Below are 57256 nucleotides of genomic sequence, written 5' to 3'. Positions count from 1 at the left end.
AGTCGAAGTCGACCTCGCCCGAGCCGCGCAGGATCGCGCCGTCGACGCCGGTGAACAGGCAGTCCCGGAAGTGCACGGTGTTGCTCACCGGCGTCTGGACCAGCACCTGCTTCGCGGGCAGGTCGAACGTGCAGCCCTCGACGATGTTCGGCCGGGTCGAGCGGTTCGAGCGCTGGCCGATCGCGAACGTGCGGGCCACGCAGCCGCGCATCTGCACGCCGTCGGCGTTGACCTGGAGCGTGCCGCCCGGGTCGAAGGTCGGACGTGGGATCACCCGGACGTTCTCCAGGGTCAGGTCGGTGATCTTCGTACCCGCGACGAACCACGAGCAGGTGTGGTCGCGCACCGTGATGCGCTTGGCCGAAGTACCCCACAACACGCCCGAGTTGGCGATGTCCATCAGGCCGGAGTTGCCCTCGAAGAGCAGGTCGTGCTCGTACTGGCCGTGCGTGGTGAACGGGTTGCCGCCCTGGTCGTCGCCGTCGCCGTGACAGTTGACGACATGACAGTAGGCGGACGCGGTCAGGTCGTTCAGGTGTCGGGCGTTGCTGGAGACGCAGTCCTCGACCCGGCCGTAGAGGCAGTAGATCTGCTGGGTCAGATAGCCCGCGCCGCCGTACATCACCGTCGGCGGGTTCTTCAACGACGAGCGGGCGGTGACGAAGTGGGTGCACCAACGGCGCATGACCACCGGCCAGAACGAGCCGGTCGCCTCGATCCCGGTGACGTCGCAGCGCACCGCGTACTCGTACGCGATCGGGTGCGAGCCGGTGTACTCGTCGTCGCCGGCACCGGCCCCGAAGAACACCATGTTCCGGACGTCGGCGCGCCGCACGGGTTCCACCCGGGTCCAGGTGATGCCGCGCCCGGCGGCCAGTTCCCACCCGTTGAGGTAGTCGACCCGGATGTGTTTGCCGTCGACGATCTGGGTGATCTCGACCAGCTTCTGCAATTCGCGCTCGTAGGTGCCGCCGCCGGCGATCGGGTCGATCTCGACCGTCCACCACTCGCCGACCTTGAACGCGCCGGCGTCGGGAACCGGGAAGGCGTCGGTGAGTTCGATGACGGTCTCGGGCAGCTTGTATTTCACGACCGTGTCGGTGACCTTGCCCTTGAAGTACAGGACGGCGCCGAACGGGTTGTCGTGGGTGTTCTTCTCGATGCCGGTGGTGCGCACGGTGTGGCCGCCGAAGTCGAGCACGATGCGCGAGCGGGCGAAGGTGTGGCGTTTGACGAAGAGCAGGTCGCTGTGCGCCTCGACGCGGTGGATGTACGGATCGTTGACCATCGCGTCCAGCGCGGCATCCGCCGCGACCTTGTCGTCCAGGATGCCGAACCGGCGGAAGTCCATCACCCCGTCGTGCACCTGGATCCACCGGCCGTCCCGGCCCGCGGCGGGATCGGCGAGCACGGTGCCGCCGTTGACCGCCAGCCTCGACCGCGGATCCCAGCGCACCACCATCCCACCACCGTCACCCGCCGCGTGATAGCCGGCCACCAGCACCATCGCGTCGGCCTCGAGCGGCCTGACGTTCATCCGCAACAACGCGGCCACATTCGGCACACTCATCGACACATCACGCGAACCGACACCATGCCGGTCGTCGTCCGACGACGCCGACGCCGAACCCACCGCAGCGGTACCGGCAAGCAACAACCCGCCCAATCCGCCCGCGGCGAGCAGCCGGCGGCGGGACGACGAAGGGGAAGAACCGAGTGAGGACATGGGGTCCCGCTCACTTTCTCGATCCGTGCACGAAGTGGGGTCGGGTGCGGGCCCGTCGGCCCTCTTCGGGCCGACGGGCACACACCTGTGATCAGAGCGAGCTGCGGTACGGCGGCATGTGGCGCATGCGCGGCATCTGGTCCGCGAGCACGCCGCCGTCGACGACGATGCGGGTGCCGGTCACGTAGGACGCGGCGGGCGAGGCCAGGAAGACCACCGCGCCGGCGCACTCGTCGGGGGTGGCGTAGCGGCCGAGCGGGATTCGTTCCCGATAGGCGGCCTCGAACGGCTCCCGGTCCAGCGGGAATTCGCCGTCGATGGGTGTCTCGACCATGCCGGGCGCCACGGCGTTGACCGTGATCGCGTGCGGGGCGAGTTCGACCGCCAGGCTCTGTACGAGCAGGTCCACGCCCGCCTTGGACGCGTTGTAGTGGGCCAACCCGGCCTCGGCGACGTGGGCGTTCTTCGAGGTCACCGCGATGATCCGGCCGGCGACCCGGTCCGCGATCTGGTGCTCGGCGACCCGCTGGGACAGGAAGAACACCGCGTCCAGGTTCACCGCGAGCACCCGCCGCCAACTCGCCACGGAGATCTCGTTGAACCGTTCCAGGGCGGCCGTGCCCGCGTTGTTGACCAGGATGTGCAGCGGCCCGGCCGCGGCCCGCACCTCGTCCACGAAGCCGGCCAGCCCGGCGGTGTCGGCCAGGTCGAACGGCATCACCCGGGCGGTGCGGCCGGTCGCCTCGACGGCCGCGCGGGTCGGCTCCAGGTCGACGCCCGGCAGGTCGGTGAGCACGACGTCGGCGCCCGCCCCGGCCAGCGCGACCGCGAACGCCCGACCCAGGCCGCCGGCCGCGCCGGTGACCAGCGCGGTGCGGTCGGTCAGCGCGAAGTCCACCGCGCGTTCCGCCTCGCCGCCGGTCACGACAACCCCAGCAGGGGCAGCGCGTCACGGAAGATGATCGCCTCCACCGCGTCCCGGTCCAGCGGCGGCAGACCCGGGATCCCGGGCACGGCGGCCACCTCGCGCAGCCCGGTCACCGACGCGTCCACCGTGGTGAACGGGTAGTCGCTGCCGAACAGCAGCTTGTGCAGCACCCCGTAGTCCTGGGCGAGCCGCAGGCTGTGCCACAGCTGGAACGGCCGGTAGTGCAGCGCGCTGAGATCGGCGTACAGGTGCGGGTGCTTGCGGATCACCGCGATGCACTCGCCCTCGAACGGATGGCCCAGATGCGCGAGCACCATGCGCAGCTCCGGATGCCGGATCGCCACCGGGTCCAGCAACCTCGGCTGCGCGTAGGCGATCGGCGCCGCCGAGACGAACGTGGTCCCGGTGTGCACCAGGATCGGCAGGCCGTTGTCCTCGGCGTAGGCGAACAGCGGGTCGTATTGCGGATCACCCGGGTCGAAGCCCGCGTACATCGGCATCAGCTTGATTCCGCGCAGTCCCAACTCCTGGTGTCCGAACCGCAGTTCGTCCTGCCAGCCGGGTTGGGTCGGGTCGATCGACAGGTAGCCGATCAGCCGCTCCGGCTGCGCGCCGACATACTCGGCCACGGCCTTGTCCTCGACCCACAACCCGCTGCGTCGTGCCTTGCCGCCGACCACGATGGTGCGGGTGTCCGCCGGGCTGCTCGCCGCGTAGTCGGCCCAGCGCACGGTCAGGTCCACCTCGCCCGCGTGCGCGCGGGCCGACTCGGCCTTGAACGCGTCGTCGAAGTCGCAACACTGCCGGAACAGATGGGAGTGCACGTCGACGATGCCGGGGCCCGCCGGCGCGGAGGTCATGTGCGGTTCCTCTTCTCCCAGCCGGCCGAGAACATGTTCCAGAACCGGTGCGTCGGCGGGTGTTCGGCGAACACGTCGTCGTCGAGTTCGACGCCGAAGCCGGGCGCGGTGGGGATCTCCACGTGGCCGTCGGCGGTCACCGGCAGTGCGCCGCGCACCGCGTCGAACACGTACGACTCCAGCAGGCCGTCGAAGGTCTCCAGGATCTTGAAGTTGGTGATCCCGAGCGCGGCGTGCACCGAAACGGTGGTGCACAGCGGGGAGTTGGAGTTGTGCGGGGCGACCATCACGCCGTGCGTGTCGGCGATCGCGGCCAGCTTGCGCACCTCGGTCAGGCCCCCGGCCATGGACAGGTCCGGCTGGATGATGTCCACCGCGTTGGTCGCGAACAACTGCTTGTACTCGTAGCGGTTGTGGAAGTGTTCGCCGCCGGAGATCGGGAACGGCGCGCGGGCGCGCAGTTCCGCGTAGCGCTCGATGTGCGTCCAGGGCATCGGCTCCTCCAACCAGCCGATGTCGAACGGCTCCAGCGCCCGCAGCAGTGCGGAGGCGGTGGTCATCGCGAACCGCGCGTGCCCCTCGACGAACAGGTCCACGTCCGGCCCGATCGCCTCGCGGACCGCGCCGACCAACTCGACCGACTGGCGCAGTTCGGTCCGGGACAACTCGTGCAGTCCGGCGCCGAACGGGTCGAACTTGAGCGCCGAATACCCCTTGGCCACGGTCTCCTTGGCCTTGGCCGCGAACACCGCCGGGTCGCGCTCGCCGTTGTACCAGCCGTTCGCGTACACCCGGACCCTGTCCCGGCAGGCGCCGCCGGTGAGCCGGTACACCGGCACACCCAGCGCCTTGCCCATCAGGTCGTGCATGGCCTGGTCGAAGCCGGAGAGCACGATGCCGCCGATGTCGCCGCCGCGCAGGAAGTCGCCCTGGTACAGGCGCAGCCAGATCTCCTCGGTGTCGAACGGGTCGGCGCCGATCAGGTGCCGCCGCGCCATCGCCTCGGCCAGCGCGGCGGTCTCGGCGACCCGGTAGGGGTGGGTGATCTCACCGACGCCGGACAGGCCCTGGTCGGTGTGTACACGGACGTAGCCGAAGTCGCGCCACGCGGTGCCCAGGAGCAGGGTCTCGACGTGGGTGATCCGGCCGGCGGGTCCGGTGGGTCGGGTGCGGTCGACGACGAGCATCAGCGGGCCGTCCCCTCGGTCGCGCCGCCCATCGTGGAGGTGCCGGCGAGTTCGTCGATGCCGCCGTCCTTGATCGCGTCCCGCACGGCCAGTTCGGTGGCGGCGATCAGGTGGTCCACGTCGGCGTCGGTGTGCGCGTACGAGATGTGGCTGCGCTTGAGGTTCAACGGCAGTTCGAACACGCCGTGTTCGAGTAGTCGGCGGCGGTAGCCGATGAACAGGTTCGCGTCGTTGGCGAGCAGGTCGTCGTAGCTGCGCGGTACGCCGCCGGCCATGAAGTAGGTGACGAACACCGAGCCGTAGCCGGTGACCACGGCGGGGACGCCGAGCCGGGTGTACATCGCGGCCAGGCCGGTGCGCACCCGCTCGCCGAGGCGGAACACATGCTCGTGGACCGGCTCCTCGCGCAGCTTGCGCAGCGTCTCCAGGGCGGCGGCGACCACCCACGGGTGGCCGTTGTAGGTGCCGGCGAAGAACGCGGGCGCGCCGGGGCGGGTGCTGAACTGCTCCATCAGGTCGGCCCGGCCGCCGAGCGCGCCGACCGGGGCGCCGTTGGCGATGGCCTTGCCGAAGGTGGTCAGGTCGGGGGTGATCCCGGCGATCTTCTGGTAGCCGCCGAGGTCGTGCCGAAAGCCGGTGATCACCTCGTCGAAGACCAGCACCGAGCCGTGTGCGGTGCACTGTTCGCGCAGCGTGGTGAGGAACTCGGCGTCGGGCAGCAGGCAGCCGACGTTGTGCGGGATCGGCTCCAGGATCACCGCGGCGATGTCCGCGCCGTGCTCGGCGAACGTGGCGCGCACCGCGGCCGGGTCGTTGAACGGCAGGACCAGGGTGGCGGCCAGCACCTCGGGCAGGATCCCGGTGGAGATCGGGTCGGGCGCGCCGACCGCCTCGGGCGAGGAGATCACGTTCAGGCTGACCGCGTCGTGCCAACCGTGGTAGCAGCCCTGGAACTTGACGATCAGTCGCCGTCCGGTCACCGCGCGGGCGACCCGCAGCGCGTGGAACGTGGCCTCGCTGCCGGTGCTGGTGAGCAGCACCTTCTCGACGGAGGGGACCAGTTCGACCAGGGTCTCGGCGAGGGTGACCTCGTCCTCGGTGACGGCGACGCCGGTCAGGTCCAGGCGGGTCGCGGCCTCGGCCACCGCGCGCTGTACGTCGGGGTCGTTGTGGCCGAGCAGCGGCGGGCCGAACGCGGAGTGGTAGTCGGTGTAGACGCGACCCTCCGCGTCGGTGAAGTTCGCCCCGCTCGTGCCGGTGACGATCAGGTCGGTCAGGCCCGGGATCCGGCGCTGACCGCTGTTCACCCCGCCCGGAATGACCCGAAGGGCTCGGGCGGGAAGGGAGTCGGTGGCGGCTGTGCCGACACTCATCGGTGGGCTCCTTGCGTCGTTCGTGACCGTACGGGTCCGCGGCCCTGCCAGGCCGTGGACCTCCGGCGCCATCCGCCTTCGGCACGCGTCGCAGGTGATGCGTTTTTGTTTTCTGAACACTGTTCGACAGAGCCGAACAGTGCAGGACTCTACATTTGGATGTACAAAGCAGTCAAGAGGTCTGGACCGGTAAAGTGTTCTGCTATGTCGAACAGCGTTAACGAGAATGTCGAGGAGTCGAAGTACTGGGTGAAGTCCGTCGCCCGGGCCGCGGACATCCTCGAAGTGCTCTCCGCACGTGGTCCGGGGGACGGCATGAGCGTCACGGAGGTCGGTCAGGCCTGCGGGATCTCGAAGAGCGCGACCTTCGGACTGCTCCAGACCCTGCGCGGCTACGGCCTCGTATCCGACGACGGCGAGGGGATGAATCGGCGCTACCGGCTCGGGATGGGCCTGGCCCGACTCGGCGACCGGGCCCAGGCCCAGGTGTCGCTGCGCGACGTGGCCCGCCCGGTGCTGGCCGAGCTGACCCGGCAGACCGGCATGGCCGCCCGCTTCGCGGTGCCCGAGGGCGGGCTCGCGGTGGTGGTCGACCAGGTCGGCATAGAGCAGCGGGTCCGCCTGGACCTGCGCATGGGGGTGCGGGAGCTGCCGCACTGCACCGGCCTGGGCAAGGCGATCCTGTCCGCGTTGCCCGAGGCCGAGGCGCGCGAGGTGATCCACCGCTCCGGGCTGCCCCGGCGCACCTCGCACACGATCACCGACACCGAGACCCTGATCGCTCACCTGCGCGACGTCCGGGCGACCGGCTACGCGCTCGACGACGAGGAGGACGCGGACGGGATCTTCTGCATCGGCAGCCCGGTCCGCGACCACCGCGACAAGTGTGTGGGCGCGATCAGCATCACCGGCCTCAAGCTCGACCTGCCCGGCTGGCGATTCCAGGAACTGGGCCGCCAGGTGCGGGCCGGCGCGCTGCGGGTCAGCCGCGAGTTGGGCAGCACGGAGAGTGGCGAAGGCGACATCGGCGCCGGCTGAAACCGGTGGGTGAACAACCGGGCGAAGGGGTCGTGGCGGAACAATCCGTCGCGACCCCTTCGTGTTCCCGCGATTACGGACGATGAAAGTCGGCCAGGAGGGCTTGACCAGGATCGATGTCCGGGCCTACGTTCCTGGACTCATCAGGGCCCGCACGTTCGCTGCCACGAATCGTGCCCGATCGCCGGCCCCGGGTTGACGGTCCGTCACCACGGCCCCGCAGCCCACCCCCTGCCATCCGCCGCGCGTTTCCCTCCCCGGTCGGGAAACGACGTCATCGGCACGCGCCACGGGAAGCATCCTCCGTCGAAGGCCGAGGTTCCCCGATGAGCACGTCCCCCACTCCCTCCACCTCCACCTCCACCGCCACGCCGTCGGCTCCCGCTCCCGGGTCGTCGCGCCGGCGGCTGCTCGCCGCCGGCGGTCTCGGCGGGTTGTTGCTTGCCGGTACCGCTGCGGTGGGTTCGGCGTCGGCGTCGTCGGACGACGACCGGCATGGTGTCGGTTCGCGTGATGTGTCGATGAGTGTGCCGAACGTGGCCGCGTTGTTGCGGATGAACGTCAGGCCGCTCGAGGCCGACGCGATGGTGCTGGTGGCCGGCTATCACGCGGCGGGTGACGGTGGTGGGATGGTGGTGCGCTGGGATCCGCGGTCGAGGCTGGCGGTCAACGGCGGCACCGTGCTCGCCGATCCCGCCGCGGGCCGGGACGGCCGGTGGATCCAGGTGCACGACGGGGTGATGGACTTCCGCCGGTTCGGCATCCTGGACGACAAGGTCGCGGCGGATGCCGCGCTGGACGCGATGGTCAACGATCCGTACATCCACCGCGTCGAGGCGCACAGCGACCTGCTCTTCGTCAAACGCCACACCTTCGCCCGCTCGCGCATCGTGCTCGACTTCGGCGGCCACACCGTGCGCACCACCGGCATCGAGAAGAACACCCACGACAACCCGTTCGGCGCCGTCCTGTACTTCAAGGGCAAGGTCACCGACACCGTGGTCAAGGCCAAACTGTCCCAGCCGATGCCGGACCTCGCGGACGTCTTCGAGGTGCCGGACAGCGCGGCGTTCAAGGTCGGCGACTGGTGGGCGGTCACCATCGATCCCGAGCCCGGCAAGGGCAAGTACGAGCAGGAGGTGCAGCGCCTGGTCGAGATCACCCAACTCGTCGACGCCACGCACATCCGGGTCGGCTACAAGATCGGCTGGGACCTCGCCGCCGGCCGCACCTTCACCTGGACCCGGATCGAACCGGTGGACCGGGCGCACGTGCGCAACATGGTCTTCGAGGGCATCGCCGACGGCGACCAGTACACCGGATCGCACCCGATCGCCTACGAGTACACGACCAACTGCGACGTCGAACACGTCGACGCGGTCGGCACGTTCTGGCCGGTGATCATGCGCCGCTGGTGCACCCACTACCGCACCCGCGCCTGCTCGCTGCGCAACCCGGCGAGCGTGACCTGGGGCGGCGCCGGCTATCTCACCCAGCAGATCTACTGCCTGTACGGGCACGTCGAGGACTGCCACGTGGCGAACAGCCGGCACCTCAACGACCTGACCGCCTCCGCCTACTGCTACGTGACGAACTGTCACGGCGACGGCGACGACCAGGGCCCGTTCGTGACACACGGTCAGTTCGAGCACGACCTCGTCTACACCGGCAACTCCGGCCTGATGACCTTCGCCAACTCCGGTGCCGCGTGGGGGTCGGTGGCCAAACGCATCACCGTCCGCAAGCACGTGTGCTCGTGGTTCGTGGCCCGGGTGAAGATCACCGATCTGACCCTGGAGGACATGCAGGTGATCGGCAAACCCGCGCTGTCCGGCTCCGGGATGCTCTGGGTCAACGCGGACGGCGTACAGATCCGCGGCTGCACCGCGTCGGGGCCGCTGATCGTCTCGCAGGCCTCCAACCGGTCGCAACGCGCCAACGTGATCGCCGACTCCACGTTCACCCTGGCCAAGGACGCCGAGATCACCCAGGCGAACGTGACCGGCGACCTGCACCTGGAACGGGTCACGCTCAAGGGACTGGACAACGCGGCGCTGCGCAACGCCGGTCGACTCGTCCTCACCGAGTGCACCCTGATCGGCGCGCCGAACGCCGCGCCGGTCACCGTCACCGGTGCCGCGCTGGCCGTGTCCGGCGGTGAACTGCGGGACACCGGGCTGCGGTTGGCGGGCACCGGCGAACAAAGCGTGGCGTTGTCGCGCACCCGGCTCGGCGGCACCAACGCGGCCCGTGCACTGCTCTCGCGCACCGGCGGTGCCCGCACGGTCCGCTGGCAGTTGGACGGCTGCGTGTCGAGCGCCGCCGACGCGGCCACCGCACACGTGCTGATCGGCGAGGGCACCAACCGCTACCGCGCGGCGGGCAACACCTTCGCCGGCGGCCGACTCGAACTGGCCGGCGCGGCCTTCGGCGGGGCCGGCGCGCTGCTGCACAGCGGCTGCGTGGAGGACGGCGTCACCCGTACCGCGATGCCCGACGAGGGCCCGCGCGTCGCGCACACCGTAGGCAACCAGCTGATCTGACCCGCCCGTACGGGCCCGCAGCACCCTCGTATCCGCACCGCCCTCGCACCACGGGAAGCACCATGACCGCCACCGGTTCGACCACGAACACCGCCACGCCGGCCCGCACCGACCGACCGGCCATCACCGACCGACCCGTACGGTTCGCGCTGGTCGGCGCGGGCAACCGGGGTCTGACCTACACCGATTGGATCCGCCGGCACCCCGACCGCGCCGAACTGGTCGCGGTGGCCGACCCGCGCGCCTCGGCCCGGACCGCGTCCGGGGCGAGCACGCAGTTCGAGGACTGGCGACCGCTGCTCGACGAGCGCATCGCGGACGCGGTGATCGTGGCCACCCAGGACCGCGAACACGTCGAGCCGATCCTGGCGTTGGCCGAGGCCGGCTACGCGATCCTCACCGAGAAGCCGATGGCCGCCACCGAGGCGGACTGCCGGCGCATCCTCGACGGCGTGACCGCGGCCGGCGTGCCGTTCGCGGTGTGCCACGTGCTCCGGTACACCCCCTACACCGACCTGGTGAAGGGGGTCCTGGACTCCGGCGTGCTCGGCTCGATCGTCAGCCTGGACCTGCTGGAGCCGGTCGGCTGGTGGCACTACGCGCACAGCTACGTGCGCGGCCCGTGGAGCCGCGAGGCCGATTCGTCGCCGATGATCCTGGCCAAGTCCTCGCACGACCTGGACTGGATCGGATACGTCACCGGCGCCCGGATCGAGACGGTGGCGAGCTTCGGCGGCCTCGCCCACTTCAAGCCGGAGAACGCGCCGGCGGGCTCGGCCCGCAACTGCCTGGACTGCGCGGTGGAGCCGGACTGCCCCTACTCCGGACCGAAGTTGTACTTCCCGGCGCTGCGCGAGAGCGGCGACGCCTGGCCGATCAACCACGTCACCGACGCCGCGCACGGGCCCGAGGATCAGGCGGAGTTGGTCCGGGCACTGCGCGAAGGGCCGTACGGGCGCTGTGTCTACCACTGCGACAACGACGTGGTGGACCACCAGGTGGTGGCCATGCGGCTGTCCGGCGGCATCACCGCGACCTTCACGATGACCGCGTTCACCGAGCAGACGCACCGGCAGGTACGGATCTTCGGCAGCCACGGCTGGCTGCGCGGCGACGGAGAGAAGGTCACCGTGCACACCTTCGCCGACGACCGGGTGGTCACCCACGACGCGGGCGCGTCCGGGTCGAACGCGGCGGACGGACACGGCGGCGGGGACACCGCGCTGATCGACGCGTTCGTCACGGCGCTCGCCACCGGCGATCCCGCGCACATCCGCTCCAACGGCGCCGACTCGCTCGGCAGCCACCTCGCCGCCTTCGCCGTCGAACGCTCCCGACTCGGCGGCAACACCGAGACCGTGCCGCGGAGTTGAGCGCCCGCGCGGGACGAGAGACCCCGCCGCCTCGACCTCGCCGGCCCGGCCCCCAGAACTGACACCCCGTCACATCTCGCTGTCAGGAGACGCGATCCCCATGAGAAGAACCATCCGCCCGCGCACCGCCCGCATGATCGCCCTCCCGGTGCTCGCCACCGCCCTCACCGTGAGCCTGGCCGCCTGCGGCGGCTCGTCCGGCCCCGGTTCGGGCGGCAAGACCGTCACCACCTGGATGTACCCGGTGATCGCCGACGAGGCGAAGAACAAGGAGTACTGGGCCGGTCTGAGCGACGCGTTCAGCAAGGCCAACCCGGGCTACAAGGTCAAGGTCGAGACCTACCCCTGGGCCAACCGGGACACCGCGCTCGCCACGGCCATCGCGGCCAACAAGGGCCCGGACGTGGTCTACCTGGTGCCGGACCAGCTGCCCAAGTACGCGCGCAGCCTGGTGCCCGCCGACGACTACATGCCGCCCGCCGACAAGGCCGACTTCCGCAAGGCCGCGCTGGACTCGGTGAGCGTGGACGGCAAGCCGATGGCCACCCCGCTGCTGATGAGCGCCAACCCGCTGATCTGTGACAAGCGGGTGTTCGCCGCGATCGGCGAGACGAACTACCCGAGCACGTGGGACGACCTGCTCAACCTGGCGCCGAAGCTGAAGGAGAAGGGCTACCAGGCGACCAGCTACAGCGGCGACACCCAGCAGACGCTGAACCTGACCTGGTACCCGATGCTCTGGCAGGCGGGCGGCGACGTGTTCGCCGCCGACGGCAAGTCGGTCGCGTTCAACTCCGAGGCCGGCGTCAAGGCGCTGACCTACCTCAAGACCCTGGTGGAGAAGGGCTACACGGACAAGGACCAGGTCACCACCACGCCCAAGCTGGAGCAGACCCCGGTGGCCAAGGGCAAGGTCGCCTGCACCTGGCAGAACACCCCGGCCGACGTGGAGAAGTTCTGGGGCAAGGACAACATCGTGGTCAAGCCCCCGCTCAAGGACGCCAAGTCGGCGGGCTACGGCACGGTCGGCTCGTTCGCGATGCTCAAGGGCGCCAACAAGGACGCCGCGGGCAAGTGGATCTCGTTCGTGTCCAAGCCGGAGAACAGTCTGGCCCTGGTCAAGTCCAACGGCTACTTCCCGGCCCGCACCTCGGCCGCCGATCCGTACCCGGGCGACGCGCTCCAGGCGGACGTGGCCAAGACGCTCGACGTGATGAGCTCCGGCCCGCTCAAGGAGAAGTCGCGGGACGTGATGGGCGTGCTCGCGCCGGAGATCCAGGCCGCGCTGATCGGCAACAAGAGCCCCAAGGACGCGCTGAACGACGCGGCCAAGGCGGCGAACGCGCTGCTCGCGCGCTGACCCGAACGGGCGGCCCGCCCCCCGCGCGGGCCGCCCACCCTCCCGTTGTTCCATCCGCCTTCCCAGCCCCAGGAGGTCCCCGTGGCCGCAGTCGCGGAACAACCCCGCAGGCTCCGCCGACGCGGGCCGCACGCACGCCGCGAGGCCCGGATCGGGCTGCTGTTCGTCCTGCCCGCCTTCGTGCTGTTCGTGCTGTTCCGCTTCGGCCCCAGCATCGCCGGCGTGCTGCTCGGCTTCACCGACTACTCGCTGATGGACTCGCCGACGTTCACCGGCCTCGACAACTTCACCCGGCTGTGGGACGACCCGGTCTTCTGGTCCTCGCTCAAGGTCACCGTGCTCTACACGGTGATCACCGTGCCCGGCACGATCGTCGCCGCGATGGGTCTGGCCCTGCTGACCCGGCGCGCGTTCCGCGGATCCAAGCTGTTCCGCTCGATCTTCTTCCTGCCGGTGGTCACCAGCCTGGTGCTCGCCTCCACGGTGTTCATCTGGATCTTCTCCACCGACGGCCCGTGGTCGACGGTGATGGGTTGGGTCGGCGGACACACCGGATCCTGGCTGGCCGACGACGTGTTCGTGGTGCCGGCATTGGCCATCGTGGGCATCTGGTCGCGGTTCGGCTACGGCATGCTGATCCTGCTGGCGAGCCTGCAGAACGTGCCGCGCGAGCTGGAGGAGGCCGCGCTCACCGACGGCGCCGGCCCCTGGCAGCGCTTTCGGTACATCATCCTGCCGAGCCTGAAGCCCGCGCTGTTCTTCCTGGCCGTGATCGAGACCACGGCCAGCTTCCAGGTGTTCGACGCGGTGTACGTGATGACCGGCGGTGGTCCGGCGAACGCCAGCTACACGCTGGTCTTCCAGCTCTACGACGCCGGCTTCAAGTACTTCGATCTCGGCTACGCCAGTGCGATCGGCCTGGCCCTGTTCGTACTGACGCTCATCGTCGCGGTCATCCAGCGCCTGGTGATCGGGAAGGAGAAGTGACCATGTCCCTGGATACACGTGGCACCCACGAGGCCCACACGGTGACCGAGTCGCCGTCGGTGCCGGCGGTGCGGGGCGAACCCCCGCGCTCGCGGCTCGGGTTGCGCCGGCGCGAGCGCTTCGGCGCGGGACGCGAACAGGACACCGTGCCCTACGCGCTGCGCGGCACCCGGCGCGGCAAGGTACTGCGAGGCGTGCTGCTCGGCGTGGTGGCGCTGGCCACGATCTTCCCGTTCTACGCGATGGTCGTGTTGTCCCTGAAGCCGTCCGGCGCGGTCGAGTTCCCGGGCAGCCTGCTGCCGTGGAACCTGACCACGAGCGCGTACAGCGACGTGCTCGGCTCGCAGGACGTGCCCCAGTGGCTGATCAACACGCTCATCTACTCGATCGTCGGCGTGCTCGGCACGCTGCTGCTCTCCGCGCTGGCCGGCTACGCGTTCGCCAAGAAGCGTTTCCCCGGCCGCGAGGCGATGTTCTGGTCGTTCCTGTCGATGGTCATGGTCCCGTACCACGTGACGATGATCCCGACGTTCGTCCTGATCGCGAAGATGAACGGCGTCGACACCTACTGGGGTCTGATCCTGCCGTCGCTGGCCAACGCGCAGGCGGTGTTCCTGATGCGGCAGTTCATCCAGGGCCTGCCGGACGAGCTGTTCGAGGCGGCGAAGATCGACGGCGCCTCCGAGTTCCAGATCTTCGTCCGGATCGTGCTGCCGCTGATCAAGCCGATCATGGCCACGCTCGGCACGTTCGTCTTCCTGTGGCACTGGAACGACTTCCTGTGGCCGCTGATCGTCGGGCAGAGCACGGACATGCGCACGCTCACCGTCGGCATCGCCTCGCTGCAACAACAGAACGTGCCGCTCAACGTGGTCCTCGCGGGCTCGGTGGTCGCGTTTGTTCCCATCTTCATGGCCTACCTGGTGGGCCAGCGCTACGTCACCGAGGGCGTGGCCGCAACCGGAATCAAGGGCTGAGAGCTGATCACGCGTCATGAATGGTGTAGGGATGGCGGAATCGGCGCAGGCGGGGCCGACCGGATCGGTGTTCCCGGACGGTGAGGCCGCGCTGGAGGAACTGCTCGCGACGCCGTCGGCCGGGCTGATCGCGGACCTGGCCGGGATCGAGGGCGACCTGGTCGTGCTCGGCGCCGGCGGCAAGATGGGCCCGAGCCTGTGCCGACTGGCCCGGCGGGCGCTGGACGCGGGCGGTCGCGGCGACGTGAGCGTGTACGCGGTCTCGCGCTGGTCGGACCCGGCGGCGGCCCGGTCGTTGGAGGAGGACGGCGTACGTACGGTCGCATTCGACCTGATGGACGGCGATCCGGCCGAACTGCCGGACGCGGGCAACGTGGTGTTCATGGTCGGCGCCAAGTTCGGCTCGGCCGGCGCGCCGGAGCACGCGTGGGCGGTGAACGCGGCGCTGCCGGACCGGATCGCGCGCCGCTACCCGGCCGCGCGGATCGCCGCGTTCTCGACGGGCAATGTGTATCCGCTGGTCGCGGTCGGCTCCGGGGGCAGCGTGGAGACCGACCCGGTGGGGCCGGTCGGCGAGTACGCGATGTCGTGCCTGGGCCGGGAACGGGTGTTCGCGCACGCGGCGAGCACTCGGGGCACCCGGGTGGCGCTGATCCGGCTGAACTACGCGGTGGATCTGCGCTACGGGGTGCTCGCCGACATCGCGGCGGCGGTGTACGCGGGCGAGCCGGTGGATGTGACGACGGGTCAGGCCAACGTGGTGTGGCAGGGATACGCGAACGAGGTCGCGCTGCGCTGTCTCGGGCACGCGGCGGCGGTACCGTTCACGATCAACCTCACCGGTCCGGAGACCGCGTCGGTGCGACGCCTCGCGGCCCTGTTCGGTGCGGAGTTCGGGCGGGAAGCGGTGGTGGCGGGCGTCGAGTCGGGCAGTGCGCTGCTGTCGGACGCGAGCCGCTGCCACGAGCTGTTCGGCTATCCCGACGTCCCCCTGCGCACGCTCGTGGCCTGGCAGGCGGATTGGATCCGGCGCGGTCATCCGCTGTCCGGGAAGGCCACCAAGTTCCAGGTCCGCGACGGAAAGTTCTGAGGCACAACGTGATCAACTCCGATACGGCCGCGTCGAGTGCTCCCGACTCGCCGATCGACTCGCCGATCGAGCTGCTGCTTTCGGGCACGGTGATTCCCGCGCATCCGCTCGCGTTGGACGCCGAGGGGCGGTTCGACGAGCGGCGGCAGCGGGCGCTGACCCGGTACTACCTCGCGTCCGGCGCGGGCGGCATCGCGGTCGGCGTGCACACCACGCAGTTCGAGATCCGCAAACCCGAGATCGGGCTGCTGCGGCCGGTGCTCGAACTGGCCGCCGAGACCGTGGCGCGCGAGGCGGGGCGGCCGGTGGTGCGCGTGGCCGGCGCGTGCGGCTATACCGCGCAGGCGGTGGCCGAGGCCGAACTCGCCGCCTCGCTCGGCTACGACGCGGTGCTGCTGAGCCCGGCGGTGCCGGGCGCCGACGAGCAGGGGCTGCTGGACCGGGCCCGCGCGGTCGGCGAGGTGTTGCCGGTGATCGGCTTCTACCTCCAGGACGCGGTGGGCGGGCGATTCCTGACCCCGGGGTTCTGGCGCGCGTTCGCCGACATTCCGTCGGTGGCGGCGATCAAGATAGCGCCGTTCGACCGCTACCGGACCGCCGACGTGCTCGGCGCGATCGCCTCGGCGGACCGGGCGGGCGAGGTCGCGCTGTACACCGGCAACGACGACGCGATCATCACCGACCTGCTGACCCCGTATCGGGCCGGCGACCGGCCCCGCTGGTTCGCCGGCGGGCTGCTCGGCCAGTGGGCGGTGTGGACGTCGACGGCGGTCACCCTGCTCGAACGGGTCCGCCGGGCGCGCGCGGGCGATCACCTCACGATGGTCGAACTGCTGCGGCAGGCACCGGAGTTGACCGACGCGAACTCGGCGGTCTTCGACGTGCGCGGCGGATTCCGGGGCTGCATCGCCGGGGTGCACGAAGTGCTGCGGCGGCAGGGGTTGTTGGCGGGGACCTGGTGTCTGGACCCGGCCGAGACGTTGTCGCCGGGGCAGGCCGCGGAGATCGATCGGGTGGCCTCGGCGTATCCGTGGCTGACCGACGACACCTTCGTCCGGGAGCACCTCGATGCCTGGCTCGGGTGAGGCGCGTTTCGACCGCACCGGGGCGGACGGGGGGCCGGCCGTGGTGGCGGTCGCCGTACCGCCGGGACTGCGGGCGGAGTTCTTCGGCGACGCGGCGGGCGGCGGCTCGGGTGAACCCCACGTCGGCGCGCTGACCGAGCGGCTGCGGGATGTCGGGCGGATCGTGGTCGTGGACGATCACCGGGATCTCCCGGCCCTGCGGGCGGCGTTCGCGCGGGCGGACGTGGTGGTGTCCTCCTGGGGCATGCCGCGGTTGACCGGGGAACTGCTCGCGGCGGCGCCCCGGGTGGGGCTGCTCGCGCACACCGGCGCCGCGATCGCCCCGTACGTCGGCGCCGACGCGTTCGCGCGCGGCGTGCGGGTCACCCAGGCCGGGCAGGGCATGGCGCGGTCGGTGGCCGAGGTCGCGCTGGCCTTCACGCTCGCGCTGCTGCACCGGACCCATCGCTACGACCACGCGCTGCGCGGCGGACGGGAATGGGCCGAGGCATCGGTGGCACCGCCGCGGCACGAGGTGTTCGGCGCCCGGATCGGTGTGGTCGGCGCGTCCCGCACCGGCCGGGCGTACATCGAGGTGGTGCGCGCCCTCGGTGCTCGGGTGCAGGTCGCCGACCCCACCCTGAGTGCGCCGGATGCGGCCCGGATCGGGGCCGAACTCGTCCCGTTGGACCGGTTGTTGGCCACGAGCCGGATCGTCGCGCTGCACGCGCCTTCGTTGCCGCAGACGCGACACCTCATCGGAGCCCGCGAGTTGGCCCTGCTGGCGGACGGCGCCGGCCTGGTGAATACCGCGCGTTCGTGGCTGGTCGACGAGGACGCGCTGCTGGCCGCGTTGCGCACCGGGCGGATCGACGCCGCGCTGGATGTGTACGACGCCGAGCCGTTGCCCGTCGGGCATGGATTTCGGGCATTGCCCAACGTGCTGCTGACTCCGCATCAGGCCGCCGGTACGGTCGAGTGTCGCCGCCGACAGGGCGACATCGTCGTCGACGAGGTGGAGCGCTATCTGACGGGTCGTCCACTCAACCACGAGGTCGGCCCGGAGGCGCTGATCCGCGTCGGCTGAAGCAGGCCGTTCGTTGCCGTGTGCCGAATGCCGTGTGGTGTACGGCATCTGCCGTGTGCGGTGTGTGGTCTGCTTCCGGTCGTCATCCCCCTACCCCTGTACCCATACGTATCTGGAGAGTTCACCGTGCGCCTGATGCGCGTAGGCGAGCCCGGCAACGAACGCCCCGTGCTGTTCGCCGCCGACGGCCGCCACTTCGACCTGGGCCGGCTCACCGCCGACATCGACGGCGCGTTCTTCGCCTCCGACGGCGTCGAGCGGGTCCGCGAGGCCGCGACGGCGGGCACGCTGCCGGAGCTGGACGTCGCGGGCCTGCGCGTCGGCGCTCCGGTGGCCCGGCCCGGCGCGGTCCTGTGCATCGGCCAGAACTACGCGGCGCACGCGGCCGAATCCGGCGCCGAACCGCCGACCACGCCGATCCTGTTCTACAAGACGCCGCACACCGTGGTCGGCCCCTACGACGACGTGTTGATCCCGCGCGGCGCGGTCAAGACCGACTGGGAGGTCGAACTCGCCGTCGTGATCGGCCGCCGGGCCCGCTACCTCGCCTCGCCGAAGGAGGCCCTGGCACACGTCGCGGGGTACACGATCAGCAACGACGTCTCCGAACGCGCCTTCCAGCTGGAGCAGTCGGGCGGGCAGTGGTCCAAGGGCAAGAACTGCGAGACGTTCAACCCGCTCGGCCCGTGGCTGGTGACCACCGACGAGGTGCCCGATCCGCAGACGCTCGGGCTGCGTTCGTGGGTGGGCGGGGACGCCCGGCAGGACTCCACCACGGCCGACATGATCTTCGGCGTGGCGTACCTGATCCACCACCTGTCGCAGTATCTGGTGCTGGAGCCCGGTGACATCGTCAACACCGGGACGCCGCAGGGCGTCGCGCTGTCCGGCCGGTTCCCGTACCTGGCCGAGGGCGACGTGATGGAACTGGAGATCGACCGACTGGGTCGGCAGCGGTCGCATCTGGTCCAGGCCTGACGCACGTCGCACGCCGCGGGGGCGCCGGTCGGGGGAGCACCCGACCGGCGTCTCCCGCGTGCACGGGGTGGTCGTAGGATCGGCCGGCGTATCGGGCCGGTGTGTAGGGGGATTCGGGTGACCGAGGCGGTGGGGGAGCGGCGGGCCACCTGGTTCGAGTTGTTCTGTGACCTGGTGTTCGTGGCGGCCGTCGGGCAGGTCGTGCACCGGGTGGGCGAGCAGCCCACGGGCGGTTCGGTCGTGGGAGCCGCCGCGCTGTTCGTGCCGGTGTGGTGGACCTGGGTGTTGTACACGGTGCGGGCCAATCGTTTCGATCCGGACGACTCCGCGCATCGGTTGATCACCATGGTCGGGATGGCCGCCGTGGCCGCGATGGCGGTGTTCGTCGGCGGGGTCGGACACGGGACCGGGGCGAATGTCGGGTTCGTCGCCGGATACCTCGGCGCGCGCGGGGTGATCGTGTTCTCGTACGCCTGGGGTGCTCGGTCCGACCCGAGCTTCAGGCCGATCCTGCGCTCGTTCGGCACGATGTCGACGCTGACCGGCTCGGTGTGGGTCCTCGGTCTGCTGGTGCCCCGGGACTCGGTGCGCTACGGGCTCTGGGCGGTCGCGATGGTCGGCGAGTTGTCGCTGCCGTTCCTGGCCCGCCGCCGGATCGCCGCCGCCTCGCACGACGCGGAGCACCTGCGCGAGCGTTTCGGGCTGTTCACGATCATCGTGATCGGCGAGGCGGTGCTCGGCTGCACCGGCGGCCTCGCCGACGGCGGGCGCGGGGCGGTGTCCACGGGGCTGATCGGGCTGAGCGCGTTCGCGCTGTGCGCGTGCGTCTGGTGGATGTACTTCAACGCGAGCGCGACCCGGGTGGGCGGTCACGAGGAGATCGCCACCAGTGCGATCCTGCGCGACGTGTACGTCTTCGGGCATCTGCCCATGCAATCGGGCATCGCGGTGACCGGCGCGGCGATCGGTACGGTCGTCGGCGGCGACGACCGGCACGTGTCCACGGCGACCGCCGCGTGCCTGCTCGGCGGGATCGTGCTGTTCCTGGTCGCCGGGGCGGCGGTACGCGCGGCCTTCGCCGGCTCGCGGGACGCGACGGTGTGGATCAGGATCACCGCCGCGGTGGTGGTGGCGGCGCTGCTGCCTGCCGCCGGGGTGCTGCCGGTGGCGGGCCTGATCGGCGCGACCGCCGCGATCCTCGTCGTGACGGCGGCGGCCGAGGGGTCGGCGACCCACCGACGACCGGCGGAGTCGGCCGTACGGGCGTGAGGCGGGGTCGGGGCCGTCTTCAGGGGCGGGCGGATCCCGCTCCGGCCTGGGCGGCGAGGGCCGCGCCGAGGGCGGCGGCGGCCTCGTCCGACAGGGGACGGTGGGCCAGCAGGAAGCGGTACCAGAACAGTCCGTACATCTGATCCACGATCAGGTCGAGGTCGGCGTCGGGCGCGAGCTCGTCGGGGTGCCCGGCCAGCAGCGCGCGCAGCGCGTCCCGGCGGGTCTCGGTGAAGGTGCGGACCAGGTCGGCGGCATGCGGATCGCGCGCCGCCTCGCGGACCAACGAGCGCAGTACGGCGGCCGTCGACTCGGCCCGGGCACCGCGGAACGTGGCGGTGACGAAGGACGTCAGATCGGCGCGCAGCGTCTCGCCCCGGGGCGGTGACACGACATCGCCCGCCAGGCCGATCAGGGCTTCGAGCAGGACCGCGCCCTTCGAGGGCCACCAGCGGTAGATCGTCTGCTTCCCGACGCCGGCCGCGCGCGCGATGGTGTCGATCGTCACGGGCGCGCCGCCCGACTCGGCGAGCAGGACGAGCACGGCGTCCAGGATGGCGCGGCGGGCGTCCTCGTTGCGGCGCCTACCGGTGTGCGCGCGGCGCGGGATGTCGTCGTCGGGGTTCGTCATGGGATCAGCATAGCCGCTTGACGAGACCGACGGTCTCGGTAATGCTTTGTCGAGACGGAAGGTCTCGGTAAGCGGGAGTCCTCCCGTCGTCCGCATCGGGTCGTACGAAGAGAAGGCAAGGCACCGTCATGGCTCTGTCCCGTTCCCTGCATGGTCAGCGCGCCGTCGTCATGGGCGGCACCTCCGGAATCGGCGAGGCGACCGCGGCCCTGCTGGCCGCCGACGGCGCGGAGGTCGTGGTCACCGGACGCGACCGGGCGCGGCTCGACGCCGCCGTCGAGCGCATCGGCGGCAAGACCACCGGATACCGGCTCGACGGCGCGGATCAGGCCGAGGTGGCCGAGTTCTTCGCGGCGTCGGGCCGGCCGATCGACCACCTGGTCCTGGCGCTGAGCGGCGCCGCCGGCAGCGGCCCGATCGCCGGTCTGGACCCGGAGCAGTTGGCGGCCGGCTTCGCGGGCAAGTTCTGGCCGTTCGTGCGGATCGTCCAGGCGGCGCTGCCCAGGCTGGCCGCGCACGCCTCGGTGACGTTCGTGACCGCGGCCTCGGCGCGGGCGGCCTTCCCCGGTACCGCCGGACTGGCCGCGATCAACGGCGCGTTGGCGGCGATGGTGCCGCCGCTGGCGGTCGAACTCGCGCCGATCCGGGTCAACGCGGTCTCGCCGGGCGTGATCGACACCCCGTGGTGGGACACGATCCCCAGCGAAGCCCGCACCGAACTCTTCACCGGGATCGCCGCCGCGACCCCGGTCGGCCGGGTCGGCCACGCCGACGAAGTGGCCGATGTGATCCGGATGCTCGTGGGCAACGGCTTCATGACGGGCACGGTGATCGACTGCACCGGGGGCGCGAACCTGGCCACCGGCCGGTGAGCACCGACGCGCCGGCCACCGGTGGCCGGCCCGTCACGGCGGCCGGCCGCCCGAGTCCGGCGCCGAGCGCACGGCGTGTCTACGATCACGACCGTGACTACCGCCCTGATTCTCATCGATCTCATGCCGCGCATCGTCGCGTTGCCGGTGGCACCGCACTCCGGCGAGGACGTACTCGCCCGCTGCCGCCGGTTGGCCGACGTCTTCCGGGCCGACAAGAACCCGGTGGTCCTGGTGCGGGTGGACCGACCCGGCGTCGTCGAGCAGCCACCCGGAAGCGACTTCGCGGAGGGGCTGGTCCGCCCCGGCGACGTGACGATCGTCAAGCACACCGTCGGCGCGTTCCACGGGACCGATCTGGACGCGCGGTTGCGGGCGCGCGGTGTGGAACGGCTGGTGTTGGCGGGCCTGGTCACCACCATGGGTGTGGAGTCCACGGCCCGGGCCGCCGACGACCACGGCTACGAGGTCGAGTTCGTGGCCGACGCGATGTCCGGATTCGCGGCGGACGAGCACGACTTCACCGTCGAGCGCATCTTTCCGCGCTTCGGGACGGTGCGAACCGCGGCCTCGTATGGCTGATTTCGAATGTCCTCGCGCGGTGTGATTCAGGAAATGAATCGTGCTGTCGACAAATAGGGATCGCATTCGAAGCGGCGCGGAAAAGGAGTTCGCGCGACGACGAAGGCCCCGCCGGTGTACCGGCGGGGCCTTCGTCGTCGGAACGGGTCACCTTGCGACGGGACCCGGTTCAATCGCCTTGCGTGGTGGTGCGATCGCCTCGGTGGAGCGTCACACCTCGTGACGGCCGCGGCGGCGGTTCAGGTAGAGCGCGCCTCCACCGGCCAGCAGCAGGCCGGCGGCCACGCCCGTGATGAGGACGACATCGGAGTCGTCGCCACCGGTGTTGGCCAGGTCCTTGCGGCTGCCCGCCGGGGCGACCGGGAGCCAGGGCACCTCGATCGGCGGGTTGTCCGTGCCGGGCTCCACGATCGGCTTGGTGGGTGCCTGGCTGCCGCTCGGGCTCGCGCTGCCCACCGGGGCGGACGAGGAGGTCGCCGGTGTGCCCGTGGTGGCGGGCGCGCCCGTGGTGGCCGGCGCCGACGTGCTCGGCGGGATGGTCGGCGTGACCGGGGGAGCCGAAGTGGTCGCCGGGGCGGAAGTGGTCGCCGGGGCCGAGGTGTTCGACGTCGGCGGGGCCGTCGTGGTGGGCGGCTTCGTGGTGGCGGGCGGCGTGGTCGCCACCGGCGGCGTCGTGCTCGCGGGAGCCGTCGGCGGCGTCGTGGTCGGCGGGACCGTCGGGGTCTCGACGCAGTCGAGCCGGCCCGTGTAGGTCTGCGCGTAGCCGCCCGGACCGGTCACGGTGATGGTGTAGTTCGTGTCCTCGGCGACCTTGACGAACTGCGTCCTGGTCGAGTTCGGCGGAACGGTCACCTTCTCGCCGTTGAGCTTGAAGTCGGCGGGGCCGTCACCGGTGTTGTTCAGCGTGACGGTGACCCCGCCCTGGACGCAGTCCTCCTTGTACGCCGACGAGGGGACCGGAACCGGCTGGTGGCTCCACTTGACCTGGGCCGCGGCACTGACCGAGAACGGCTGCGAACCGGCCGCGATCAGGGTCTGCGAGTGCTTGCGGTCCTTGGCCAGGAACACCCGGCCGATGTTGACGCCGGCCTTGGTCGAGGCCGAGATCCGGGCCTCGCCCGGGTTCTGGCTCTTCGGCACCTTGACGTACATCTCGGTGCCGTTGCCGGCGGTGCCGAGCGGGTTGCCGTCCTTGCCGACCAGCGAGACGCCGGCGGGGACGGTGCCGTCGAGCTTGACCGCGACCGGCTCGGTCGAGGTGGTCTTGACGGTGACCGGACCCACGCCGGGCGTGTCGCCGTCCTTGCCGCTGGTCGTGGTCGGCGCCAGTTCGAGGGAGGCCCCGGGCTCGGCCGCCTCGCCCTTGTTGGCGTCGCCCGTCAGGTACTTGTACAGCGTCACGACGTCCTGGCCGTTGCCCGAATCGGACAGGTTCACGCCGTTGCTGTAGTGCCAGATCGCGGCCTGGGTGGCCTCGACGGCCTCCTGCGCGTCGAGCTTGCGGCCCTTCTTGTCCGGCAGGCCGGCGGCCTTGGCGAGCGCGTCGAGGTCGTTGATCTTCGGGTACGAGTGGTTCAGCACCCAGTTGATCTTCGCGACCTTGGCGGTGTCCTTGAGCCAGGAGTCGGCCCACGCCCCTTCGCGGTAGTCGACACCCTGGCGGACGGTCGTCTCCAGGTCGATGCAGTACACGAGGACCTGCGGAGCGTTGCGCCCCTCGGCGCTCAGCACCATCAACTCGGTCTGCTGCTTCCACCAGTAGCCGGCCAGGGCGACCTCGCCCTCGGTGCGGTCGACGTGCCCACGGAATTGCAGCGCGGCCGTGTCCGCCCGCGCGACGGGCGCGAACCCGACGAGCGCGACGGCCGCCAGACCGGCGACGGCACACGCCGACGCCGCGCGGGATATACCCCGCTGTGCCACGAACATGAAAAGACGACTCCCTCACGAAAAAGCGGCCCCCGCAGCCCGGGCCTGTTCACCGGGCTCCCCACCCCTGGGCCACCGCACGCAAGAATCGTGGCGACGGCATGTTTAGTCAATTCGAGACGGGGGAATTCCGGCGTCGAATTGTGGCCGGTTCGACGGCCGAACAGGAGCGCACCGGAACAGTGTTGGGCTTTCTCCGGATTTATGCCCGAGTCGGTGTGCGGAGGGTGATCGGCACGTCGCTCGGACGCTTCGCGGAAGTCGCCAAGAGCGTGCATACCGACCGTGGGCGATCCGTATACCATCCGTGAACCATCCGGACCCGATCGATCGTCGATCGATCCGGACCGGATGGCCGGTCGGTCCGGCTCGCCGTCGGCGCCGCTCCGCCCCAACAGCCGGACGTCGGCTCGGAGTCGCGGCCCGGACTTTCTATGCTTGCCGCGTGACCGACCCCAATGACCTCGATGTCCCACCGGCGTTCTCGCCGTCCGCAGCCGCCTCCGCACGGGGGGTGATGGCGCTAACCTGCGAGCGTGTGGCCGCGACATTGGCTTCGTACGAGCTGCGGGTGATGCCATCGACCGTGGCCCAGTGGGAAGCCGGTACGGAACGCCCGAACGAAGCCGAACTGCTCGCCCTCGCCAAGTCCTTGGTCGTGCCCGTGAGCCGACTGATGGGCGGCCGGCCGACCAACCTCCAGGACCACCGGATCGCGGCCGGCCTCACCCGTGCCGAACTCGCCAACCGGGTGCGGATGCGGGAGGTGGGCTATACCCGGCTCGAACGGGCGAACAAGTGGCGGGCCGACGAGGAGCGCACCGGATTCCTGGTCCGCGCGCTCGGCCTGTCCATGCAGGACCTGGCCGAAGTATCGGGCGTGGGACCGGAGTTGGAGAACCTGCTGGCCGAGGCCGTGGTCGGCCGGTGGAAGACGCAACTGCCCGACATCACCCGGCTGATCGGGATGCGCCGCAAGCGCATCGGCGAGGTGCTCGAGGTGCTGAGTTCGGTCTTCCCCGAGGGCATGGACGTGGCCGACGTGCCGCGGGCCGCCGTGGTGGAGCGATTCTGGGGCCTGCTCGGCGACCCGGTCGCCGACCCGGGCGCGCCCGGGGTCTGGTTGCTCCAGGGCCGCTTCGCCTAGAACCCGCCCGGTGTGCCGGTGCCTCGGGACGGGTGTCCCGGGGCACCGGCACCGGTATCGCCGCCGCTACACCGGCACGCTGACCAGCGTGCCCCCGTCGGACGTGCGTACGTCGAAGCGGGCCAGATCGTCCTTCGTGGTCCAGGTCCCGGTCTGCAGCACCAGCGGGGCCTCCGAGCCCGGGACGCCGTAGCCCTTCGGCGGCACCATCCAGGAGGAGATCTGCTGCTCCTTCCCCGCCTTGTCCACCGCGACCAGCGAACACTTCAACGGGCCGCGGACGTTGCGCAGTTCGAGCGCCAGGTTGGTGCCCCACGCCTTGCTCTCCAGGGCGATCCGCGCGGCGGCGCCGCCGTTCGGCCCGGTCGCGCTCACCACCTGCCCGTTCGCGGCGATCACCGCCATCGGGTCGCCCGGCACCGCCCGCGTCGCGGTGGAGGAGTCGTCCTTGAACCAGGTCCGCCCGGTCAGTACGCCGGCGCCCAGGCCGATCACCAGCAGCGCCGCGCACGCGGCCACCAACGGCGCGCGCCGCGGCGCCCGGCGGGCCGCCCGGCGCGCGGCGAGTTCGTCCACGGGAGCCGAGTGCGCCGAGGGGGCCGAGTCGGCCGAGGAGTCCGAGCGCGTCGAGCCGGCCGGGGGAGCCGGAGCGGCCACCCGCAGCGTCGGCGGTTGCGGAGCCGCCGCCGGCGGGGGTACGGCCGACCCGATCGGCTCGGGTTCACCCCTCGCCTCCGGCAGCTCGTACACCCCTTCGTCGCGCAGCTCGGTCAGCAGCGTGGCCATGCCGGAGAAATCCGCCAGCTCGTCCAGGCAGCGGTCGCACGTGGTCAGGTGCTCCTCGAACGCCTCCCGGTCGGCCGGTTCCAGCAGTCCGAGGGCATACGCGCCGACATCCGCGTGTTCGGGTTGGACGCTCATGACGACACCCCCCTCTCCTCCAGGACGACCCGCAGGGCGCGCAGCGCGTAGTACACGCGCGACTTCGCCGTACCGGCCGGGATGCCGAGTACGTCGGCCGCCTGATTGACAGTACGGTCGCGGAAGAAGGTTTCGATCAAAATTTCCCGGTGCGATGTGGAAAGCGCGTCCAGCGCGTCGCCGACCACGACCGAACGCAGCAGGCGGTCGACCTCGTCGCCGGTGGGCAGCGTGGCCAGCGGCTCGTCGCCGACCTCCGGCGGGCGGGCCGATCGGGCCCGCTGTTCGTCGATGACCAGGCGGCGGGCCACGGTGACCAGCCACGGCAGCAGCGGAGCGGCGGGATCCAGCTTCTCCCGATTGCGCCAGGCGCGGACGAGCACCTCCTGCACGCTGTCCTCCGCCCGCTGGCGGTCGCCGCCGTTCAACCGCGAGACGACCGCGAGCAGCGGTCGGGAATACTCGCGGTAGAGCATCGCGACGAACCTGGTCTCCTCGTCGCCACCCGGCGGGTCGTCGGCACCCGGCGGGCCCGACCCCGGTGTGTCCACATCGGACATCCGCGACGGCCTCCTCACCCCGTAGTCGGGATCCGAGTCCCCGGAACCGCACTCACCGTCCCCGGAACTGGCAATACCCTAGGGGAACCGGGAGCCCGCCTCGGCCCGGCGCCGGGATGGCAACGCGGTATCGGGGTCCGCCGCGACGGTGCCGGCGCGTGGCCCGAGGGCCCGCCTCGTCGACGAGATCGGGGCATTTCGGGTGGCCCGGCCGGCACCGTTTCGACAACCGGTCGATCAGCGACGCAGTTCCAGCGTGCAGCACTTGGTGTTGCCGCCGGCCTTCAGCAGTTCGGTCAGGTCGATCCCCTGGGGGATGTAGCCGCGCTCGCGCAACTGCGGGCCGAGGAGCGGGACGGCGCGCTCGGGCAGCAGTACGTGCCGGCCGTCGGAGAGCGCGTTGAGCCCGAAGGTGGCGGCGGCGGCCTCGTCGGCCAGGATCGCGTCCGGGAAGCGCTCGGCCAGGGCGCGGCGGCCGGCCTCGTCGAACGCCTCCGGGTAGTACATGATCTCGTCGGGGCCGAGCACGGACAGCGCGGTGTCCAGGTGGTAGAACCTCGGGTCGACCAGGGTCAGGCCGAGCACGGGCACGCCGAAGAACTCGCGGGCCTCGTCGTGCGCCCGCGGATCGCTGCGGAAGCCGCTGCCGGCCAGCAGTTGCCCGCCGACCAGGAGGAAGTCGCCCTCGCCCTCGTTGATGTACTCGGCCTGGTGGACCTCGGCCCAGCCGTCGGCGCGGAACCAGTCGAGGTAGGCGGCGGACTCCTCGACGCGCTGCGGGTGGCGGAACCGGGCCACCAGCACCCGGCCGTCCACGACGGTGGCGCCGTTCGCCGAGAACACCATGTCGGGCAGTCCGGGCACCGGTTCGATCAGCGCCACCTCGTGCCCGAGCGCGACATAGGCGTCGTGCAGGCGTTTCCACTGGGCCAGACCGGTGTCCGCCGACGTGGGCACACTCGGGTCCATCCACGGATTGATCGAATAGGTGACGTCGAAGTAGGTCGGCCGGCACATGAGATAGCGGCGCGGTCCAACTGTTCGGTTGTCATATGTGGGTCGTTCGATCTCTGACTGGGGCACGTTGATTCCCTTGTTCTCCGTGATTGTGTCCGGGGGATGAAATCAATGCCGAATTCGGCGGTGTGCGACACCGGAGGAAAACACGGTGTGCGCCCGATGATGCGGGCATACCGGAAAAGAGCGGGATTGCCGCCGATCGAAACTAGCACGAGGTCCGACCGATATCCGTCCCGTTGACAGGACAGCCGCCGTTTCGGTCGGCGCGACGCCGTGAAGGCGCTCCACGACGGGTCGCGCCGGAGATCGACAATCGCGCATTCCGGCGGACTCGCGGCCGTATTTCGCACCGAAGCGAGCGTCGCCGCCCCGAAGCGGTGGGGGTGGGGGTGCCGGGCCGGCGGGTCATGCGAAGACGCCCCCTGAGCCAACCGGCACGGGCGGGGTCGGGTGGTCGAACCCCACCCGGCGCCACCGCCGGCCCCAGGGCCGATCGGCACGCCGGCCCCCCTTGCCCTCCCGTGCTCGCTCCCGCACGCGACGCGCCCCACGCCCCGGGAGCTCCTTCGAGGCCGTCGCGGCACTTCTTCTCGTCCGGTCACACCCCGCCGCGACCCCGATGCCCCGCGTGTTCGCCGGCCGGATCGCGCCGCCGGCGCGGCGCCGCTCGGGGCTTCGACCTGGTGTTCGAAAAAACCATCCGGATGGGTGATCGGATGTCTCGCGTGCGTCCCATCGTTAATATCCGAGGGTAGTGCGTTAGGAAGGCGTCAATACGCATGAGTAGCCGAGTGGGGAGCGGTTCATTTCGTCTATAGTGACCGCCCCGCGAAGGCGGTCGAAGTGAACGATCGAGTACGCCGGAGCCGCACCTGCGGCCAACCGATTGCCTTTCCTGCGGGTTGGGTTGCGGGACGATCCGGTTGGTCGATTCATTCCCGCCGTCGGCGAAATGCCGATGAACACCAACCAAACAGTTGCGTAGTCAATCCGTCGCGAACTGTTGGTGGTTGGTTCCTTGATTTCCGGGACTTGCTGAGATCTACTCGGGTAGGCCCGAAGAGCACCACTCTGAATGTGGATCTTCGGGAGTCGGCGGGGGTGTGCCGCCGACAGCCGCAACGCCAACGGGGATCTGTAAAGAGGCGAACGGGGCAAACCGTTGATGCACGCATTCGTACACATGTCGACCAGGTCCGGCCCTGACACCGCGCACTCTGCGTGGTGTAGCCGCATGCTTCCGGAAGTCGTGTCGCCGATCACCCGGGTGGGGGTGATCCGTAGGCGACCGGCGACACCGGGGCCCGCGGCGGGCCGATGGTCCACTGAATGCAGATCGGATATCGGGCACACCCCGTAGCAGAACTCCCTGGGGCAACGCACTGCGCAAACAGCGGTTATGGCCTGCGCACTATTTGCTTGTTCGAGCATGCACGCACATGGAGGCATGGTGGCGAACCAGACGAGAGTTCACGAACGTGAGAGCGAGGCACAGCTGCACTCGGGGCCGGGAGTGGTCGCCCGCCCGCGAAGAGCTGTCAGGGAACACCCGCCGCATTGCGGACGATTGCTCACCACAAAGGTGGGTCTGCAAATCCCGGCCGACATGACCTTCGAGGACTGGGAGCAAGCCGGGCGTAAGCTCTCGGGAATCCTTGATTCCTCGTCGTGGTGGCTCGGCGACTGGTTGGTATACGGAAAAGATCACTATACCGACCTGTATCAGCGAGGGATACGCGCAGCGGGGTTAAGCTACCAGACGCTCCGGAATTATGCGTGGGTCTCCAGGAGGTTCGACTTCGATCGTCGGCGATCCGCGCTCAGTTTCCAGCACCATGCCGAGCTGGCCTCGTTGCCGATCGGTGAACAGGAACTGTGGCTGGATCGCGCGGAACAGATGAAGTGGACCACCAAGCAGCTGCGCAACGCTATCCGCGACGCGCGAGCGGACGAGGGGCGCGACGGCCGGCAGATCGAGGCGACCCGTCGTCTCGCGGTGCCCGGTGATCGTATCCAGTGGTGGCACAAGGCCGCCGAGCATTCGGGGATCGACTTCGAGCAGTGGGTGCTCGCGACCCTCGACAACGCCGCCGAGCGGGCGCTCGAGGACGCCATCGAGGTCGCGTTGGAGGACGTACAGGGGGGTGTGCCGCAGGAGGCCGGCGTCGGCGTCTGATCGATCCGGACGCAGGTCGGCGGGCGGGGACGGACGGGGCGGGCGGGGGCGGCCCGAAGGCCGGTACGCCCCGCCCGACTTCTTGCTCCGGTGGGCCGAAGGGCCCGTGCTCCGGGTCGAGCACGGGCCCCGTCGGTGTGTCGGGTCACGGTCGGGGCAGGCGGCTCATCAACTCGGCCGTGGCGCGATGCCGCGTGCACCCGCGCTCGTCGAACGAGCGCCGCACCCGGTCCCGCACCTCGCCGGGTTGTTCCTGGCTGAGCTTGAACATGCCGTCGGCCCGGGTCACCCGGATCCGGAAGGCGCCCACGCCGGCCACGATGCTGCGGAAGTACTCGACCGATTCGGTCATGTCCCATCCGGTGCCGTGCTCGCTCTCGAAGGCTCGGACGGTGGACCGCACCACGCCCAGCGTCTCGTCCAGTGAATCGATTTTCTCCACCGTGCCGCGCAGATGAACCGAGGTGAAGTTCCAGGTCGGCGCGGCCGGGGTGATCTCGTACACGGTCGGCGAGACGTACGCGTGCGGTCCGGTGAAGGTGATCAGCACGGTGCAGCCGTCGGTCAGCGCCCGCCAATGCGGATTCGCCCGGTTCATGTGTCCGAGCAACGTGACACCGACCAGGTCGTCGCTCCATTCGGTGTGTCGCTCGGGGTCGAGGATCACCGGCAGGTGGGTGGCGAAAGGCCCGTCCTCGGGGCTGCCGTTCAGTGCCACGAGCGCCAACGGATTACTGCGGATCAGCTCGACCATCCACGAACCGTCCGGTTCGCGATACTGCCGGGGAACGAACATCCGGAACTCACCCTTTCGGTGACCTGGTGCAGGGCGCGGCTCCATCAAGACGGAGCCGGAGTCCTTGGTATGGATACGAGCGGGGTGCCGCCGGGGCGGGGGTGTTGTCCCGTCGGCAGGACGGCGTACTCCGCTGCATTGCGACCGAGCCCTTGAAAGGTGTGCCCGGCCCCTCTAAGTTGAAGCTGCGGTGCTTCCCGGCGCAATACCGAATGCGTTTCTCCCGGATCTCCGGTCGAGAGATGCGAGAACAGCCGACAACGTTTGACGAAGTTTTCCGCTGAATTCCAGGACGCCCGACCAGGGTCCCTTCCCGGTTTCCGTGACCGACCCGTCGAAGTTACCGAAGTCCCTGTCGCCGCCACGCTAGCGAGAGAGTATTCTATGGGTACTTTTGCACATGAAATCTACGACGTGGCGGGCATTGGATTCGGGCCCTCCAATTTGTCCCTCGCCATCGCCCTGGAGGAGTACGGGGGCGCCGGTGGAGACGGGCTCCCGGACGGACCCGGGGCGATATTCTTCGAGCGGCAGCGTGCGTTCGGCTGGCATCGCAATATGTTGCTGCCGACCGCGACCATGCAGATCTCGTTCATGAAGGACCTGGCCACGTTCCGGAATCCGGTGTCGCGGTTCAGCTTCGTGTCGTATCTGCACGAAGTGGGCCGGCTCACGCAGTTCGTCAACAATCAGGACTTCTTCCCGACCCGCCAGGAGTTCCACCAGTACCTGGAGTGGGCGCAGGCGAGCTTCACCGACCGGGTGCACTACGGCTCGGAGGTGACCGCGATCCGGCTGCCGGCGGGTGTCGACCCGGCCGAGGCCGAGCATCTGCGCCTGGAGATCCGCGACGGCTCCGGGAGCCACACGGTCGACGCGCGCAACGTGGCCATCTCCACCGGCCTGGTGCCGCGCCTGCCCGACGGCATCCAGGCCGACGAACGGGTCTGGCACAGCTCGGAGTTCCTGGACAAGTACAGCCGGACCGACCCGACCGGGCTGCGCACCGTGGCGGTGGTCGGCGCGGGCCAGAGCGCGGCCGAGATCACCCGGTTCCTCTACGACGAACTCCCGCACGCCCGGGTCTACTCGATCATCCCGTCGTACGGCTATTGCGTGGCCGACGACACCCCGTTCGCGAACCAGGTGTTCGACCCGAGCGCGGTCGACGCGTACTACTTCGGGACCGACCACACCCGCGAGGCGTTCTGGCGGTACCACCGAAACACCAACTATTCGGTGGTCGACGCCGAGGTGATCCGCGACCTGTACCGCCGCTCGTACGACGAGGAGGTGCGTGGGGCCGAGCGGTTGCACTTCCTCAACCTGACCCGGGTCGACGAGGTCAAGCGGGCGGGCGACGAGACGCGCGTGTCACTGGTGTCGCTGCTCGACGACGAATCGCGCGAACTGGACGTGGACGCGATCGTGTTCGCCACCGGCTACGAGGCGATGGAACCGAGCCGTCTGCTGGGCGAGTTGGACCGGTACTGCCTGCGCGACGAGGCGGGGCGGCATCGGGTGGGCCGCGACTACCGACTGGTCACCTCGCCCGAACTGCGCTGCGGCATCTATCTCCAAGGCGGTACGGAGCACACCCACGGGCTGACCTCCTCGCTCCTGTCCAATCTCGCCATCCGCAGCGGCGAGATCGCCGAGTCGATCCTCGGCCGCCGCCCGGCGGAGGCCCTGCACGGCTGACGTCACCGACACGAGCCGCTACTTCCCCGCGGGCAGGCGATCCACGACCTCGCCCGCGGGGGGTGCGACGGGCACGCACGAGCGTTCGCTGCGGGTGATCCTCGCGTTTTGCGGACGGGTGCCCTCGGAGCGGACGACGACGGGATACGGCTTGCCGTACGCCCGCACATACACCGTGCGCGACCGCCGCCGACCCTGCGCGTCCCCCTCCCCGTCGACCCGGGTGAGGGGGATCAGCGTACGTCCGTCGATGGTGACCGGTTCGCCCTTGGTGTAGCCGTCGGCGCCGGGTGCGAAGACCACGCCGACCGTGTCCAGCGGATTGGTCGGGTCGTAGGCGAGCATCGCGTAACGATCGGTGTACGTCCGCCTGTTCGCGGCGGTGTCCGGCAGGCTCGTGCCGGCCCACTCCCAGAACTCGGCGCCGGCCTTGAGGTAGGACTTCCCGCCGACCACGATCGCCTCGCCCGGGCGCCCGTTCATCTCGAACGTGCCCCGGTAGTCCCGGCCTTCGCGCACACACAGGTCGAAGTCGACGCGCCTGGTGGAGGTGAGCACCTGGTCGCCGACGATGCGGATGTCGTCGGCGCCGCGGAGCAGGCTCGCCGACTCGCGGACCAGCTCCCGCGCGTCCCGGTCGACGTTGGACTCCAGCGCGTCACCGACACCGGCGCAACCGGCGAGCGCGGCGCAGCAGAGGACGATCGCCGTGGCGGTCACGGCCATTCGGGATGTGTACACGACGTTCCTTGCCTGCGGACCCGGGAATGCGACGGGTAAGTATCGCGGGTCGGATTCGGTCGGGCGCGAGCGGCCCGTCCGCATCGTCGTTCGCCGCGCGCACGCGGGTCCGTGCGGTGTCGCGAGGGTCAGGGCTTGATGCCGACGGCGCCGTAGCCCCAGACGTTCTCGACCTCGTCCAGCGGGTGTTCGGGCTCCCCGTCCGGGTTCCAGTGGGTACGCAATCCGGGTTCGACCAGGTCGAATCCGGCGAACATGGCGCGGATCTCGTCGTAGGGGCGCATGGTCATCTCGGCCGAGGCGTTCTTCCAGCCCTCGGCGCCCTTGCGGCCCTGGTTCGGGTTGGCGTCGAAGGAGGCGTGCGAGAGCAGCAGCATGCTTCCGGAGGGCAGCGCGTCGCGGAGTCGGGCGACGATGTCGTGCGGTTTCTCGTCGTCCCGGATGAAGTGCAGGATCGCCACCAGCATCAGCGCCACCGGCCGGTCGAAGTCGATGACCTCCAGCACCTCCGGCGCGGACAGGATGTCCTCGGGCGCGCGCAGGTCGGCCTGGGTGAACGTGGTCCGGCCCGGATCCGCGTCGGTCATCAGCGCCCGGCCGTGCACGAGCACGATCGGGTCGTTGTCCACGTAGGCCACCCGGGCGTCCGGGGCGATCTCGTGGGCCACTTCGTGGGTGTTGCCCGAGGTGGGGATCCCGGTGCCGATGTCCAGGAACTGGCGGATGCCCCGGCGGGCCGCGTAGCGCACGGCGCGGCGCAGGAAGAGCCGGTTGAGCCGGAGGCTGACCGCCAGGTCGGGGATCGTCGCGACGATGGCGTCGGCGGTGGCTCGATCGACCGCGAAATTGTTCTTGCCGCCGAGAAGGTAGTCGTAGATCCGGGCGGTATGCGGAACGGTCGTGTCGATCCGGGTGGGCAGTCCGCTCTCGATCTCGTCGAGTCGCGGCAACCGCCAAGCGTTCTCGTCGCCTTCGCCCGCGTGCCCCGCCGATATGGATGTCACGCCGCCTGCCTCCGCACCACAGATTCCGTACGTGCGCCGAGCGTACCGGGGACGTCCACGGTACGGGTCGACGGGCAACCGCTGTCGAGGAACCGGGACATACCCGAGGCCGGTCGGCAACCGACCGTGTGCCGGGTGAGTACGATCGGTACCGGCGGTCGGCCCCCGTGGCGCGGACCGCCGGCACCGGCGTGTACCGGCGCTACGCCGGGGTGCCCTCGTCGACCCAGCGGGCGAAGACGTCCACCCGGTCGGCGGGCCAGGCGCCGTCGCAGGGCATGCTGCCCTGACGCAGCCGGGCCAGGATCGCCGGCGCGTGCGCGCTGACGTCGTCGTGCGACCACAGGTCGAACATGAAGCTCATCGACTTGCGGTCCATCTCCCGGAACAGCGGCTTGATGTGCTCGGCGAAGCCGATCGGCCGGCCCTCGGTCGGCAGGGGCGTCTCGGTCGTCTCCTCGGTCGCGGCGGGGGCCAGTGCGGAGACCCGGGCGCCGGGGGTGGCGCCGCAGACCCACCACCAGCGGGGGACGGGCATGTGGGCCGGCGGCCGGGCCCCGGGCTGGGAGTTCTCCACCGCGATGCGTGAGCCCCACTCGACGTAGGCGACGAACGCGGCGCGGAACTCGGCGTCGGTGGGCAGGCCCGCGTCGTCGGCGGCCCGGCCGATCAACTGTGTCCAGCGAGTGCGCCATTCCTCGGTCAGGGCCTTGCCGGCGTGCTCGCCCACCATGTGGTCGTAGCCGCCGTACCGCTCGGTGTACAGCCTGGGGCCGCCGAAGGTCTCGACCAGCCACGCCGCCACCCGCTCGGGGTGGTCGGGTGCCATCCGGGCGAACAGCGGGCCGAGCAGCGGGTCCTGCGGTACGTACTTGTCGTAGAAGATGTGCGTCATGCGGGTCAGCGCGGGCAGTCCGCCGGCCCATTCGTAGAGCGTGGGCTCCTCGGAGCGCGGCGGGTCGGTGAAGTTCACGTACCAGTGCATGCCGCTGCAGAACGGCTTGTTCTGCGAATGGCCGCACCGGCACAGGCTGTAGTGCTCGGTCGGAGCGCCCGGACCGCGCGGTTCCGGTTCGCCGTCGGCGCCGACCAGCGGGATCGAGCCGGTCACCCGGTACGGGCCGTCCTGCGAGACCTCGATCGCGGGGTCGCGCGGTTGCGGCGGCGGGGACTGTCCGTCGATGAGGTAGTCGAGTGCGCCGGACGGGCAGGCCCGCACGGTGCGCACGATCTCGTCCATGCGGTCGCCCGAGGGCGCCACGAACGGCTCCTCCTTTTGCCGGAAGACCGTGGAGAGCCGATCGGTGCACAGGCCCGAGTGCGCGCAGACGCCGCGGTTGTCGGTGACCGCGACGGGCGCGCCGGGGTACGTCCGCCGCTCGTCGGGCACCCGGCCGGGGTCCTTGGCGCCGGTGAACCCGTTCCGGGCGTGGCTGCCGTCGCACAGCGGCTTGGTGGTCGACTCGCCGCACCGGCACAGCGCGGTCTGCGGCAGCGCCGGGATCGGCTCGCCGAGCCGGTCGGTGACGCGCGTGGCATTGGTGACCAGGTACGGGCCGTTCGGCGCGACCAGGATCCGGGTCGGCAGACCGGTCTGGAGCGCGGCGAACTCCTCGACCAGCGCGGCCCGATCGGCCTCGTCGGCGAACAGCCAGGCCAGGTGTTGCAGCGCGGCGGCGGCCTCCTGCACGCCGAGCGGCGGCTCGGGGTCGACCTCGGCGCGCAGCCGGGTGACGTCCGCGGCCAGGGTGCGCACGAGGCCGGCCGGATCCGCGTCGGCGGCCGTCGGGTCGACCGGCTCCGGCTCGACGGCGCCCCCGCCGATCTCGGCCAGTGCCTCGGCGAGCGGGCGGATCACCGTGTCCCGCAGCGGCTCGCCCGCGTCGGCGTCGGTCATCCGGCGGGTGAGCGCGTGGTCGAGGGTGTGCGCCCGGGTCAGCAGCGACCGCAAGCGGCCCGGGATCGGCGCGCCGGTCACGGGGTTCCGCCGGCGGATCGGCCCGACGGGATGATGGGACGGTTGAACACGATGATCACGCTCGCTACCCCTGTTTCTCGGTGCGTTGCCGATCAATACAATACAGGAGTGTATTGAAATGGAAAGTGCCAGCCGCGGTGCCGGTCGGGCGCGGGACAGCGCGATCGACGCCCGTATCCTGGCCGTCGCGGGACGACACCTGGCCCGGGACGGATACGCCGCGATGTCGCTCGCGGCGGTCGCCCAGGAGGCCGGCACGACCCGTCAGGCGCTGTATCGACGCTGGCCCGGCAAGGCCGAGTTGGCCGCTGCGGTGGTCACCGCGCTCGCCGAGGAGGAGCACGACGTCGGCGCCGCCGATCCGTTCGCCACGCTGGTGGCCGAACTCGCCGACTTCCAGCGCGGCGTCGGCAAACCCGGCCGGATGTCCCTGGTCGGCACGATGCTTCAGGACACCACCGACCCCGAACTGCGCGCCCGCTACCGCTCCCGGGTGATCGCCCCCCGCCGGGCGCGCCTGCTCGCCGCGCTGGAGTCGGCCCGCCGCCAGGGCCAACTCGCCTCCGACGCCGACCTGGAGGTCGCCCTCACGATGTGTACCGGCTCCTGGTACGGCCGCGAACTGGCCGGCGCGCCGGTCCCGACGAACTGGCCGTATCGCACCGCGGCGTTGCTCTGGCGCGCCCTCGGCGGCACGGTCCCGCCGGCCGACCCCGACGCGCCGTAGCGGATCGGCCCGCTCACGTCGCCGGGTCGAACGGTCGGCAACCGGCGTCCGGTTCGGCCGCGAGCCACGCGGACCGGGGCCGGGCCAGAACCCGGTCCCGCAGCCGAGCGGCGTCGACGGCGAAGGCCCGGGCCGCGGCCGGGGGTGTGTCGTATTCGCGGGACCACTCGGCGTCGGGATGACCGCCGCAGTCCGCCGGCGGCGGGCACGCGCGGCCGATCTCGACCTCGCTCACCCAGGGCGGCCCCCAGCGCAGGTCGAAGGCGCAGCGCCGGGGGAAGTACAGCGCGGCCAGGAAGCTCCGGCCGTTGGGGAGTTCGAGCCGGCCCTGCGCACTCGCGCAGTGGATCCCGTCGAAGTGTTGGCCGACGTAGTGCACCGAGCCGGGGACGCCGAGGTGTGCGCCCGTCTCGCGCAGCCGGGCGTCGGCCTCGGCGAGCGCGGCCCGGACGGTGGCCGCCTCGTCTCCGGCGACGGAGGGGAAGACCCAGGTGGGGTCGCCGAGTTCGAGGGGAGTGGGGACGAAGCGCAGGCCGGATGGCACGCCTTCGGGATCGGTGGTCATGCGCTGCCGAACCGGTGCCGGGCCGGTGCGGCCGCGGGGAACTCGATCTCGGGAATCGCGGTCACCGACCGAGCGTGCCGGGCGCGCGCGCCTTCGGGCAAGCCGATTCGCGCGGTCGGGCCCGGGGCGGACCGGAGCCCGCCGCCGGCGCGGTCAGGCGTGCGGGGCCTCCATCGCCGGGCGCAGCCTGCCCAGCAGGCCGTACAGCGCGGCGCGCTCGTCGAGGGTGAGCGCGTCGAGCGCGGCGCGCGTGGTGTGCATCTCCGCCCGGATCCGGCGGATCGTCTCGTGCCCCTCCTCGGTGGCCACCACGTTCTTGACCCGCCGGTCGGCGCGGTCGGCCTCGCGGCGGACCAGGCCGCGCGATTCGAGCCGGTCCACGATGCCGGTGACGTTGGAGGCGTCGCACGCCAGCCGATCGGCCAGTCCGCGCATCGGCAGCGGGCGGCGCAGCAGGGACAGCGTCTTGGCCTGCACGGAGGTGAGGCCGTGCCGGCTGACCACCGCGGCGAAGTCGTGGAAGTACGCGGTACCCACGGCGGCCATGGCGTCCATGATCTCGGCGGTGCTCGGCTCGGGGGTGCTCGGCTCGGGACTGCTCATGACCCCAAGGTAACGCAAAAAAGTTGAGGACTTCAACCATTGAACTTGACGTAGCAATTTCCGGGTGTCTACGGTCGATCTCGTCCAATTGCTTGAAGTCTTCAACCATCGAGGCCGACAAGCTTCTCGCTCGTAGAAAGAACACCCGTGACCCCCACCCCGCCCGACACGCGACGATCCGGTGGACCGCTGATCCTCGCCCTCGGCCTGGCCGCCATGGTCGTCGCGATGGCGCAGACCCAGGTCATCCCGATCCTGGGGCTGCTCCAGCAGGAACTGGACACCACGCCCGCCGGAGTCGGCTGGGTGACCACCGCGACGCTGCTGTCGGCGGCGGTGTTCACGCCGCTGCTCGGCCGATTCGGCGACCAGCACGGCAAGCGGCCGACCCTGATCGGCGTACTGATCGTGATGATCGCGGGCTCGGTGCTCGCGGCCGTGACGTCCTCGCTGCCGCTGCTGATCGTCGGCCGGGTCCTCCAGGGCGCGGCGACCGCGATCTTCCCGCTCGCGTTGTCGATCATCCGCGAGGAGGTGCCCGTCGAGAAGCTGCCCGGCGCGATGGCGCTGATCAGCGGCACCCTCGCGTTCGGCAGCGGCCTGTCCCTGGTGGCCACCGGGCTGCTCACGCGCGGTGACGACCCGAACTACCACCTGGTGTTCTGGTTCTCCGGGATCCTGTCCGTCGTGGCCCTGGTCGCGGTGCTGATCCGGGTGCCGGCGAGCCGGGTCAAGGCCGGCGGCCGGATCGACCTGCTCGGCGCGGCCACCCTCGGCCTGTTCCTGGTCCTGCTGCTCCTGGGCATTTCGCAGGGCCACGAGTGGGGCTGGGCGTCCGGCCGCACCATCGGCTCCTTCGTCGGCGCGGTGGTGATGGCCTTCGTGTGGGTCCGGGTCGAGCGCCGCGTCGCCGACCCGCTGGTGGACCTGCGGATGTTCGTGCACCGCCCGGTCCTGCTGACCAACCTGGCCGGTCTGTTCGTCGGCTTCGCCGCGTTCAGCCAGTTCATCGGCATCTCCTACCTGGTCCAGATGCCCGAGCCGGTGGCCGGATACGGCTTCGGCGCCTCGGTGTTGCGGGCCTCGGTGGAGTATCTGCTTCCGGGCGCGCTGATCTCGCTGCTCGCGGCGCCGCTGGGCGGTCTGCTCGTGGGCCGGATCGGCGCTCGGGCCACACTCGCGATCGGCTCGGCCGTCGGCGTGGCCGGCTTCGCCTGGCTCGCCTTCGGGCACGGCGCGTCCGCCTCGGTGATCCTCGCGGGCATGCTCACCGGTATCGCCATCTCGTTCGGCTACGCCGCGATGCCCGCGCTGATCGTGGCCGGCGTACCGCACCACCAGACCGGCATCGCGAACGGGATCAACTCCATCTCGCGCAGCGTCGGCAGCTCGATCGCCAGCGCGGTGATCACCTCGCTGCTCGCGTCCAAGTCGGTCGAGGGCCTGCCCCCGGGCCTGCCGCCGATCCCGGCGGAGAGCCGATTCACGCTCGGCTTCGTGATCGCCGGCGTGATGCTGGTCCTGGTCGTCGGAGTGGCGTTGCTCGGCCTGAAGCGGGTACCCGCCAGGGCCGAACCCGTCGCCGTGCCCCACCCGCGGGTCCAGGAGTCCGTGGACGCCTGACCGACCGCGCCCGTCCCCTCCGCCCGTGCGTCCCACCTTGGAAAGGCCACCCGAGATGACCCCCACCACCAGCCGCGAATGGCACATCCTCGCCCGCCCGACGGGTTGGCCGAAGGAGGAGGACTTCGCACTGCGCGAGGTCGAGATCCCGGAACTCGCGGACGGGCAGATCCTGGTCCGCAACCTGTTCCTGTCCGTCGACCCGGCGATGCGCGGCCGGATGAACGACGTCAAGTCGTACACCCCGCCCTTCGCGCTGAACGAGCCCATGCAGGGCGGGGCGGTGGGCCGGGTCGTCGCGTCCCGGTCGGACGCCTTCGCGGTCGGCGACAACGTGCAGCACTGGCTCGGGTGGCGCGAGTACTCGGTGGTCGAGGGCCGCGGGGCCGGGGCGGTCAAGGTCGATCCCGACCTCGCCCCGCTGTCCGCCTACCTCGGTGTGCTGGGCATGCCCGGCCTGACCGCCTGGGTGGGGCTGCTCGACATCGCGTCCTTCCGCGAGGGCGACGCGGTGTTCGTCTCCGGCGCGGCCAGCGCGGTGGGCAGCCAGGTCGGCCAGATCGCCCGGCTCAAGGGCGCTTCGCGGGTGATCGGCAGCGCGGGCTCGGCGGACAAGGTCGCCCTGCTCCGGGACGAGTACGGCTTCGACGCGGCGTTCGACTACAAGGACGGGCCGGTCGCCGAGCAGTTGGCCAAGGCCGCGCCCGAGGGCATCGACGTCTACTTCGACAACGTCGGTGGCGAGCACCTCGAGGCCGCGATCGGCGCGCTGCACACACACGGCCGGGTCGCGATGTGCGGCGCGATCTCGCAGTACAACGCCACCGAGCCGACGCCCGCGCCGCGCAACCTCGCGCTGTCGATCGGCAAGCGGCTGCGGTTGCAGGGCTTCATCGTGATCGACTCCTTCGGCCGGCGCGACGAGTTCCTGGCCGAGGTCGGCGGCTGGTTGCGGAGCGGCGAACTCAAGTATCGCGAGACGGTGGTCGAGGGGATCGAGAACAACCTGTCCGCGCTGCTCGGCATGCTGCGCGGGGAGAACACCGGGAAGATGGTCGTCGCGCTGCCGGAATGACCCGTCGGAATGACCCGTCGGAATGACCCGTCGGAGTGAGCCGCCGGAGTGAGTGGGCGGAGTGAGCGGGCGGAAGCCGGCGGCCGGAGCGACCGGCCGTGGTGATCGAACGCAGACGTGCCGAAGGGCCGCGCGTGGGGGTGGACGCGCGGCCCTTCGGGGTGGTGCGGGCCGGTGACTCACCCTCGGGGGAGGGGAGTTCGACTCAGCCCAGGAACAGGTAGTCCGCCTGGTACGGCACTTCCACCGTCGGCCGAGTGGCCGGGTCGCACGAGCCCGTCGGCGCCACGCCGCCCCTGGTGTTCAGGCGCAGTACCTGCGTGGTCGCGGACAGCAGCGCGTCCGGCTTGCCGGTTTGGGTCGCGTTCAGCACCAGCTCGGGGATGTTGCCGTCGCCGTTGGGCAGTTTGCTCGCCACCGCGCCGGTGACCGAGCTGCCGTCGGGGGCGACCCACTGCGGCGGGCCCGCCGTCGGGGTCACGAACGTGTGCTTGAGGTCGCCCTGGAGCTTGGCGGCGACGTCGAGCTGGGTGAACGCGGTGCCGCCGTCCTTGGCGGTGCACTGGTAGATCTGCTTGCCCGCGACCACCGACAGGTTCAGCGCGGGCGACTTCGGGGTGACCTTGCGGGAAAGCTGCCCGCGCACCGCGCCGCCCGGGAACTCGCCCGTGTGCAGATTGGTGTAGTAGTTCGCCGGCGTCGCGTTGATCCGCTCCACCAGCGCCGGGTCGATGCCCTCGACGGTGCCGGCCAGTCCGGTCACCGACTGAGGCAGGCCGGCCTTCGCGTCGAACAGCGGCGCGACCACCTCGCCGTTGGCCCCGGCCGCCGCCCGGTGCAGGTGGCCGAGCGTGGGCGGGGCGACGCCGGTCCAGCTGAACGACCAGTCGATGCAGTTGCCCCACGGGCGGATCGAGGTGTCGGCCCGACCGTCCGGGTCGGCGGTCTTCTTGCCCTCGGCGTTCGGCACCTCCTGCTTGCCGGTCGCCTCGGCGGGCAGCGTGCCGGTCTTGAGCACACTGTTCACGTCGGCCGCTCGGGCGAGCTTGACCAACTGCCCGCGTACCGCGCCGCCGGGGAACTCGCCGGTGTGCACGTTGAAGTACACGCTCGCCGGGTCGCTCTTGATCCGGTCGAGCAGCGCCGCGTCGGTGACCTTGACGGCGCCGGTGACCGCGGTCGCCGAGTCGGGCAGCGGCGAGGCGAAGAAGGGCACCTCGACCTCGCCGTTCTGCCCCTTGCCGCCAAGGTGCAGGTGCGCCGCGGTGGGCGCGCCGATGCCCTCCCACCGGATGCCGAAGCTCACCTGGTCGCCCTTGACCCGAACCAGCGCGGTGCCCTTGCCGTCGGGGTCGCCGACCCGCGCGTTGCCGCCGGGAACCTCGTTGGCCCCGGTCAGGCCCGCGGCGAAGAACGCCTCCTCACCGGTCGCGGGCTCGGCGGCGCCGGTCGTGGTCGGGTCGGAGGCCGGCACGGCGCCGCCGTGTTCGGCGCCGTGGACCGTACCGGGATCATTGGCGCCCTTGGCCGCGGCGGCCGAATCGGCGCGCGTGGCACCGGACTTGGTGTCCGAGGACGAGCAGCCGGCGACGGCTGACACGAGACCGGCGGCGAGGGCGAGGGTGAGGGCGGGCAGCGGATACCTGCGTGCGGACATGACGAGTCTCCCCGAAGACTGGGTGGGATGGATGCGTACCGGGTGAGCGGCGCCGACGGGCGTCGGCGCACATCGCTCGGGTCGATCAGTAGCCGGAGCCGCCACCGCTCGTGGTCGGCGCCTTGCTCGTCTGCGGTGCGCCGGTCGCGGGCGCGCCCGCCTTCTTGCCGTCGGGGGTCACCGCGAACCAAGTCCCGTTCACGCCCTGGCCCTTGGTGTCGCCGGGCTGAGTGTCGGGCGCGAAGCGGTACACCGGCCAGCCGGCGATGGTGACCTGGGTGCTGCCGTCGCTGCGGGTGACGCTGCCGACGGCGGACTGGTCGACTCCGGTCACGGTGACGCCGCCGGTGGTGGTCACCGGGGGCCACTGGGCGGCGCAGGCGCCGTCGCAGTTCGACTTGGACGGCTTGGCGGTGTCCTTGTCGAAGCGGTACAGGGTGAATCCGTTGCCGTCGGTCACGATCGGGCCGAGCTTGGCGTCGGTGCCCGCCTTCAGGACGGCCTTGCCCACTCCTCCGCTCGCGGCCCCACCGGGTGTGCCGGGCGCGCTCGGCGCGGACTGCGCCGGCTGCGTGGCGGCCGGCGGGGTGGTGCCGGTGGACGTGCCGCTCTTCGAGTCGCCGCCGCAGGCGGACAGACCGAGCCCGAGCGCACCGGCGATGGCGACCGCGGCGAAAGCGCGCGTGCTGAAGACAGACATGGTGAACCCCCGGAAAAAGGTCGATGAATGAGTCGAACTGCCATACGGGGAACGGCTGTTGGTTCCGATCCCGGGCGGGTCGACCGGTGCGCTGCCGGTCGGTGGTGCGTCGACATCCAGCAGTACGGGGGAGGGGTCGAAGAGGGTTCAACGGTCGGGAAAGTTTTTTCGACGAATCCCGACCGGACCCGAAACGGCCCCGGCGAGAATCCTCGCCGGGGCCGAAAAGCGCAGGTCGGCGGCCTACCAGGCGGCCGGCGCGTAGTCCTTGAGAAAGCAGCCGTACAGGTCCTCGCCGGCCTCGCCGCGCACGATCGGGTCGTAGACCCGGGCCGCGCCGTCGACCAGGTCGAGCGGCGCGTGGAAGCCCTCGTCGGCCAGGCGCATCTTCTGCGGGTGCGGACGCTCGTCGGTGATCCAGCCGGTGTCCACGGCGGTCATCAGGATGCCGTCGGACAACATCTCCTCGGCGCTGGTGCGGGTGAGCATGTTCAACGCGGCCTTGGCCATGTTGGTGTGCGGGTGGCCGGGGCCCTTGTAGCCGCGGCTGAACTGGCCCTCCATCGCGGACACGTTGACCACGTACTTCCGCCGCGCCTTGGCCGCCGCCATCGCCGGACGCAACCGGCTGACCAGGACGAACGGAGCGGTCACGTTGCAGAGTTGCACTTCGAGCAGCTCGACCGGGTCCACCTCGTGCACACGCTGCACCCAGCTGTTGACCGGGTCCAGGTCGGGGACCAGGCCGCCCGCGTCGATCGCCGTGCCGGTCTCGATCCGGGCGGGCGAGGCCGAGCCGCTGGTCAGCGCGAGCGCGGTGAGCGCCTGCGGGGTCAGCGCCTGGTCGTCGCCGCGGGACTGGCCGGGCAGCAGCACGTGGCCGCTGCCGCCGACGTGGCCGAACGACACCATCTCCGGCAACTCGCCGGCGGGCAGCGGCGCGGCCTCGGCGGCGGCCAGGGCCGCGTACGCCTGCGGGGTCCGGCGCACCGTCTGCGCGGCGTTGTTGATCAGGATGTCCAGCGGCCCCGCCGCGGCCACCGAATCGGCCAGCGCGACCACCTGGGCCGGGTCGCGCAGGTCTATCCCGGCGATCTTGAGCCGGTGCAGCCAGTCGGCGCTGTCCGGCATCGCGGCGAAGCGGCGGATCGCGTCGTTGGGGAAGCGGGTGGTGATCGTGGTGTGCGCACCGTCGCGCAGCAGGCGCAGCGCGATGTACATGCCGATCTTGGCCCGGCCGCCGGTGAGCAGCGCACGGCGGCCGGTCAGATCGGTGCGCTGGTCGCGGCGGGCCCGGTTGAACGCGGCGCACTCCGGACACAGCTGGTGGTAGAACGCGTCCACCTCGCGGTAGCGCTGCTTGCAGATGTAGCAGGCCCGCGCGCGCTCCAGGACACCGGCGATCTCGGTGGTGGTGACCGTGGTCAGCGCGATCCCCAGCGTCTCGTCGTCGATCCGCCCCGGCGCGCCGGTCGCGGTCGCGGCGGTGACCGCCTCGTCGTTGGCGAGCACCCGGTCCCGGCGCTCCTTGCGGCGGCGCTCCTTGACGCTCTTGTAGATCGCGGCCGTGGCCCGCCGGATCCGCACCGCGTCCGGGTGCTCGACGTCGAGTTCCTCCACCTCGGCGAGCACGCTCAGGCACAACTCCATACGCGCGGGGTCGATCCCCTCCGCCACGCCCGTGTCCGCCTGAATCTCGCTACTCGCTGTCATCGCCGTTGCCGTTTCCTGTGCTCGCCGGTGCCACAAAACCCCGGCGGAACTCTACGTCGTGCCGACACGTGGGCCAATTTTCATCCGGTCCGGGTCGGGCGGTCGGTACGGAAGCGGTGGTCGACGATCGGCGGTCGGTGCGGGCGGGCTCGTCGGCCCGGCGACTTCGCCTCGGCGTCAGGCGCCCTGCGCGTAGCCCTGGGCGACGTGCTCCAGCCACCACTGCGGTGCGGCGTTCATGAGCGTGCCGAAGTCCCAGTAGTCGTGCCAGCGCACGATCAGCCCGTCACGGAACTCGTGCACCGACACGAACGGCAGCACCACCTGCTCGCCGGTCTTCCAGTGCCACTCCTCGGCGTGCTCGGTCACCACCAGGTCGCCCTCGGCGACGGTGCTCTTGTGGTGGTGGATGTAGCCGGTGAGCATGTCCAGGCCCAGTCGCAGCCGGGCCTCGATCGCCGCCGGGCCGGTCGCGCCGGGCCCGGGCGCGGCGACGTCCGTGTAGTGGCCGTCGGCGGCGAAGCAGGCCGCGACCTTGGCGAAGTCGCGGGCGTACAGGTCCTGCCAGAACTGTTCGATCAGCCGCTTGTTCGCGGTCGCGTCACTCATGGCGCGAACACTATGTACGAGCGCCGAAACTGAACAGAGGCAAGGTTTCTCCGAAACCGGGACCGGGACCGGGACCGGGGGCGAACCCCCGGCCGCTCAGGTGCGATCGAGCAGGAGCACGGTCAGCAGCGGCGCGTTCGGCCAGGCCGGGCGCAGGTCGCAGAGCACGTGGTAGCCCCAGCGCTCGTACAGCGCCAACACCCTGGGATGGGTCGGGTCGACCAGCAGCGTCACCCGCTGCTCGGTGCGGGCGGCGAGCAGCCGGTCGTGGATCACCCGCGCCGCGCCCGAGCCCCGCCACGGTTCGCGCACCATCAACTCGTTGAGCGCGAAGGTACGCCGCCCGTCCTCCTCGATGTCCACCGCCGGCACCGGCTCGGTCAGCCCGACCCACCAGCGCGCGCCGGGCTGGAGGGTGTAGCCGAACGCGTAGCCGACCGGGATGTCCCGACTCCACCCGATCACACACTCGAACCCCGGCGAGGCGGCGTACGCGGCCAACCGTTCGGCGAAGGCGTCCACCGACTGGAACGGCTGCGCCGACTCGGCCGCGTACACCTCGGCGTAGACGTCGAGCAGCACCTTTCGGATCTCGTCGAGGTCGCCGCCGCGGTGGTGGGTCAGCTCGATCTCGGTCGCCACGCTTCCTCCCGGTCGGGGTGATCCGTCCCCGAGAGGGGACTTTCCCCGGGGCACCTCGAACCACGCCCGCACGGTGATCCTGATGGGCCGTCAAAAGCCGTTCGGGGGCCAGAAATACTCGACGCGGACGGGCCGGTCGTGATCCCCTGCTCGGATGGTTGACCCCCTCCACGAACGTGATCTCGCCCGACCCGCCCTCGACCTGGTGGCCCGGGCCGCCGGGCGCTACCTGGAGGCGCTGCCCGAACTGCCGGTCCGTGACGCGGCCGCCGACGTGGTGTTCGACCGGCTGGGCGGCCCGCTGCCCGAGCGCGGCGACGGCACCCTGGCCGGCATCGAGGAACTCCTCGACATCGGAACGCGCGGCGCGACCCAGTCCTCGGGACCCCGGTTCTTTCACCTCGTCGTGGGCGGGGCCACCCCCGCCGCGCAGGCCGGCGACTGGGTCACCGGACTGCTCGACCAGCCCGCGGGCCTGTGGATCGCGTCACCGCTGGCGACCGAGGCCGAGACGGTGGTGCTCGGTTGGCTCAAGGACCTGTTCGGGCTGCCCGACACGTACGGCGGGGTACTCACGCCCAGCGCCACGTTCGCCAACCTCACCGCGCTCGCCTGCGCGCGCCACTGGTGGGCGGCGCAACACGGCGTGGACGTCACCGCCGACGGGCTGGCCGGGTTGCCGACCATGCCGGTCCTGGCGAGCGGCTACATACATCCCAGCAACCGCAAGGCGCTGCAGATCCTCGGCTGCGGGCGGGATACGGTCCACATCTGCGCGCGTGACGACGCCGGTCGGGTGGACATCGACGCGATGGAGCGGGCGCTGATCGAGATCGACGGGCCCGCGGTGCTGATCGCCTCGGCGGGCGAGGTGAACACCGGCGACTTCGACCCGATCGACGCGCTCGCCGACCTGGCCCGACGCTATGGCGCCTGGCTGCATGTGGACGGCGCCTTCGGGCTGTTCGCCGGCGTCTCGCCCCGACTCGCCCACCTGACGCACGGCGTCGAGCGGGCGCACTCGGTGGCCGCCGACGGGCACAAATGGCTGAACGTGCCCTACGAGAGCGGCTTCGTGTTCGTGCGCGACGCGGAGATGCTCGGCCGGGCGTTCGGGTCCTGGAACGCCCCGTACCTGCCGGAGACCGGGGACACGCACCTCGACTACAACCGGCTCGGGCCCGAATCCTCGCGCCGCGCCCGGGCGTTGCCGATCTGGGCCACGCTGCGCGCGTACGGTCGGTCCGGCTACCGGGAGATGATCGAACGCCACCACGACCTCGCCTGCCGGCTCGGCGAACTGGTCGAGGAGGCACCCGAGTTGGAACTGCTCGCGCCGGTGAAGCTGTGCGTGGTGTGCTTGCGTTACCGACCGGCCGAGTCGGGCCCGGACGCGCGCGCCGAACCGTTCACCGAGGCCGAGCTGGACGAGTTGAACCGGCGCCTGGGGGCCGAGCTGAACGAGGACGGCCGGGTGTACGTGGGCACCACCGTGTACCGGGGGCGGGTGGCGCTGCGCCCGGCGATCGTGAACTGGCGCACGTCGGCGGCCGATATCGATCTGCTCGCGGCCGTGGTGCGGGAGATCGGCGCCCGGGTGGCGGCCGAGTCGCGCGGTGGAAGGCCCGCGGGCGACGAGGCGTAGCGCCGCGAGGGGGGCGCGGCGATCCGGGCGCGAGGTCGAAACGATTCCGCGTAGGGGTCCGGGTGGGCGAATGGGGGGAGTACTTTGAGGAGACCGAGGGCACCTCGTATGCCGTTTGTCCGTGCCGGCGTCGTCTGCGGTGATTCGGACATTCGAGCACCAGGCCGACCGGAGGATTCGAACGCATGTACTCACAGCACTCGATCGCTGGACACCGCCGAAGCCCCCGCCCCACGGTCGAGATGACCTACGGCCTGGCCTGCACGATGTGCGGGCGCGATCTGCGCGCCCCCGCCGAGAAGCCGGCGCCCGACGCGGTGCCGGTCGGCCACGTCGAGGAGCGGCAGACCTTCGCCTGTCGGGGCGTGTGCGCGCGCCTGGCGAGCGGTTCGGCCGACGGCATCGCCGAGGAGCCGGTGCCTCTGGCGGAGCGGATCGCGGCGTTCCCCACGACCTGAGCGCACCGGCCGGCGTCGCGACTCGCCGAGTCGCGGTAGCGGAGACGCCCGAAGCCGGGACGCCGGGGGAGCCGCCGGCCGGGCCCGCGTCAGGCGCTGGTGCGTTTGCGGGTGGTCTTCTTGGCGGCGGCCTTCTTCGCGGTCGACGCCGACTTGCCCTTCCCGGACGAGCCCCCCGCCGACGTCTTCTTCGCGGCCGACTTGCGGGCCGCGCCCTTCTTCGCGGGGGCCCGGCCGTGGCTGCGGTTGGCCGCCTCGACGCTCGCGGTCAGCGCGGCCATCAGGTCGACCACGTTGTCCGGCGTCGCGGCGGCCTCCTCGCCCCCCTCCACCGGCTCGGCGCCCTCCAGTCGGGCGACCACCAGCGAGTCGAGTGCCTCCTTGTAGTCGTCGTGCAGCGACTGGATGTCGAAGTCCTCACTGAGCGTGTCCATCAGCGAGGTCGCCATCTTCAGCTCCTGCGGCCGGATGTCGAACTTGCCCTCGGGGGCCAGTCCATCCGCCGCGCGCACCTCGTCCGGCCACAACATGGTCTGCAGGATCAGGATGTCGTCGTGCACCCGCAGCAGGGCCAGGCTCTCCCGGGTGCGCAGGGTGATCTTGGTGACGGCGGACTTGCCGGCCTTGGTCAGCGCCTCGCGCAGCAGCACGTACGGCTTTGCCGCGGCCGGGGTCGCGGTCTGGAGGTAGTACGCCTTGGAGAGCATCAGCGGATCGATCTCGTCGTCGGCCACGAACGCGAGCACGTCGATGACCTTCTTGCTGGGCAGCGGCAACTCCGCCATGTCGGCGTCGGTGAGCACCGCCTGCCGGCCGTCGGGCGCCTGGTACGCCTTGGCGATCTCCTTGTACGGGACCTCGCGCTCCTCCAACTCGCAGTAGCGCTTGAGCCGGATCCGGCCGCCGTCCGTCTCGTGCACCTGGTGCAGGGACACGTTGTGTTCCTCGGTGGCGGGGAAGAGTTGGACCGGGATGCTCACCAGTCCGAACGTGATCGCGCCTTTCCAGCTGCTGCGCATCGGCTCTCCAGAATCGCGAGGCGGGCATGGTCCGCTGTGGTACGTCTTTGCTCCGATGTGCCACAAAATGCATCGAAAACGGGCACGAGGGGACCTTTACCGTATGCCGGACCGCATCGCCACGACAGTCGACGGACGCACCCTGACCCTCTCCCACCTCGACAAGGTCTGGTGGCCCGGGACCGGGTACACCAAGGGCCAGGCGCTGGACTACTACGCGAAGGTGGCCCCCGTGCTGCTTCCGCACGTCGCCGGACGCGCCGCCTCGTTCATCCGCCTCCCCGACGGCGTCGAGGGCACGACCCGGTTCTACGCCAAGCATGTGCCGCCCGGTGCGCCCGAGTGGGTGAGCACGATCGAGGTGGTCGGGCACGAGGAGACCAGGCGACAGGTCGACGTCGACTCCCTGGCCACGCTGATGTGGGCGGCCAACCTGGCGGCGATCGAGATCCATGTGCCGCAGTGGGGCACCGACCCGGACGCCCACGACCGGCTGGTCCTCGACCTGGACCCGGGGCCCGGCGCGGGGATGGCCGAGTGTCGCGAGGTCGCGCTGCTGGCCCGGGACGCGCTCACCGAGGATGGGCTGACCTGTGTGGTCAAGACGTCCGGGAGCAAGGGGCTGCACCTGTACGCGGCGCTGGAGCCGACTCCGGAGGCGGCCACGAGCGCCTACGCGAAGGCGCTCGCACAACGCCTGGAACGCGAGCGGCCCGAGCTGGTCGTGCACCGGATGGCCAAGAACCTGCGGGCCGGCCGGGTCTTCGTGGACTGGAGCCAGAACGCCTCCGCCAAGACCACCGCCGCGCCGTACACCCTGCGGGCCGGCCCGGAGCCGACCGTGTCCGCCCCGGTGACCTGGGCCGAGATCGACTCGACCGCGGAGCTGACCTTCGGCCCGGCCGAGGTGCTGGAGCGCGTGGCCCGGGACGGCGACGGCTTCGCGCCGCTGTTGGCGGCGCGGACCACGGGGCGGCTGCCGTGAGGCGCCGCAGTCGTCGTCGCGCGCTCAGTCCTCGGCCAGGTCCGGGCGTAGGCGGTGCCAGACCGGGTGGCGGAGCAGGCCCGCGCGGGTACGGGTGGCGTAGCGGACCTCGCCGACCAGGCGCGGCAGCACCCAGTGGGCGTCGACCAGGACCGGCTCCGGGGTGAACGGGCACTCGTCGATCGCGGACACCCGCAACAGCTCGCCGAGCATGGTCCGCTCGCGATCGGCGAAGCCCGACCCGACCGCGCCGACGAAGCGCAGCAGGCCGGCCTCGCGTACCCCCACGAGCAGCGCGCCGGGCAGGTCGGCCAGCCGGCCGCGACCGGGCAGCCAGCCGCCCACGACCACGTCCAGGGTGTGTGCGTGCCGGATCTTCACCCAGTCCGGCGAGCGCACCCCGGGGGTGTACACCGAATCCAGGCGTTTGCAGACCAGGCCCTCCAGACCCGCCTCCCGGGTGGCCGCGAGGGCGCTCTCGCCGTGTCCGATCAGCGCGGTCGGCGTCGACCAGTGCGATCCGTGCAGGTCCAGCCCTTCGAGCAGGCGGCGTCGCTCCAGGTACGGGCGGTCCACCGTGGTCCGCCGATCCAGGAACAGCACGTCGAAGAGCAGCAGCCGCACGGGCACCACGTCGCGCATCCGGGCCGCCTCGGCGGGGTGGTCGACCAGGCCCATCCGGGACTGCAACCGCTCGAAGTCGCTGTGCCCGTGCCGGTCCGGCGCGACCACCTCGCCGTCCAGGATCGCCGGCCGGGCGCCCAGGACGTCGCGCAACCCCCGCAACTCCGGGTAGGCCGCGGTGATGTCCGCGCCCGAACGGGCCCGGAACGACACCGTTGCGTCGCCCGGGAGGTAGGTGAGGCAGCGTTGACCGTCGAGTTTGGTCTCGTACGCCCAGCGCTCGTCCTCGGCCGGGGGCGGCAGTGTGCCCGGGGTGGCCAGCATGGGCGGGTAGATGGGCAGCTCGGGCATGGGGTGAGCGTGGTCGCGCCGCCGCGGATGTACACCCGGCGTCGCCCGGACGGCGCAGCGGTCGACGACCGGGCCCGGTCTGCGGGCCGGGCCGGGGCGGATCCGGGCAGGGTTCAGACGAGCAGACCGCGTCGGTAGGCCTCGGCGACCGCGGCGGCGCGGTCGCGGACGCCGAGTTTGCCGTACAGGTGCAGCAGGTGGGTCTTGACCGTGGCCTCGCTGACGAACAGGGCCGCCGCGGCCTCCCGGTTGGTGGCGCCGCCGGCGACCAGGCGCAGCACCTCCGACTCGCGCGGACTGAGCACCGCCGGAGCCGGCTCGGGAGCGCGGACCCGGCCCATCACCAGGCCGGCCACCGACGGCGAGAGCACCGCCTGCCCCGCGTGCGCGGCCCGCACCCCGCGTACCAGGTCGTCGCGCGGCGCGTCCTTGAGCAGGTAGCCGGTCGCCCCCGCCTCCACCGCCGGCAGTACGTCGCGGTCGGTGTCGTACGTCGTCAGTACCAACACGCGGACGTCCGGGGCGACCTCGCGCAGGGTCCGGATCGCCTCGACGCCGCCCATCCGGGGCATCCGCAGATCCATCAGCACCACGTCCACCCCGCCCACCCGGACCCGGTCGACCGCCGCCGCGCCGTCGCCCGCCTCGCCGACCACGTCGAAGCCGGGGTCGCCGGCGAAGATGCCGCGCAGGCCGTCCCGGACCACCGGGTGATCGTCGACGATCAGCAGGCGGATCGGGGCCTCGCCGGGGGCGGGGTGGGCGGCGGTCATGCGGGTGTCTCCTTCGGGGTGGTGCCGGGGCCGGCGGCGGGCGGGCCGGTCGGGACGGACACGTTGACCGTGGTGCCCTCGCCGGGGGCGCCCTCGATCGTGACGGTGCCGCCGACCCCGGCCACCCGGTGGCGCATCGCGTGCAGGCCGTAGCCGCCGTTCCGGTCGAGCCGGGGGTCGTCGGTGCGGGGCGGGCCGATGCCGTCGTCGCGGACGTCGAGCAGGACCACGTCGTCCAGGTAGGTCAACGCGACCCCGACGCGGGTGGCGCGGGCGTGCTTCGCGACGTTGGCCAGCGCCTCCTGCGCGGCCCGGAACAGGGCCACCTCGCAGTCCACCGGAAGCGCCCGTACGACGCCGTCGGTCCCGGCGGCGGCCGGCGTGCCGGTGCTCTCGGACCAGCGCGCGACCAACTCGGCGATCGCCTCCGGCAGGTGTACCCGCTCCGCGAGCAGCGCGGGCCGCAACGCCTCGACCGAGCGGCGCGCCTCGTTCAGGCCGTCTCGGGCCAGGTCACGGGCGTGGTCGAGATGCCGCTGCCAGTCGGCCGGTACGCCGCCGTGCCGGCGGGCCTGCTCGTGGGCCGCGCCCAGTTGGGTGACGATGCCCGCCAGGCCCTGCGCGATCGTGTCGTGGATCTCGCCGGCCAGCCGCTGTCGCTCGGCCAGGACACCCGCCTCCCGGGCCTGGTTGAGCAGTTGCGCGTGCAGGCCGGTGTTCTCCCGCAACGCGGTCTCCAGGCGCGCGTTGGCGTCGGCGAGTGCGTCGATGACCTGCTTGCGCTCGTCGTTCTGCACCTGCACGGCGTTGGCGATCAGGACGAGTGCGGACGCGATGATCGCGTTGATCGCGGTGAGCGAGACGTAGAGCGGGAAGTTGCCGACGGTGAACTCGGCGCGTCCGCCCAGCTGGGCCAGGGCGATCACGGCGGCGGTGGCGACGGTGGCCACCGAGCCGAGCCGGCCGAAGCCGAAGCGGCGGGCGTCCACGTAGCCGAGGAATCCGAACACCGCGTACCAGGGGTTGAGCGCGACCAGGACCGCGCTCAATCCCCACTTGACCCAGAAGTAGAGGTGGAACAGGCGCGGTCGCTCCGGGCCGATCGGGCGTCGGCTGTCCATCCACCACGCCCAGGCGCCGGCCACGACGGTCAGGAGCAGGGCGGCCTGGTACTCGCCGGCGGTGCCGTAGCCGTGCGCGACGCTGAGGGTGGCGAGTACGGCCGAGGCGGCGAGGAGGAAGAACGGGGCGAACCTGCGGTAGCGGGCGATCCGCGCGTCGTCGCGCTCGGTGCGGTCCCGGAGAGCGGAGTGCCCGGGGCCGACCCGGCCGGGGGTGTCGTCCGCCGTCGCCACGTCGATCGTTCCTTCCTTCCTCTCTCGCGGGTATGTGCCACCGGGATCCTCCCGGGATCCTCTCACCGGGCCGGGACGCGGTTCGCCCGGGCCGGGTCACTCCCAGCGGAACCAGCGGGCCGAGGCGATGCCGAAGACCAGGGCGTAGCCGGCCAGGACCGGGAGCGCGGAACCGTGTGGCCAGTGACCGGCGGTGGCGTCGCCCAGGGCCCGGACGCCGGCGCCGAGCGGGGTGCAGTCGCCGATCGTGCGCAGCGTGTCCGGCATCTTGGCCCGGGGCAGCCACAGGCCGGCGAAGAACATCGACACGAAGAACAGCACCGCGCCCGCGCCGTTGGCGACCTTGGTGTTGGCGGCGACGGCGGAGACGAACAGCCCGATCGCGAACAGCGCGAGGGCGGTCAGGACGACGGTGACCACGAACGCGAACGGCGCTCGCGGTAGGTGCACGCCGAACGCGAACCGGGCGACCAGGGTGATCACGGCGGTGGCCAGCGTGGCGACCGCGCCGTGGATCAGGATCTGCGCACCCAGCACCCGGCTCGGCGGCAGCGGCGTGGTGGACAACCGACGCAGCACACCCTTCTCCCGGTAGCCGGCCAGCGCCGGCGGCATCGCGTTCAGCGCGAGCATCGCGAAGGTGAAGGCGGTCAGGATCGGGACGTACGCCTCGACCACGCTCTGCCCGTCGAGGTCGTCGCTGTGCTTGCGGGTGCCCGGGATCGAGCCGAGCACGACGAGCAGCACCACGGGAAAGAGCAGCCCCCACAGCAGGCCGACGGGCTCGCGCAGGAACAACCGCAGTTCGGTGCGGGTGACCTGGGCCAGGAGGCCGCGCGCGGGGCGGCGGGGGGTGAGGGTGATGGGCGCGGGGGTGGTCGCGGTGGACATGCGGGCTCCCGAGTGGGGGTGGTGGGGGTGGTGGTCAGCGTTGGTCGAAGGTTCGGGCGCCTGTGTCGGGGCCGGTATCGGTGCCGGTGTCGGTGCCGGTGTCGGTCAGTGCCAGGTAGGCGTCGTCCAGGTCGGGGCTGTCCACGCGCAGGTTCTCGGCGATCACGCCGGCGCGGGCGAGCAGCGCGGTGACGCCGGTGAGTACGTCCGGGCCGCCGGTGATCACGATCCGGTCGTCGATCTCGGTCAGTTCCCGGACCTGGGGGAGCGCGGCGAGGTCGACGCGCAACTCCGGGGTGAGCGGGGTCCGGGGGCGGAAGCGCACGATCTGGTGGCGGACGACCCGTTCGATCAGCGCCTGCGGGGTGTCGAGGGCGACGATCCGGCCGCCGTCGAGCACCGCGACGCGGTCGCAGAGCCGTTCGGCCTCCTCCATGAAGTGGGTGACCAGGAGCACCGTCACCCCCGCGTCGCGGATCTCCTCCACCAGCGACCAGGTGTCCCGGCGGGCCTGCGGGTCGAGTCCGGTGGTGAGTTCGTCCAGGATCACTACGCGCGGCGCGCCGATCAGCGCGAGGGCGATGGACAACCGCTGCTGGAGGCCGCCGGAGAGCTTGGCGTACGGGGCGCGCAGATGCGCGTCGAGGCCGAGCCGGGCGAGCAGCGGGCCCGGCTCGATCGGGGAGCGGTGGCAGGCGGCGTACAGCTCGATCGCCTCGCCCACCCGCAACTTGTCCGGCAGCGCGCTCTGTTGCAGCTGCACGCCGAGCACGTGCCGCACCTCGTCGCGTTGTGTCCGAGGGTCGAGCCCGAGCACCCGCGCCGTACCACCGTCGGGCCGGCGCAACCCGGTCACGCACTCGACCGTGGTGGTCTTGCCGGCTCCGTTGGGACCGACCAGACCGAAGATCTCGCCGACGTCGACGCTGAAGGAGACGTCCCGCAGGACGGACTTGCCGGGGTAGGACTTGCTCAACCCCTCGACACGCACCGCTTCGACATTCGCCATGGTGGCCGACCACTCCCCGCACTCCGAGCCGACCTCGTGCCGGCCCCTACGAGAATGCGACCGAGGCAGGCGCCCCCGAATCCACCGACGAGCCGCACTCACCACAGTCCCCGGTGGACCCCCATCCACCGATCGGTGGATGGCCGGAAGGCCAAAGGGGACCGCCACGCTTTTCGTCGCGGGAGACGCGAAGGGCAACACCGACGCGACCTGGAGCCGCACACTCGGCAGCCGGTGGCGGTACAGCCCGGATCGCCACCGGCCGCCGAGGCGACGAACACGACGCGGAACCGGCCCTGTTGCCTGGTCGGGTGATGGCGGCGGAGGAGAGGATGCCGGGCCGGATGGGATGCTTCCGGCGGGCGTTTGCGCTTGTGGTTGCGGGACCGGCTGGTGCGGGGTTGGTCCGGGTTGGGGGGTTGGCCGCTGTCGGTGTGGGCTTCGGGGTGTGGGGTTTTGTCGGGGCGGGGGCCTGGGTCGGGGGAAGGGCGACCTGCGGCGGGTGGCCGGGGTGGGGGGTCGGGTTGGGTTCCGCCGGGCTTGCGTTCGCGGGTGGGTCGGGTTTGTTTCGGCGTGCGTTGTGCTTGTGGTTGCGGGACCGGCTGGTGCGGGGTTGGTCTGAGTCGGTGGTGGGCCGCCGGGCGACGTGTGGGCTTCGGGGTGTGGGGTTTCGTCGGGGCGGGGGCCTGGGTCGGGGGAAAAGCGACCTGCGGCGGGTGGCCGGGGAGGGGGTCGGGTTGGGTTCCGCCGGGCTTGCGTTCGCGGGTGGGTCGGGTTGTTGCGGCGTGCGTTGCGGCTTTGGTTGCGGGCCGGCTGGTGCGGGGCTGGTCTGAGTCCGTGATGGGCCGCTGCCGGTGTCCGGGGCTCCGCGCCTTCGGCTCCCGACGAGGCGGGCGCGTTGGTTGGCGAAAACCGGCCGGCAGCGGGAGGGCGGTCGGGTTGAGTCCTCCGAGGAGCCCTTCCTGCTGGGTTGGGACGTTTTCGGGGGTGTTTGGAGGGGAGTTGGGGTTCGAAACCGGATCGCGGTGGGTGGTTGTGGGCTTCGGGCTTCGGTGACCTGCGGTTTTGTGGGGTCGGGATGGAAAGTCGGGTGTCGAGTGCCGGTTTCGTGCGCTCCGGCCTCCTCAAGACCGCCGTGGAGACCGAAACTGCCCGGTCGGGGTCGGCTTCGGGCGCTGCGATCTCGCAGAGGCTGTCGAGCCAACCGAAAGTGCCCAGTGGGAGCCGAAACCGGATCCCGAAGCACACGAAAAAGCTTCCCTCCCCGCTGACCTGCGGTTTTCTCTCGCGCCGAGACCACAGCACCCGACGCCGTCCGGTTTCGTGAACTCCCGCCCCCACACAAGCCCACCGCACCTCGAAACGCCCTGCCCAACCCACTCGGGAACGCAAGCCCGGCGGAACCCGACCCGACCCCCTCCCCGGCCACCCGCCGCAGGTCGCCCTTCCCCCGACCCGGGCCCCCGCCCCGACGAAACCCCACACCCCGAAGCCCACACCGACGGCGGCCCACCACCGCCTCTGACCAGCCCCGGACCAGCCGGTCCCGCAACCACAAGCACAACGCACGCCGAAACAAACCCGACCCACCCGCGAACGCAAGCCCGGCGGAACCCGACCCGACCCCCTCCCCGGCCACCCGCCGCAGGTCGCCCTTCCCCCGACCCAGGCCCCCGCCCCGACAAAACCCCACACCCCGAACCCCCCACCCAGACAGCGGCCCACCACCGACTCTGACCAGCCCCGGACCGGTCATCACGCAACCAAGAGCGCAACGCGCGCCGGGAGCGCCCGGCCCACTGGGGAACGCCACCCGGAGGACTCGACCGGACCGCCCTCCCTCCCTGCCGCTGCCGGCCGGTTTTCGCCAACCAACACGCTCGCCTCGCCGGGCGCCCCAAGGCTCGGAGCCCCATGACCAGCCCCACGACCAGCCCCATGACCAGCCCCATGACCAGCCCCACGACCAGCCCCGCGACCAGCCCCGCAGCAGCCACCCGCAGCCATGAGCGCAACGCGTGTCGGACGCAGCCGAGTTGCCCAAAGGTGCCGGAACCCGAGCAACCCCTGCGCCCGCCTGCCCCACAAGCTCAGCGCGGGCCTGGGGGTTCGTAGCGCGGCCGGTGGGTTGGGGTGTGGGGCCGGGTTGGGTCTGGGCGATGCTTGTGGGAGTCCAGCCTTTGCAACCGGCGTAACGGGTGGGCGGGTGGGCAACGCCTGCCCGGCCGGGGCGCCCCCCCCCCCCCCCCCCCCCCCCCCCCCGGCGGGGGGCCCCCCCCCCCCCCCCCAAGGCGGGCTTAGGGTTGAGAAAAAAAAAGAAAAAAACCCCACACC

At 71.2% G+C, this 57256-nt stretch carries 49 protein-coding genes (1 of these 49 running past the window's edge); 22 read left to right on the top strand and 27 right to left on the bottom strand.

The annotated features are described in order from the left end of the window. From ACFRCG_RS14345 to ACFRCG_RS14325, 5 genes are all read right to left on the bottom strand, one after another. Window positions 1-1570, bottom strand: partial view of a peptidase C14 gene (locus tag ACFRCG_RS14345; RefSeq protein WP_380031379.1) — the 5' portion only. Its footprint begins 452 nt before the window's first position; only the first 1570 of its 2022 coding nucleotides appear in the window; the start codon lies at window positions 1568-1570; the stop codon falls past the left edge of the window. Between the two features lie 247 nt (window positions 1571-1817). Beyond that, window positions 1818-2651, bottom strand: coding sequence for an SDR family NAD(P)-dependent oxidoreductase (locus ACFRCG_RS14340; protein ID WP_380031377.1), 834 nt, complete (start codon window positions 2649-2651; stop codon window positions 1818-1820). Then, complete coding sequence (locus ACFRCG_RS14335; RefSeq protein WP_380031375.1) at window positions 2648-3514, bottom strand: amidohydrolase family protein; 867 nt, start codon at window positions 3512-3514, stop codon at window positions 2648-2650. Before ACFRCG_RS14335 ends, ACFRCG_RS14340 begins: the two co-directional genes overlap by 4 nt. Beyond that, complete coding sequence (locus tag ACFRCG_RS14330; RefSeq protein WP_380031373.1) at window positions 3511-4701, bottom strand: mandelate racemase/muconate lactonizing enzyme family protein; 1191 nt, start codon at window positions 4699-4701, stop codon at window positions 3511-3513. Before ACFRCG_RS14330 ends, ACFRCG_RS14335 begins: the two co-directional genes overlap by 4 nt. Continuing rightward, entirely contained in the window at window positions 4701-6074 is a 1374-nt protein-coding gene (locus ACFRCG_RS14325; protein WP_380031371.1) for an aspartate aminotransferase family protein, read from the bottom strand. The genes ACFRCG_RS14330 and ACFRCG_RS14325 overlap by 1 nt, the downstream gene beginning before the upstream one ends. Window positions 6075-6278: 204 nt before the next feature. Between ACFRCG_RS14325 and ACFRCG_RS14320 the strand changes: the two genes are divergently transcribed. The 11 genes from ACFRCG_RS14320 (at window position 6279) to ACFRCG_RS14270 (ending at window position 19840) form a co-directional block, all read left to right on the top strand. Further along, complete coding sequence (locus tag ACFRCG_RS14320; protein WP_379998278.1) at window positions 6279-7112, top strand: IclR family transcriptional regulator; 834 nt, start codon at window positions 6279-6281, stop codon at window positions 7110-7112. A 740-nt stretch (window positions 7113-7852) separates the two neighbouring features. Next, window positions 7853-9655: a peptidase C14 gene (locus ACFRCG_RS14315; RefSeq protein ID WP_380031539.1), complete on the top strand. Its 1803-nt coding sequence runs from the start codon at window positions 7853-7855 to the stop codon at window positions 9653-9655. Between the two features lie 62 nt (window positions 9656-9717). After that, a complete protein-coding gene (locus ACFRCG_RS14310) occupies window positions 9718-11028 on the top strand; it encodes a Gfo/Idh/MocA family protein (RefSeq protein ID WP_380031369.1) in 1311 nt (436 codons plus the stop codon). Between the two features lie 100 nt (window positions 11029-11128). Beyond that, window positions 11129-12388: an ABC transporter substrate-binding protein gene (locus tag ACFRCG_RS14305; protein ID WP_379998272.1), complete on the top strand. Its 1260-nt coding sequence runs from the start codon at window positions 11129-11131 to the stop codon at window positions 12386-12388. 81 nt (window positions 12389-12469) lie between these two features. Next, complete coding sequence (locus ACFRCG_RS14300) at window positions 12470-13375, top strand: carbohydrate ABC transporter permease (protein ID WP_126635752.1); 906 nt, start codon at window positions 12470-12472, stop codon at window positions 13373-13375. A 2-nt stretch (window positions 13376-13377) separates the two neighbouring features. Beyond that, window positions 13378-14352, top strand: a complete 975-nt coding sequence (locus ACFRCG_RS14295; RefSeq protein ID WP_380031366.1) for a carbohydrate ABC transporter permease — start codon at window positions 13378-13380, stop codon at window positions 14350-14352. Between the two features lie 31 nt (window positions 14353-14383). Next, the gene (locus ACFRCG_RS14290; RefSeq protein ID WP_380031364.1) at window positions 14384-15442 is read left to right on the top strand and encodes an NAD-dependent epimerase/dehydratase family protein; all 1059 of its coding nucleotides are present in this window, start codon (window positions 14384-14386) and stop codon (window positions 15440-15442) included. 53 nt (window positions 15443-15495) lie between these two features. Continuing rightward, the gene (locus ACFRCG_RS14285; RefSeq protein WP_380031537.1) at window positions 15496-16527 is read left to right on the top strand and encodes a dihydrodipicolinate synthase family protein; all 1032 of its coding nucleotides are present in this window, start codon (window positions 15496-15498) and stop codon (window positions 16525-16527) included. Beyond that, window positions 16511-17593 (top strand): hydroxyacid dehydrogenase, encoded by a 1083-nt coding sequence (locus ACFRCG_RS14280; RefSeq protein ID WP_380031362.1) that lies wholly within the window; start codon window positions 16511-16513, stop codon window positions 17591-17593. The genes ACFRCG_RS14285 and ACFRCG_RS14280 overlap by 17 nt, the downstream gene beginning before the upstream one ends. 126 nt (window positions 17594-17719) lie before the next feature. Beyond that, window positions 17720-18571, top strand: coding sequence for a fumarylacetoacetate hydrolase family protein (locus ACFRCG_RS14275; protein WP_380031360.1), 852 nt, complete (start codon window positions 17720-17722; stop codon window positions 18569-18571). 117 nt (window positions 18572-18688) lie between these two features. Beyond that, a complete protein-coding gene (locus ACFRCG_RS14270) occupies window positions 18689-19840 on the top strand; it encodes a low temperature requirement protein A (RefSeq protein WP_380031358.1) in 1152 nt (383 codons plus the stop codon). Window positions 19841-19859: 19 nt separating this feature from the next. On the opposite strand, the gene ACFRCG_RS14265 is transcribed toward ACFRCG_RS14270, so the two are convergent. Beyond that, on the bottom strand, window positions 19860-20471 hold the full coding sequence (locus ACFRCG_RS14265) for a TetR/AcrR family transcriptional regulator (protein ID WP_380031355.1): 612 nt from the start codon (window positions 20469-20471) through the stop codon (window positions 19860-19862). 128 nt (window positions 20472-20599) lie between these two features. On the opposite strand from ACFRCG_RS14265, the gene ACFRCG_RS14260 reads away from it, so the two are divergent. Next, entirely contained in the window at window positions 20600-21343 is a 744-nt protein-coding gene (locus ACFRCG_RS14260) for an SDR family oxidoreductase (protein WP_380031353.1), read from the top strand. Window positions 21344-21436: 93 nt separating this feature from the next. Further along, window positions 21437-21925, top strand: a complete 489-nt coding sequence (locus ACFRCG_RS14255; RefSeq protein WP_380031350.1) for an isochorismatase family protein — start codon at window positions 21437-21439, stop codon at window positions 21923-21925. A gap of 210 nt (window positions 21926-22135) precedes the next feature. On the opposite strand, the gene ACFRCG_RS14250 is transcribed toward ACFRCG_RS14255, so the two are convergent. Beyond that, a complete protein-coding gene (locus ACFRCG_RS14250) occupies window positions 22136-23854 on the bottom strand; it encodes a Cys-Gln thioester bond-forming surface protein (RefSeq protein ID WP_380031348.1) in 1719 nt (572 codons plus the stop codon). 445 nt (window positions 23855-24299) lie between these two features. Between ACFRCG_RS14250 and ACFRCG_RS14245 the strand changes: the two genes are divergently transcribed. Next, window positions 24300-25001 (top strand): helix-turn-helix domain-containing protein, encoded by a 702-nt coding sequence (locus ACFRCG_RS14245; RefSeq protein WP_380031346.1) that lies wholly within the window; start codon window positions 24300-24302, stop codon window positions 24999-25001. A gap of 66 nt (window positions 25002-25067) precedes the next feature. On the opposite strand, the gene ACFRCG_RS14240 is transcribed toward ACFRCG_RS14245, so the two are convergent. The 3 genes from ACFRCG_RS14240 to ddaH all read right to left on the bottom strand — a co-directional run bounded on the left by ACFRCG_RS14240 (window position 25068) and on the right by ddaH (window position 27565). Further along, complete coding sequence (locus ACFRCG_RS14240) at window positions 25068-25922, bottom strand: anti-sigma factor family protein (RefSeq protein WP_380031344.1); 855 nt, start codon at window positions 25920-25922, stop codon at window positions 25068-25070. Beyond that, window positions 25919-26482 carry a sigma-70 family RNA polymerase sigma factor gene (locus tag ACFRCG_RS14235; RefSeq protein WP_126635762.1) on the bottom strand — a complete coding sequence of 188 codons (564 nt, stop codon included), beginning with the start codon at window positions 26480-26482 and terminating at the stop codon, window positions 25919-25921. Before ACFRCG_RS14235 ends, ACFRCG_RS14240 begins: the two co-directional genes overlap by 4 nt. A gap of 237 nt (window positions 26483-26719) precedes the next feature. Beyond that, window positions 26720-27565 (bottom strand): dimethylargininase, encoded by an 846-nt coding sequence (gene ddaH / locus ACFRCG_RS14230; protein ID WP_380031342.1) that lies wholly within the window; start codon window positions 27563-27565, stop codon window positions 26720-26722. Window positions 27566-29108: 1543 nt separating this feature from the next. Between ddaH and ACFRCG_RS14225 the strand changes: the two genes are divergently transcribed. Further along, window positions 29109-29678, top strand: coding sequence for an LmbU family transcriptional regulator (locus tag ACFRCG_RS14225; RefSeq protein ID WP_380031340.1), 570 nt, complete (start codon window positions 29109-29111; stop codon window positions 29676-29678). A 145-nt stretch (window positions 29679-29823) separates the two neighbouring features. Here ACFRCG_RS14225 and ACFRCG_RS14220 read toward each other — a convergent pair whose 3' ends face one another. Next, window positions 29824-30474, bottom strand: a complete 651-nt coding sequence (locus ACFRCG_RS14220; protein ID WP_380031337.1) for an FMN-binding negative transcriptional regulator — start codon at window positions 30472-30474, stop codon at window positions 29824-29826. Window positions 30475-30888: 414 nt separating this feature from the next. On the opposite strand from ACFRCG_RS14220, the gene ACFRCG_RS14215 reads away from it, so the two are divergent. Further along, window positions 30889-32175 carry a lysine N(6)-hydroxylase/L-ornithine N(5)-oxygenase family protein gene (locus tag ACFRCG_RS14215; protein WP_380031335.1) on the top strand — a complete coding sequence of 429 codons (1287 nt, stop codon included), beginning with the start codon at window positions 30889-30891 and terminating at the stop codon, window positions 32173-32175. Window positions 32176-32193: 18 nt separating this feature from the next. Here the strand turns inward: ACFRCG_RS14215 and ACFRCG_RS14210 are convergent, their stop codons facing one another. The 3 genes from ACFRCG_RS14210 to ACFRCG_RS14200 all read right to left on the bottom strand — a co-directional run bounded on the left by ACFRCG_RS14210 (window position 32194) and on the right by ACFRCG_RS14200 (window position 35898). After that, entirely contained in the window at window positions 32194-32901 is a 708-nt protein-coding gene (locus ACFRCG_RS14210) for a hypothetical protein (protein ID WP_380031333.1), read from the bottom strand. Window positions 32902-33044: 143 nt separating this feature from the next. After that, a complete protein-coding gene (locus tag ACFRCG_RS14205) occupies window positions 33045-33920 on the bottom strand; it encodes an SAM-dependent methyltransferase (RefSeq protein WP_380031331.1) in 876 nt (291 codons plus the stop codon). A 202-nt stretch (window positions 33921-34122) separates the two neighbouring features. Beyond that, window positions 34123-35898, bottom strand: coding sequence for a CDGSH iron-sulfur domain-containing protein (locus ACFRCG_RS14200; protein WP_380031329.1), 1776 nt, complete (start codon window positions 35896-35898; stop codon window positions 34123-34125). A 118-nt stretch (window positions 35899-36016) separates the two neighbouring features. On the opposite strand from ACFRCG_RS14200, the gene ACFRCG_RS14195 reads away from it, so the two are divergent. Continuing rightward, window positions 36017-36625 (top strand): TetR/AcrR family transcriptional regulator, encoded by a 609-nt coding sequence (locus ACFRCG_RS14195; protein ID WP_380031328.1) that lies wholly within the window; start codon window positions 36017-36019, stop codon window positions 36623-36625. Window positions 36626-36638: 13 nt separating this feature from the next. Here the strand turns inward: ACFRCG_RS14195 and ACFRCG_RS14190 are convergent, their stop codons facing one another. Then, window positions 36639-37190 carry a hypothetical protein gene (locus ACFRCG_RS14190; RefSeq protein WP_380031326.1) on the bottom strand — a complete coding sequence of 184 codons (552 nt, stop codon included), beginning with the start codon at window positions 37188-37190 and terminating at the stop codon, window positions 36639-36641. A gap of 153 nt (window positions 37191-37343) precedes the next feature. Beyond that, window positions 37344-37793 carry a MarR family winged helix-turn-helix transcriptional regulator gene (locus ACFRCG_RS14185; protein ID WP_380031324.1) on the bottom strand — a complete coding sequence of 150 codons (450 nt, stop codon included), beginning with the start codon at window positions 37791-37793 and terminating at the stop codon, window positions 37344-37346. 147 nt (window positions 37794-37940) lie between these two features. Here ACFRCG_RS14185 and ACFRCG_RS14180 point away from each other — a divergent pair, with 147 nt between their 5' ends. Continuing rightward, window positions 37941-39416, top strand: a complete 1476-nt coding sequence (locus ACFRCG_RS14180) for an MFS transporter (protein ID WP_380031322.1) — start codon at window positions 37941-37943, stop codon at window positions 39414-39416. A 55-nt stretch (window positions 39417-39471) separates the two neighbouring features. After that, complete coding sequence (locus tag ACFRCG_RS14175; RefSeq protein WP_380031320.1) at window positions 39472-40491, top strand: NADP-dependent oxidoreductase; 1020 nt, start codon at window positions 39472-39474, stop codon at window positions 40489-40491. A gap of 205 nt (window positions 40492-40696) precedes the next feature. Here ACFRCG_RS14175 and ACFRCG_RS14170 read toward each other — a convergent pair whose 3' ends face one another. The 5 genes from ACFRCG_RS14170 to ACFRCG_RS14150 form a co-directional block, all read right to left on the bottom strand. Continuing rightward, window positions 40697-42148 carry a CHRD domain-containing protein gene (locus ACFRCG_RS14170; protein WP_380031318.1) on the bottom strand — a complete coding sequence of 484 codons (1452 nt, stop codon included), beginning with the start codon at window positions 42146-42148 and terminating at the stop codon, window positions 40697-40699. 85 nt (window positions 42149-42233) lie between these two features. Next, a complete protein-coding gene (locus tag ACFRCG_RS14165) occupies window positions 42234-42848 on the bottom strand; it encodes a hypothetical protein (protein ID WP_380031315.1) in 615 nt (204 codons plus the stop codon). Between the two features lie 243 nt (window positions 42849-43091). Continuing rightward, on the bottom strand, window positions 43092-44561 hold the full coding sequence (locus tag ACFRCG_RS14160) for an SDR family NAD(P)-dependent oxidoreductase (protein ID WP_379998217.1): 1470 nt from the start codon (window positions 44559-44561) through the stop codon (window positions 43092-43094). Window positions 44562-44738: 177 nt separating this feature from the next. After that, entirely contained in the window at window positions 44739-45170 is a 432-nt protein-coding gene (locus tag ACFRCG_RS14155; RefSeq protein ID WP_380031314.1) for a nuclear transport factor 2 family protein, read from the bottom strand. A gap of 96 nt (window positions 45171-45266) precedes the next feature. Further along, window positions 45267-45812, bottom strand: a complete 546-nt coding sequence (locus tag ACFRCG_RS14150; RefSeq protein WP_380031312.1) for a GNAT family N-acetyltransferase — start codon at window positions 45810-45812, stop codon at window positions 45267-45269. A 154-nt stretch (window positions 45813-45966) separates the two neighbouring features. On the opposite strand from ACFRCG_RS14150, the gene ACFRCG_RS14145 reads away from it, so the two are divergent. Continuing rightward, on the top strand, window positions 45967-47457 hold the full coding sequence (locus ACFRCG_RS14145) for a pyridoxal phosphate-dependent decarboxylase family protein (protein ID WP_380031310.1): 1491 nt from the start codon (window positions 45967-45969) through the stop codon (window positions 47455-47457). Between the two features lie 185 nt (window positions 47458-47642). After that, on the top strand, window positions 47643-47915 hold the full coding sequence (locus ACFRCG_RS14140; protein ID WP_380031308.1) for a hypothetical protein: 273 nt from the start codon (window positions 47643-47645) through the stop codon (window positions 47913-47915). Between the two features lie 89 nt (window positions 47916-48004). Here the strand turns inward: ACFRCG_RS14140 and ACFRCG_RS14135 are convergent, their stop codons facing one another. Continuing rightward, entirely contained in the window at window positions 48005-48934 is a 930-nt protein-coding gene (locus ACFRCG_RS14135) for a Ku protein (RefSeq protein ID WP_380031307.1), read from the bottom strand. Between the two features lie 103 nt (window positions 48935-49037). Here ACFRCG_RS14135 and ligD point away from each other — a divergent pair, with 103 nt between their 5' ends. Then, window positions 49038-49919, top strand: coding sequence for a non-homologous end-joining DNA ligase (gene ligD, locus ACFRCG_RS14130; RefSeq protein WP_380031305.1), 882 nt, complete (start codon window positions 49038-49040; stop codon window positions 49917-49919). Between the two features lie 24 nt (window positions 49920-49943). Here ligD and ACFRCG_RS14125 read toward each other — a convergent pair whose 3' ends face one another. The 5 genes from ACFRCG_RS14125 to ACFRCG_RS14105 form a co-directional block, all read right to left on the bottom strand. After that, window positions 49944-50894: an ATP-dependent DNA ligase gene (locus tag ACFRCG_RS14125; RefSeq protein ID WP_380031303.1), complete on the bottom strand. Its 951-nt coding sequence runs from the start codon at window positions 50892-50894 to the stop codon at window positions 49944-49946. A gap of 113 nt (window positions 50895-51007) precedes the next feature. Further along, a complete protein-coding gene (locus tag ACFRCG_RS14120; protein WP_380031300.1) occupies window positions 51008-51667 on the bottom strand; it encodes a response regulator in 660 nt (219 codons plus the stop codon). Further along, the gene (locus tag ACFRCG_RS14115; RefSeq protein ID WP_380031297.1) at window positions 51664-53022 is read right to left on the bottom strand and encodes a sensor histidine kinase; all 1359 of its coding nucleotides are present in this window, start codon (window positions 53020-53022) and stop codon (window positions 51664-51666) included. Before ACFRCG_RS14115 ends, ACFRCG_RS14120 begins: the two co-directional genes overlap by 4 nt. Before the next feature lie 96 nt (window positions 53023-53118). Next, window positions 53119-53913 (bottom strand): ABC transporter permease, encoded by a 795-nt coding sequence (locus ACFRCG_RS14110; protein ID WP_380031295.1) that lies wholly within the window; start codon window positions 53911-53913, stop codon window positions 53119-53121. A gap of 34 nt (window positions 53914-53947) precedes the next feature. Beyond that, the gene (locus ACFRCG_RS14105; RefSeq protein WP_380031292.1) at window positions 53948-54922 is read right to left on the bottom strand and encodes an ABC transporter ATP-binding protein; all 975 of its coding nucleotides are present in this window, start codon (window positions 54920-54922) and stop codon (window positions 53948-53950) included. Between the last annotated feature and the right edge of the window lie 2334 nt (window positions 54923-57256).

It is taken from the genome of Embleya sp. NPDC056575 (assembly GCF_042793325.1).
In the GTDB taxonomy this organism is placed as follows: domain Bacteria; phylum Actinomycetota; class Actinomycetes; order Streptomycetales; family Streptomycetaceae; genus Embleya.
The sequence above is the reverse complement of the archived record's forward strand: the minus strand, read 5'-3'. Positions and strand labels throughout refer to the sequence as shown.

Coding starts and splice junctions, on each gene's coding strand:
- ACFRCG_RS14170 (WP_380031318.1), bottom strand. CDS start 42,148: ATGTCCGCACGCAGGTATCCGCTGCCCGCCCTCACCCTCGCCCTCGCC.
- ACFRCG_RS14220 (WP_380031337.1), bottom strand. CDS start 30,474: ATGTTCGTTCCCCGGCAGTATCGCGAACCGGACGGTTCGTGGATGGTC.
- ACFRCG_RS14310 (WP_380031369.1), top strand. CDS start 9,718: ATGACCGCCACCGGTTCGACCACGAACACCGCCACGCCGGCCCGCACC.
- ACFRCG_RS14280 (WP_380031362.1), top strand. CDS start 16,511: ATGCCTGGCTCGGGTGAGGCGCGTTTCGACCGCACCGGGGCGGACGGG.
- ACFRCG_RS14175 (WP_380031320.1), top strand. CDS start 39,472: ATGACCCCCACCACCAGCCGCGAATGGCACATCCTCGCCCGCCCGACG.
- ACFRCG_RS14105 (WP_380031292.1), bottom strand. CDS start 54,922: ATGGCGAATGTCGAAGCGGTGCGTGTCGAGGGGTTGAGCAAGTCCTAC.
- ACFRCG_RS14110 (WP_380031295.1), bottom strand. CDS start 53,913: ATGTCCACCGCGACCACCCCCGCGCCCATCACCCTCACCCCCCGCCGC.
- ACFRCG_RS14320 (WP_379998278.1), top strand. CDS start 6,279: ATGTCGAACAGCGTTAACGAGAATGTCGAGGAGTCGAAGTACTGGGTG.
- ACFRCG_RS14290 (WP_380031364.1), top strand. CDS start 14,384: ATGGCGGAATCGGCGCAGGCGGGGCCGACCGGATCGGTGTTCCCGGAC.
- ACFRCG_RS14260 (WP_380031353.1), top strand. CDS start 20,600: ATGGCTCTGTCCCGTTCCCTGCATGGTCAGCGCGCCGTCGTCATGGGC.
- ACFRCG_RS14155 (WP_380031314.1), bottom strand. CDS start 45,170: ATGAGTGACGCGACCGCGAACAAGCGGCTGATCGAACAGTTCTGGCAG.
- ACFRCG_RS14210 (WP_380031333.1), bottom strand. CDS start 32,901: ATGGCCGTGACCGCCACGGCGATCGTCCTCTGCTGCGCCGCGCTCGCC.
- ACFRCG_RS14235 (WP_126635762.1), bottom strand. CDS start 26,482: ATGTCCGATGTGGACACACCGGGGTCGGGCCCGCCGGGTGCCGACGAC.
- ACFRCG_RS14325 (WP_380031371.1), bottom strand. CDS start 6,074: ATGAGTGTCGGCACAGCCGCCACCGACTCCCTTCCCGCCCGAGCCCTT.
- ACFRCG_RS14145 (WP_380031310.1), top strand. CDS start 45,967: ATGGTTGACCCCCTCCACGAACGTGATCTCGCCCGACCCGCCCTCGAC.
- ACFRCG_RS14335 (WP_380031375.1), bottom strand. CDS start 3,514: ATGACCTCCGCGCCGGCGGGCCCCGGCATCGTCGACGTGCACTCCCAT.
- ACFRCG_RS14135 (WP_380031307.1), bottom strand. CDS start 48,934: ATGCGCAGCAGCTGGAAAGGCGCGATCACGTTCGGACTGGTGAGCATC.
- ACFRCG_RS14165 (WP_380031315.1), bottom strand. CDS start 42,848: ATGTCTGTCTTCAGCACGCGCGCTTTCGCCGCGGTCGCCATCGCCGGT.
- ligD (WP_380031305.1), top strand. CDS start 49,038: ATGCCGGACCGCATCGCCACGACAGTCGACGGACGCACCCTGACCCTC.
- ACFRCG_RS14315 (WP_380031539.1), top strand. CDS start 7,853: ATGGACTTCCGCCGGTTCGGCATCCTGGACGACAAGGTCGCGGCGGAT.
- ACFRCG_RS14330 (WP_380031373.1), bottom strand. CDS start 4,701: ATGCTCGTCGTCGACCGCACCCGACCCACCGGACCCGCCGGCCGGATC.
- ACFRCG_RS14140 (WP_380031308.1), top strand. CDS start 47,643: ATGTACTCACAGCACTCGATCGCTGGACACCGCCGAAGCCCCCGCCCC.
- ACFRCG_RS14265 (WP_380031355.1), bottom strand. CDS start 20,471: ATGACGAACCCCGACGACGACATCCCGCGCCGCGCGCACACCGGTAGG.
- ACFRCG_RS14125 (WP_380031303.1), bottom strand. CDS start 50,894: ATGCCCGAGCTGCCCATCTACCCGCCCATGCTGGCCACCCCGGGCACA.
- ACFRCG_RS14185 (WP_380031324.1), bottom strand. CDS start 37,793: ATGAGCAGTCCCGAGCCGAGCACCCCCGAGCCGAGCACCGCCGAGATC.
- ACFRCG_RS14225 (WP_380031340.1), top strand. CDS start 29,109: ATGACCTTCGAGGACTGGGAGCAAGCCGGGCGTAAGCTCTCGGGAATC.
- ACFRCG_RS14190 (WP_380031326.1), bottom strand. CDS start 37,190: ATGACCACCGATCCCGAAGGCGTGCCATCCGGCCTGCGCTTCGTCCCC.
- ACFRCG_RS14120 (WP_380031300.1), bottom strand. CDS start 51,667: ATGACCGCCGCCCACCCCGCCCCCGGCGAGGCCCCGATCCGCCTGCTG.
- ACFRCG_RS14240 (WP_380031344.1), bottom strand. CDS start 25,922: ATGAGCGTCCAACCCGAACACGCGGATGTCGGCGCGTATGCCCTCGGA.
- ACFRCG_RS14160 (WP_379998217.1), bottom strand. CDS start 44,561: ATGACAGCGAGTAGCGAGATTCAGGCGGACACGGGCGTGGCGGAGGGG.
- ACFRCG_RS14305 (WP_379998272.1), top strand. CDS start 11,129: ATGAGAAGAACCATCCGCCCGCGCACCGCCCGCATGATCGCCCTCCCG.
- ACFRCG_RS14295 (WP_380031366.1), top strand. CDS start 13,378: ATGTCCCTGGATACACGTGGCACCCACGAGGCCCACACGGTGACCGAG.
- ACFRCG_RS14250 (WP_380031348.1), bottom strand. CDS start 23,854: ATGTTCGTGGCACAGCGGGGTATATCCCGCGCGGCGTCGGCGTGTGCC.
- ACFRCG_RS14195 (WP_380031328.1), top strand. CDS start 36,017: ATGGAAAGTGCCAGCCGCGGTGCCGGTCGGGCGCGGGACAGCGCGATC.